Source organism: Streptomyces sp. NPDC104814 (assembly GCF_055583185.1).
Window position 1 is genome coordinate 1 of sequence record NZ_JBVJOL010000002.1, and the last position, 57,671, is coordinate 57,671.

Annotated in this window: 48 protein-coding genes and 2 tRNA genes (1 of these 50 running past the window's edge); 31 read left to right on the plus strand and 19 right to left on the minus strand. The window is 71.4% G+C overall.

Translation table 11 applies throughout. The features are described 5' to 3' along the window. Window positions 1-285 precede the first annotated feature (285 nt). Complete coding sequence (locus tag ACZ64A_RS08475; RefSeq protein WP_469809112.1) at window positions 286-1,302, minus strand: aspartate-semialdehyde dehydrogenase; 1,017 nt, start codon at window positions 1,300-1,302, stop codon at window positions 286-288. A 331-nt stretch (window positions 1,303-1,633) separates the two neighbouring features. On the opposite strand from ACZ64A_RS08475, the gene ACZ64A_RS08480 reads away from it, so the two are divergent. Continuing rightward, window positions 1,634-2,161, plus strand: a complete 528-nt coding sequence (locus ACZ64A_RS08480) for an RNA polymerase sigma factor (protein ID WP_469810137.1) — start codon at window positions 1,634-1,636, stop codon at window positions 2,159-2,161. Between the two features lies 1 nt (window position 2,162). Continuing rightward, the gene (locus tag ACZ64A_RS08485) at window positions 2,163-3,056 is read left to right on the plus strand and encodes a hypothetical protein (protein WP_469809113.1); all 894 of its coding nucleotides are present in this window, start codon (window positions 2,163-2,165) and stop codon (window positions 3,054-3,056) included. Window positions 3,057-3,139: 83 nt separating this feature from the next. Here ACZ64A_RS08485 and ACZ64A_RS08490 read toward each other — a convergent pair whose 3' ends face one another. After that, complete coding sequence (locus ACZ64A_RS08490) at window positions 3,140-6,433, minus strand: S8 family serine peptidase (protein WP_469809115.1); 3,294 nt, start codon at window positions 6,431-6,433, stop codon at window positions 3,140-3,142. A 199-nt stretch (window positions 6,434-6,632) separates the two neighbouring features. On the opposite strand from ACZ64A_RS08490, the gene ACZ64A_RS08495 reads away from it, so the two are divergent. After that, window positions 6,633-7,085: an NUDIX hydrolase gene (locus tag ACZ64A_RS08495; protein WP_469809116.1), complete on the plus strand. Its 453-nt coding sequence runs from the start codon at window positions 6,633-6,635 to the stop codon at window positions 7,083-7,085. A 106-nt stretch (window positions 7,086-7,191) separates the two neighbouring features. Then, on the plus strand, window positions 7,192-8,331 hold the full coding sequence (locus tag ACZ64A_RS08500; RefSeq protein ID WP_469809117.1) for a serine hydrolase domain-containing protein: 1,140 nt from the start codon (window positions 7,192-7,194) through the stop codon (window positions 8,329-8,331). Between the two features lie 81 nt (window positions 8,332-8,412). Here the strand turns inward: ACZ64A_RS08500 and ACZ64A_RS08505 are convergent, their stop codons facing one another. Next, window positions 8,413-9,480, minus strand: coding sequence for a hypothetical protein (locus tag ACZ64A_RS08505; protein WP_469809118.1), 1,068 nt, complete (start codon window positions 9,478-9,480; stop codon window positions 8,413-8,415). A 408-nt stretch (window positions 9,481-9,888) separates the two neighbouring features. After that, window positions 9,889-12,471, minus strand: a complete 2,583-nt coding sequence (gene pepN / locus ACZ64A_RS08510) for an aminopeptidase N (RefSeq protein WP_469809119.1) — start codon at window positions 12,469-12,471, stop codon at window positions 9,889-9,891. A gap of 175 nt (window positions 12,472-12,646) precedes the next feature. Here pepN and ACZ64A_RS08515 point away from each other — a divergent pair, with 175 nt between their 5' ends. After that, complete coding sequence (locus ACZ64A_RS08515) at window positions 12,647-13,291, plus strand: mycothiol-dependent nitroreductase Rv2466c family protein (protein ID WP_469809120.1); 645 nt, start codon at window positions 12,647-12,649, stop codon at window positions 13,289-13,291. On the opposite strand, the gene ACZ64A_RS08520 is transcribed toward ACZ64A_RS08515, so the two are convergent. From ACZ64A_RS08520 to ACZ64A_RS08560, 9 genes are all read right to left on the minus strand, one after another. Further along, window positions 13,278-13,544 carry a hypothetical protein gene (locus ACZ64A_RS08520; RefSeq protein ID WP_469809121.1) on the minus strand — a complete coding sequence of 89 codons (267 nt, stop codon included), beginning with the start codon at window positions 13,542-13,544 and terminating at the stop codon, window positions 13,278-13,280. The genes ACZ64A_RS08515 and ACZ64A_RS08520 overlap by 14 nt on opposite strands. Window positions 13,545-13,706: 162 nt before the next feature. Continuing rightward, on the minus strand, window positions 13,707-14,354 hold the full coding sequence (locus tag ACZ64A_RS08525; RefSeq protein ID WP_469809122.1) for a superoxide dismutase: 648 nt from the start codon (window positions 14,352-14,354) through the stop codon (window positions 13,707-13,709). Between the two features lie 115 nt (window positions 14,355-14,469). Further along, window positions 14,470-15,858 (minus strand): amino acid permease, encoded by a 1,389-nt coding sequence (locus ACZ64A_RS08530; protein WP_469809123.1) that lies wholly within the window; start codon window positions 15,856-15,858, stop codon window positions 14,470-14,472. Between the two features lie 123 nt (window positions 15,859-15,981). After that, window positions 15,982-16,872: a TauD/TfdA dioxygenase family protein gene (locus tag ACZ64A_RS08535; protein ID WP_469809124.1), complete on the minus strand. Its 891-nt coding sequence runs from the start codon at window positions 16,870-16,872 to the stop codon at window positions 15,982-15,984. A 13-nt stretch (window positions 16,873-16,885) separates the two neighbouring features. After that, window positions 16,886-18,217: an LLM class flavin-dependent oxidoreductase gene (locus ACZ64A_RS08540; RefSeq protein WP_469809125.1), complete on the minus strand. Its 1,332-nt coding sequence runs from the start codon at window positions 18,215-18,217 to the stop codon at window positions 16,886-16,888. Then, window positions 18,217-18,984 carry an ABC transporter ATP-binding protein gene (locus tag ACZ64A_RS08545; RefSeq protein ID WP_469809126.1) on the minus strand — a complete coding sequence of 256 codons (768 nt, stop codon included), beginning with the start codon at window positions 18,982-18,984 and terminating at the stop codon, window positions 18,217-18,219. The genes ACZ64A_RS08540 and ACZ64A_RS08545 overlap by 1 nt, the downstream gene beginning before the upstream one ends. After that, entirely contained in the window at window positions 18,960-19,802 is an 843-nt protein-coding gene (locus ACZ64A_RS08550; RefSeq protein WP_469809127.1) for an ABC transporter permease, read from the minus strand. The genes ACZ64A_RS08545 and ACZ64A_RS08550 overlap by 25 nt, the downstream gene beginning before the upstream one ends. Further along, window positions 19,799-20,842: an ABC transporter substrate-binding protein gene (locus ACZ64A_RS08555; RefSeq protein WP_469809128.1), complete on the minus strand. Its 1,044-nt coding sequence runs from the start codon at window positions 20,840-20,842 to the stop codon at window positions 19,799-19,801. The genes ACZ64A_RS08550 and ACZ64A_RS08555 overlap by 4 nt, the downstream gene beginning before the upstream one ends. A gap of 197 nt (window positions 20,843-21,039) precedes the next feature. Further along, window positions 21,040-22,251, minus strand: a complete 1,212-nt coding sequence (locus ACZ64A_RS08560) for an ROK family protein (RefSeq protein ID WP_469809129.1) — start codon at window positions 22,249-22,251, stop codon at window positions 21,040-21,042. Window positions 22,252-22,687: 436 nt separating this feature from the next. On the opposite strand from ACZ64A_RS08560, the gene ACZ64A_RS08565 reads away from it, so the two are divergent. Then, window positions 22,688-23,272 (plus strand): biotin transporter BioY, encoded by a 585-nt coding sequence (locus tag ACZ64A_RS08565; protein ID WP_469809130.1) that lies wholly within the window; start codon window positions 22,688-22,690, stop codon window positions 23,270-23,272. Between the two features lie 290 nt (window positions 23,273-23,562). On the opposite strand, the gene ACZ64A_RS08570 is transcribed toward ACZ64A_RS08565, so the two are convergent. Continuing rightward, entirely contained in the window at window positions 23,563-24,876 is a 1,314-nt protein-coding gene (locus ACZ64A_RS08570; RefSeq protein WP_469809132.1) for an FAD-binding oxidoreductase, read from the minus strand. Window positions 24,877-24,931: 55 nt separating this feature from the next. After that, entirely contained in the window at window positions 24,932-26,431 is a 1,500-nt protein-coding gene (locus ACZ64A_RS08575; protein WP_469809133.1) for an amino acid permease, read from the minus strand. A gap of 231 nt (window positions 26,432-26,662) precedes the next feature. Here ACZ64A_RS08575 and ACZ64A_RS08580 point away from each other — a divergent pair, with 231 nt between their 5' ends. Further along, window positions 26,663-27,148 carry a ribose-5-phosphate isomerase gene (locus ACZ64A_RS08580; protein WP_469809135.1) on the plus strand — a complete coding sequence of 162 codons (486 nt, stop codon included), beginning with the start codon at window positions 26,663-26,665 and terminating at the stop codon, window positions 27,146-27,148. An 80-nt stretch (window positions 27,149-27,228) separates the two neighbouring features. Next, entirely contained in the window at window positions 27,229-28,038 is an 810-nt protein-coding gene (locus ACZ64A_RS08585; RefSeq protein WP_469809136.1) for an Fpg/Nei family DNA glycosylase, read from the plus strand. A gap of 120 nt (window positions 28,039-28,158) precedes the next feature. Here ACZ64A_RS08585 and ACZ64A_RS08590 read toward each other — a convergent pair whose 3' ends face one another. Further along, window positions 28,159-29,421 (minus strand): GNAT family N-acetyltransferase, encoded by a 1,263-nt coding sequence (locus ACZ64A_RS08590; RefSeq protein WP_469809137.1) that lies wholly within the window; start codon window positions 29,419-29,421, stop codon window positions 28,159-28,161. Window positions 29,422-29,594: 173 nt separating this feature from the next. On the opposite strand from ACZ64A_RS08590, the gene ACZ64A_RS08595 reads away from it, so the two are divergent. Together ACZ64A_RS08595 and ACZ64A_RS08600 are read left to right on the plus strand one after the other, a co-directional pair. Next, window positions 29,595-30,773 carry a SpoIIE family protein phosphatase gene (locus ACZ64A_RS08595; protein ID WP_469809138.1) on the plus strand — a complete coding sequence of 393 codons (1,179 nt, stop codon included), beginning with the start codon at window positions 29,595-29,597 and terminating at the stop codon, window positions 30,771-30,773. Between the two features lie 16 nt (window positions 30,774-30,789). Beyond that, window positions 30,790-31,236 (plus strand): HD domain-containing protein, encoded by a 447-nt coding sequence (locus tag ACZ64A_RS08600; protein WP_469809139.1) that lies wholly within the window; start codon window positions 30,790-30,792, stop codon window positions 31,234-31,236. A 181-nt stretch (window positions 31,237-31,417) separates the two neighbouring features. Here the strand turns inward: ACZ64A_RS08600 and ACZ64A_RS08605 are convergent, their stop codons facing one another. Next, window positions 31,418-32,479: an acyltransferase family protein gene (locus tag ACZ64A_RS08605; protein WP_469809140.1), complete on the minus strand. Its 1,062-nt coding sequence runs from the start codon at window positions 32,477-32,479 to the stop codon at window positions 31,418-31,420. 242 nt (window positions 32,480-32,721) lie between these two features. Between ACZ64A_RS08605 and ACZ64A_RS08610 the strand changes: the two genes are divergently transcribed. Both ACZ64A_RS08610 and ACZ64A_RS08615 read left to right on the plus strand, forming a co-directional pair. Next, a complete protein-coding gene (locus ACZ64A_RS08610; protein WP_361623325.1) occupies window positions 32,722-32,916 on the plus strand; it encodes a hypothetical protein in 195 nt (64 codons plus the stop codon). 85 nt (window positions 32,917-33,001) lie between these two features. Next, window positions 33,002-33,628 carry an RraA family protein gene (locus tag ACZ64A_RS08615; protein WP_469809141.1) on the plus strand — a complete coding sequence of 209 codons (627 nt, stop codon included), beginning with the start codon at window positions 33,002-33,004 and terminating at the stop codon, window positions 33,626-33,628. A gap of 69 nt (window positions 33,629-33,697) precedes the next feature. Here ACZ64A_RS08615 and ACZ64A_RS08620 read toward each other — a convergent pair. After that, window positions 33,698-33,768, minus strand: a tRNA-Gly gene (locus ACZ64A_RS08620). Between the two features lie 190 nt (window positions 33,769-33,958). On the opposite strand from ACZ64A_RS08620, the gene ACZ64A_RS08625 reads away from it, so the two are divergent. From ACZ64A_RS08625 to clpX, 5 genes are all read left to right on the plus strand, one after another. Then, window positions 33,959-34,035: transfer RNA gene (locus ACZ64A_RS08625), tRNA-Pro, on the plus strand. A gap of 227 nt (window positions 34,036-34,262) precedes the next feature. Continuing rightward, window positions 34,263-35,639, plus strand: a complete 1,377-nt coding sequence (tig, locus tag ACZ64A_RS08630; protein ID WP_469809143.1) for a trigger factor — start codon at window positions 34,263-34,265, stop codon at window positions 35,637-35,639. Window positions 35,640-36,005: 366 nt separating this feature from the next. Continuing rightward, window positions 36,006-36,614, plus strand: a complete 609-nt coding sequence (locus ACZ64A_RS08635; RefSeq protein ID WP_361623415.1) for an ATP-dependent Clp protease proteolytic subunit — start codon at window positions 36,006-36,008, stop codon at window positions 36,612-36,614. Between the two features lie 109 nt (window positions 36,615-36,723). Beyond that, the gene (locus ACZ64A_RS08640; RefSeq protein ID WP_361623334.1) at window positions 36,724-37,404 is read left to right on the plus strand and encodes an ATP-dependent Clp protease proteolytic subunit; all 681 of its coding nucleotides are present in this window, start codon (window positions 36,724-36,726) and stop codon (window positions 37,402-37,404) included. Between the two features lie 191 nt (window positions 37,405-37,595). Further along, window positions 37,596-38,876 carry an ATP-dependent Clp protease ATP-binding subunit ClpX gene (clpX, locus tag ACZ64A_RS08645; protein ID WP_361623337.1) on the plus strand — a complete coding sequence of 427 codons (1,281 nt, stop codon included), beginning with the start codon at window positions 37,596-37,598 and terminating at the stop codon, window positions 38,874-38,876. Window positions 38,877-38,940: 64 nt separating this feature from the next. On the opposite strand, the gene ACZ64A_RS08650 is transcribed toward clpX, so the two are convergent. Further along, a complete protein-coding gene (locus ACZ64A_RS08650) occupies window positions 38,941-39,882 on the minus strand; it encodes a hypothetical protein (protein ID WP_469809144.1) in 942 nt (313 codons plus the stop codon). A 138-nt stretch (window positions 39,883-40,020) separates the two neighbouring features. On the opposite strand from ACZ64A_RS08650, the gene ACZ64A_RS08655 reads away from it, so the two are divergent. The 14 genes from ACZ64A_RS08655 to ACZ64A_RS08720 all read left to right on the plus strand — a co-directional run. Continuing rightward, entirely contained in the window at window positions 40,021-42,645 is a 2,625-nt protein-coding gene (locus tag ACZ64A_RS08655) for a valine--tRNA ligase (RefSeq protein WP_469809145.1), read from the plus strand. Between the two features lie 219 nt (window positions 42,646-42,864). Next, complete coding sequence (gene folC, locus ACZ64A_RS08660) at window positions 42,865-44,379, plus strand: bifunctional tetrahydrofolate synthase/dihydrofolate synthase (protein WP_469809146.1); 1,515 nt, start codon at window positions 42,865-42,867, stop codon at window positions 44,377-44,379. Window positions 44,380-44,382: 3 nt separating this feature from the next. Continuing rightward, window positions 44,383-44,748: a DUF4233 domain-containing protein gene (locus tag ACZ64A_RS08665; RefSeq protein WP_469809147.1), complete on the plus strand. Its 366-nt coding sequence runs from the start codon at window positions 44,383-44,385 to the stop codon at window positions 44,746-44,748. 65 nt (window positions 44,749-44,813) lie between these two features. Then, entirely contained in the window at window positions 44,814-45,227 is a 414-nt protein-coding gene (gene ndk / locus ACZ64A_RS08670; RefSeq protein ID WP_469809149.1) for a nucleoside-diphosphate kinase, read from the plus strand. A 313-nt stretch (window positions 45,228-45,540) separates the two neighbouring features. Then, complete coding sequence (locus ACZ64A_RS08675; RefSeq protein WP_103782377.1) at window positions 45,541-46,560, plus strand: rod shape-determining protein; 1,020 nt, start codon at window positions 45,541-45,543, stop codon at window positions 46,558-46,560. Between the two features lie 154 nt (window positions 46,561-46,714). Continuing rightward, window positions 46,715-47,758, plus strand: coding sequence for a rod shape-determining protein MreC (mreC, locus tag ACZ64A_RS08680; RefSeq protein ID WP_469809150.1), 1,044 nt, complete (start codon window positions 46,715-46,717; stop codon window positions 47,756-47,758). Window positions 47,759-47,771: 13 nt separating this feature from the next. Next, complete coding sequence (gene mreD / locus ACZ64A_RS08685; protein ID WP_469809151.1) at window positions 47,772-48,443, plus strand: rod shape-determining protein MreD; 672 nt, start codon at window positions 47,772-47,774, stop codon at window positions 48,441-48,443. A 143-nt stretch (window positions 48,444-48,586) separates the two neighbouring features. Further along, complete coding sequence (mrdA, locus tag ACZ64A_RS08690; RefSeq protein ID WP_469809152.1) at window positions 48,587-50,839, plus strand: penicillin-binding protein 2; 2,253 nt, start codon at window positions 48,587-48,589, stop codon at window positions 50,837-50,839. Then, complete coding sequence (gene rodA / locus ACZ64A_RS08695; protein WP_469809153.1) at window positions 50,836-52,032, plus strand: rod shape-determining protein RodA; 1,197 nt, start codon at window positions 50,836-50,838, stop codon at window positions 52,030-52,032. Before mrdA ends, rodA begins: the two co-directional genes overlap by 4 nt. Before the next feature lie 93 nt (window positions 52,033-52,125). Continuing rightward, window positions 52,126-53,625 (plus strand): CYTH and CHAD domain-containing protein, encoded by a 1,500-nt coding sequence (locus ACZ64A_RS08700; protein WP_469809154.1) that lies wholly within the window; start codon window positions 52,126-52,128, stop codon window positions 53,623-53,625. A 70-nt stretch (window positions 53,626-53,695) separates the two neighbouring features. After that, on the plus strand, window positions 53,696-55,657 hold the full coding sequence (locus tag ACZ64A_RS08705) for a TIGR03960 family B12-binding radical SAM protein (RefSeq protein WP_469809155.1): 1,962 nt from the start codon (window positions 53,696-53,698) through the stop codon (window positions 55,655-55,657). Between the two features lie 266 nt (window positions 55,658-55,923). Next, window positions 55,924-56,691, plus strand: coding sequence for an MFS transporter (locus ACZ64A_RS08710; RefSeq protein ID WP_469809157.1), 768 nt, complete (start codon window positions 55,924-55,926; stop codon window positions 56,689-56,691). Between the two features lie 3 nt (window positions 56,692-56,694). Continuing rightward, a complete protein-coding gene (locus tag ACZ64A_RS08715) occupies window positions 56,695-57,156 on the plus strand; it encodes an MFS transporter (RefSeq protein WP_469810139.1) in 462 nt (153 codons plus the stop codon). Window positions 57,157-57,212: 56 nt separating this feature from the next. After that, window positions 57,213-57,671 carry the beginning of a hypothetical protein gene (locus ACZ64A_RS08720; protein WP_469809158.1) on the plus strand. The gene runs 705 nt beyond the window's last position, so 459 of the gene's 1,164 nt are visible here — the first part of the coding sequence; its start codon is at window positions 57,213-57,215; the stop codon falls past the right edge of the window.

Below are 57,671 nucleotides of genomic sequence, written 5' to 3' on the forward strand. Positions count from 1 at the left end.
CCGCTACGACAAACGCGCCCGCCACTACCAAGCCATGGTCACCCTCGCCTGCCTCCTGCTCTGGCTGCCCTGACTTTGCGGACACGACCTAGGGGGTGTCTCGTCGATCACGCCGGGCTCGCGACGCCTGGTGCCGCACCTCGCCGCGTTGTCGTCAGTCGCCGATGCTCCGCATCGACTCCCTCCTCCGCCTTGCGATGCACGGCACCAGACGCCGCTCCCTGATCCGGCCTGATCGACGAGACACCCCCTAGCGCTCCGCTTCTCCTACGCGGTCCGCGAGGCTCAGCCCTTCAGCTCGGCCGCCACCAGCTCCGCGATCTGCACCGCGTTCAGCGCGGCGCCCTTGCGGAGGTTGTCGTTGGAGATGAACAGGGCGAGGCCGTTGTCGACGGTCTCGTCCTTGCGGACACGGCCCACGTAGGAGGGGTCCTTGCCGGCCGCCTGCAGCGGGGTGGGGATGTCGGAGAGCTCGACACCCGGGGCGTCCTTGAGCAGCTCGACCGCGCGCTCCGGGCTGATCGGACGGGCGAAGCGGGCGTTGACCTGCAGGGAGTGGCCCGAGAAGACGGGGACGCGCACGCAGGTGCCGGAGACCTTCAGCTCGGGGATCTCCAGGATCTTGCGGGACTCGTTGCGCAGCTTCTGCTCCTCGTCGGTCTCGTTCAGACCGTCGTCGACGAGGTTGCCGGCGAAGGGCAGCACGTTGAACGCGATGGGGCGCTTGTAGACACCGGGCTCGGGGAAGTCGACGGCCTCACCGTCGTGGGTGAGCCGGTCGGCGTCGGCGATCACCTTCTGCGCCTGGCCGTGCAGCTCGGCCACGCCCGCGACACCGGAACCGGACACCGCCTGGTAGGTGGCGACGATCAGCGCCTCGAGGCCGGCCTCGGCGTGCAGCGGACGCAGCACCGGCATGGCGGCCATGGTGGTGCAGTTCGGGTTGGCGATGATGCCCTTGGGGCGGTTCTTCAGCGCGTGCGGGTTGACCTCGGCGACGACCAGCGGGACCTCGGGGTCCTTGCGCCAGGCGGAGGAGTTGTCGATCACGACGGCACCCTGGGAGGCGACCTTCTCGGCCAGCGCCTTGGAGGTCGCGCCGCCCGCGGAGAAGAGCACGATGTCCAGGCCGCTGTAGTCGGCGGTGGAGGCGTCCTCGACCGTGATGCCGTCGACGACCGAGCCGGCCGAGCGGGCCGAGGCGAACAGGCGCAGCTCGGTCAGGGGGAAGTTCCGCTCCTTGAGGATCCTGCGCATGACCGTGCCGACCTGCCCGGTGGCTCCGACGATTCCGACCCTCACGGCGACTCCCTGTCTCTCACACTTGGCCGAGGCTCATGTGGCCGAGGCCTTTCCATGATGCGGCCGACCCCGGTCCGCCTGTCCAATTCTTTGGGCGGTGTGCCCGCGGAATGGGACGCCCCGGCCCCGTGAAAGGTTCCGGACATTCGGCGTCCACCCCGGCTGAGCTGGAGAAATTCATTCCGCGGGCTTCCCGCACCGCAAGCTCGCCTGCCCATCGCGCCCTCGCCCACACGGAGTGTGACGTACGCCTCGCCGGTGCCGTGGGGTGCGGGCCGAACGTTCCTGTGGGCCGCGGCGTCGTAGGAGCGACAGGGTGAGGGGGTGGCTCGTGCTGCGCAGAAGGGCCCGGCGCGGCCGGGGGACGAACGCCGGGGACGACCCGCTGGACGCGGCCCAGGAGCGCCGGGTGCGGGCGGTGCTCGCGCTCGGCGGAGTGCCGCAGGCGGACCTGCCGGACGGGGTGCAGCAGGTGCGCCTGCGGCTGCTGGAACGCGCCGCCAAGGGTGAGGAGAGCCCGCGGGACGTCTCCGCGTGGGCGGCGGTCGTCGCCTCGAACCTGGCCATGGACTGGCACCGTGCCCGCCGCCGCCAGGAACGCCTCGGCGAGCGCCTGGCCGCGCTGCGGGAGCCCTCCGGGGACGGCGAGGAGTCCCGTGTGCTCTCCCTCGCCGTCGCCCGCGGCCTGGACGAGCTGCCCGACGCCCACCGGCAGGTCCTCGTGCTGCGCTTCTACGGCGACCTGCCGGTGCGCACCATCGCCGAGCAGCTCGGCATCCCGGAGGGCACCGTCAAGAGCCGCCTGCACACGGCGGTACGCGCGCTGCGGGCGCGCCTGCACGAGGACGAGGTGGTGTGACATGCCCGCCGACAACGACGGCCTGGATCCCCTGATGGCGGTACTCACCGGCGAACCGCTCCCCGAGGAGGCCCGCCGCGATCCGTCCCTCCTGGCCGAGTACCGCGCCGCCGAGGCCGACGTCACCCTGCTGCGCACCCACCTGACCCACCTCGCCGACACCCTGGCCGACGCCGCACCACCCACCCTCTCGGCCGACGGCGTACAGCCCACCCTTTCGGCCGACGGCGCCGGCAGCTCACCCAGGGGCGCGGGGAACTGCGCGACCAGCCACGACGGACCCGCGGACGAAGACCGCGCCCGGCACGGCGGCACGCCGCCCACCGCCGCCGGGAACCGCGGCCCCGGCCGGGCGCCGAGGCGCCCCCGCAGGGGCGCGGCGGCGCCGAGCCGCCCCCGCAGGCGCGCTCTCGCGCTCGGCGCGCTGGCCACGGCCGCCGTCGTCTCCGGCGCGCTCGGCCTGAGCTGGCTGGTCGCGCACTCGCCGGGCGGAAGCGTCACCGCGGACGGCGCCTCGTCCAAGGCGGACGCCTCGTCCAAGGCGGACGCCGGCGCCGGCGCGGACCGGCAGAGCGCCGCCGCGTACCTGGCCTGCGCCCGGCTGGTCGTCGAGGGCACGGTCACCGCCGTACAGCCCGGGGGCGGGGCCGGGCAGCAGCGGGTCACGCTGCACGTCACCCGCTCCTACAAGCCCGCCGGGGCCCCCGCCGCCGTCACCTTCACCTGGGAGGAGTTCCTCGGCCCCCGGCCCGCCAAGGGCGAGCACGCGCTGGTCGGCATCGCGCGCAACGCCGACGTGCCGGACACCTGGGTCGTCGACCCGCAGGAGCTGGCCCAGGAGCGCACCTGGCTGGGCGGCGGGCTGTCCGGCGCCACCGCCACGGCCTGCCCGTGACCCCGCGGCGAGCGGTACGGCGGCGGGCACGGCAAAGGGCGGGCGCCCGTTGCCGGACGCCCGCCCCACCGTCGTACGAACGACTACGACGTGACCTTCTCGATCTTGACGCTGCCGGTGCCCGCGGCCGTGCCGCGCGCGTCGACCAGCTGGACCCGGCCGAAGAACTCACGGCCCTCCGGCGCGGCCGCAGCGGCGGTCACCGTGGCGGAGACCGACGCGCTGTCGCCCGTGCCGAGCTTCACCGGCGCCGACCCGTCCACCGAGACGGTGCCGAGGGAGGCGGCGAAGAACACGTCACGGTAGTCGTAGGCGGTGGTGCCGGACGGCACCGAGTAGCCCGCGACCTCGATCGTGTAGGTGCCGGCGGCCGGCGACGGGATGGAGACCGCCTCCTCCGAGTCGCCGTCGGCGGACTGGCCGACGACCTTGCCGGAGGCGTCCTTGACCGTCAGGTCCAGGTCGGCCGAGGCGTCGGAGACCGAGCCGATGGCGACGTCCAGGGACTTCGCGCCCTCGGGGACGACGACCGTGGTGGTCTGCGTCTCGCCCTGCTTGATCGACGGGCGGGCGTTCTTCGCGGAGCCGAGCGGCCCGCCGACGAGCTTGCCCTCCAGCGCGGCGAACTTGTTGGTCACCTTCCAGGAGGCGGCGACCGGCGTGCCGACCTTGGCCTCGGGCACGGTGACCGTCTCCGGGTCGAAGGCGGCACCGAGGACGGCGACGTCCAGGGTGTAGGGGTTGTCGAGCAGCGGCGAGGTGCGGCGCGCCTCGACCTCGATCTCCCACACGCCCGGCTGCGGGTCGGCGTACGAGCGCACGTCCGGCTTGCAGCCGTTGCCGTCCAGGTAGTTGTTGTAGCAGTACGGCGTGGAGGTGTTGTCCACCGGCGTGCCGTAGGGGTGGATGGCGATGAAGCGGGTCTGGCTCTTGTCCTTCAGCCCGCCGATCGCCACCTCAAGGGACTTGGCGCCCTCGGGCACGGTCACGAAGTACGACTGGGTGCTGTTGCGCTGCACCGAGGAGGACTTGGTGACGGTGTAGGCGACCGGCGTCGAGACGACGACCGTCGACAGGATCTGCTTGTCGACGCCCTCCGTCTTCGGGTCGTCGACCTCCAGGATCGCGCTCTTGATGCCCGCGGACCTCGGCGCGGCCTCGACCTTCACGGTCACCGGCTGGTTCAGCGGCAGCTTCACCTCGTCGTCGCCCACGATCCTGAAGGTGTGGTCGGCGTTGTTCTCGAAGTGCAGCTCGTGCCGGAGCGCCTTGTCGGGGCCGGACGTACGGGTGATGGTGATGTCGTACGTCTTCTTCTGGCCGGCCTTCAGACCGCCCTCGCGGTCGTACAGACCGGTGCCGAAGCCGGGGGTCTTCAGGGCGTAGTCGATCGCCGTGTCGACCGGGGCCTTCACCGTGTAGTCGTGGGAGGCGGCGCCGTCCTTGATGGCGTCCCAGGCGTCCACGATGTTGATCAGGCCCGCGCCTTCCTCGTACGCCTGCGTGCCCTTGATGTGGTCGGCGGTCGAGGTGAGCGCCGTGCGCAGGACCGCCGGGGTGAGGTCGATGCCCTTCTGCTTGGCGGCGCTCAGCAGCAGCGCGCTCGCGCCCGCGGCCTGCGGGGAGGCCATCGAGGTGCCCTGCAGCATGGAGTAGCCGGCCGGCAGGGAGTAGCCCGCCTCGGCGACCGGGGAGCCCGGCAGCCAGGTCTGGGTGGTGTTGATGGCCGCGCCGGGCGCGGTCAGGGTCGGCGTGAACCCGCCGTCCTCACGCGGGCCGCGCGAGGAGAACGGCATCATCGCGTACTTCTTCTCCACGACCGAGCCGTAGTTGGCGGCCCAGGTCTCCTTGGAGATGGCCGCGCCGACCGAGATGACCTTGTCGGCCAGACCCGGGTCACCGATGGTGTTCGCACCGGGGCCGGAGTTGCCCGCGGAGATCACCAGCTGCACGCCGTAGGTGTCGATGAGGCGGGTGTACAGCTCGGCGCGCGCGTTGTTGCCGTCGTTGAGCGCCGGCAGACCGCCGATCGACATGTTGACGATGTCGACGCCGCGGTTGGCGACGAGGTCGATCATGCCCTCGGTGAGCGCGACGTTGGTGCAGCCGCCGCTCCAGGTGCAGGCGCGCGAGGAGACGATCTTCGCGCCGGGGGCGGCGCCGTTCATCTTCCCGCCGAACAGGCCGTTGGCGGCGGTGATGCCGGCGACGTGGGTGCCGTGCTCGGACTCGATCACGCCGATGTTGACGTAGTCGGCCTTGGCGCCGGAGGAGTTGTAGGTGACGTCCTTGCGGATCTCCACCACGAACGGCTGGCGCTCGACGACGTCCGTCGTCGGGTCGTCGGTGCCGAAGTACCCGATCTGGAAGCCGTCCTTGTACGGCTTCATCGGGGTGTCGTCGGTGAAGTCGTGGTTGTTGTTCAGGTCGACGCGGACCGTGCCGGCCGCCGCGTCGTACAGCAGACCCCAGGTGTCGGTGGTGTCGCCGTCGCGGTTCGCGTCGCCCTTGGCGTCACCACCGGCCGTCGCCGCCTCGCTGAACAGGTTGAACGCGTAGTTCCCGGCGGGCGCGGTCCAGGTCTGGCCGGCCGCCGTGAAGGTGGGGCCGCCGACCTTGGTGCTCATCCGGCGCCAGGTGCCGTCGCCGTCCACGACCGGGTCGGTCGCGGTGACCCAGTCGACGATCTTGCGCTCGCCGGTGGTGGTCTTCTGGAGCGCCGGGTGGCCGAGGTCGACGCCGGAGTCGAGGATGCCGATGGTGATGCCGCGGCCGTCCGCCTTCGGGTGGTCCTTGACGAAGTCGACGGCGCCCGTCTCGAAGGACGGGTTGTACGGGTTCTCGGCGGGCGTGTCCTTGCCCGGTCCCGGGTACTTCACCGTGCCCGCCGCGCCCTTGACGGACTGCCCGTCGGGCGCCGGGTCGTCGAGCGGGATCTCCTGCTTGAGGTCGATCGCGTGCACCGACGACAGCTTCGCGGCGGCGGCGATGGCCGCGTCCGCCTTGCCGGTCGGGACGGTGGCGCGGACGTAGCCCAGCTTGTCGTAGGTGCGGCCGACGAGACCGCCCTGGTCGTTCAGCTGGTCGGCGACCTGCTCGGTCTGGCCCGGCGCGGTCGCGATCATCATCGTGACCGTCTTGTCGCCGTCGGCCTTGGCCTCGGCGAGCCGGTCGGCGTCGTCGGCGCCGAGCTTGTCGTGCGCGGGCTTCACGCCCGGGTCGGCGGCGGCCGGGGCGCCTGCGGGGGCGCCGTCCGCGGCGAGCGCCAGGGGTATCGGCCCGGCGGCGCAGAGAGCGGCCACCACACCCGCGGCCACGGCGATGCGGGCCACGCGTCTGGTGCCGGGTATGGGGTCGCGCTGGGGGATGAGGGTCATCGGCATCCCTTGTCGGTAAAGGAGCGTGCGAGGACCGACCGGGACGGATCGGTCCAGGTCGTGGGTCGTCCGGAGTGCGATCCCGGATGATCGGACAGCTTTACGCAAGGTCCGATTGTTTGGGGAGAGTTGACCGAATCGAAATGGATGTATGGGGAAAACCCGCTATGGAGGACACAGGGTGCGACGGAAATCGAGGGTGGCGGCCTACGCCGTGTGCGTGCGCGACGGACAGCTGCTGCTGGCCCGTTCACCGGGCCTGGACGGCAGCCCCGAATGGGTGCTGCCGGGCGGCGGGGTGGAGCACGGCGAGGACCCGGCGGACGCCGTGGTGCGCGAACTCGCCGAGGAGACCGGCTACGACGTCGAGCCGACCGCCCTGCTCGGCGTGCACTCCTCCCACCGCGTCCTCCGCCGCCGCGGTCTGCGCCGCCCCGTCGACCACCACGGGCTGCGCCTGGTCTACGAGGCCCGGGTGACCGGCGGCGAGCTGTCCTTCGAGGTGAACGGCTCCACGGACATGGCCGCCTGGCACGACCTCGACGCGGTGCCCGGCCTGCCCCGGGCCCGGATGGTCGAGGTCGGCCTGCGGCTGTGGCGCGAACGGCCCCCCACAGGCAGGGTGTTCGTGCCCGTCGCCGGCAACGGCTGAAAGACGGTCAACCGTCCCGGGTCGCTCAACCCGCCGGCACGGCGGCCGGTCCCTCTTTCCGACCGGGTCATCACGGGGTGACCCGGCCACCACGAAGGGGGAAGACATGAGAGCACGTTCCGCTCTGGCCGGTACGGCGGCGGCCCTGCTGTCCCTGGCGCTCGCCGCGCCCGCGATGGCGGCGCCCACCGGCGGCGACCACCGCCACGACGCCACCCGCAGGGCCGTCGAGGCCCAGGTGGCGGCCGGCGTCCCGGGTGTCACCGTCACGGCCCGGGACGGGCGGCACACCTGGCAGACCACGGCGGGCGTCGGCGACCTGCGCACCGGCGCGCCGCGCTCGACGGCCGACCGCTACCGGGTCGGGTCCCTCACCAAGACGTTCGTCTCCACCGTGCTCCTGCAACTGGAGGCGGAGCGCCGCCTGTCGCTGGACGACAGCGTCGAGCACTGGCTGCCGGGCGTGCTCGACTCGAACGGCTACGACGGCTCGAAGATCACGCTGCGGATGCTGCTCAACCACACCAGCGGCCTGTTCAACTACACCCAGGACGACACCTTCGTCCGCACGTACTTCTCCAAGGACGGCTTCCTCGCCCACCGTTTCGACCGCGTGACGCCGCAGCAGCTCCTCGCGTTCGCCCTGGCGCACCGACCGGACTTCGCGCCGGGCGCCTCCTGGAACTACTCCAACACCAACTACCTGCTCGCCGCCCAGGTCGTCGAGAAGGTCACCGGCCGCCCCTACGGCGAGGAGATCCGCCGCCGCGTCATCGCCCCGCTGCACCTGACCGGCACCTCGGTGCCCGGCACCCGCCCGACCCTGCCGCAGCCCAGCAGCCGGGCCTACGGCAAGCTCGCCCGGGAGACGACCGGCCCGACGTACGACGTCACCGAGCTGAACCCGGCGCTGGCCTACGGCTCGGGCGAGATGGTCTCCGACTCCGCCGACCTGAGCCGCTTCGACCGGGCCCTGCTCGGCGGCGCGCTGCTCCCGCCGCGGCAGCTGAAGGAGATGAAGACGACGGTGGCGGTCGACGGCGCCCCGAACGCCCGCTACGGCCTCGCCCTGATCGACCGCGAACTGAGCTGCGGTGTGCACGTCTGGGGCCACGACGGCGGCATCCACGGCTCCACGTCGGTCGCCGTCACCACGGCCGACGGGCGTCACTCCCTGGCGTTCAACTTCAACGGCGACTGGACCGGCGACACCGACGCGGTCGTCGAGGCCGAGTTCTGCGGCTGACGCCACCCAGCGGGAGGGGCCGCCGGCTCCCCGCCGGCGGCCCCTCCCGTCCCCTCCTGACGCCCTGCACAGGTTCCCCAACTACCGCGGGAGTACCACCACATAGGCGGCCGGATCGCGGTCCGCCGCCGCCATCAGCGCCGTGCGGACCACCGTGGCCTGCTGCTGCGGCGCCTCCCGCAGCTTCTTCGGCGTCACATGGACGACCGTGATGCCGAGCCGCTCCAGCGTCTCCCGTGTGCGGACGTACTCCGACCACAGCGCGTCGTCCTCCTGGCGGGGCGCCCGGGTGTCCAGCTCCACCGCCACCGCCTGCTCCGGCCAGTAGGCGTCGACACCGCCGATGTGCGGGCCCCCCGGCAGCCGCAGATCGACGTTCCACACCGGGTCGGGCAGGCCGTGGTCGCGGACCATCGCGTAGAGACGGTCCTCGGCGATCGCGCGGCCCTCGGCCAGCAGCAGGTCGACGGCGTCCACCACGTGCGGGCGGGTCAGCAGCCGTGCCTCGTGCAGCTCGCGCACCAGCGAGGCCGGGTCGCAGTGCCCGGCGCGGACCGCCTCCGTGAGCAGCCGGCGCACCGTGCCGGCGTCCGACAGCCCGGCCACGGCGTCGGCCACGGCGCGCGGCACGGGGGCGACCGGGACCCCGGTGACCTCCTCCGCCTCCGGCAGGGCGGCGGTGCGCACGATCCGCGCGCAGCCGGTGGAGCGCAGCCGGCGCAGCCGCGGGACCAGGACGTCGATCCGCTCCAGGGAGAGCAGCGGGGGAGTGGCGGCGAAGCCGTGCAGGGTGAGGGCGGCGAGTCCGGTGATCATCGCCTCCCGGTAGGCGGGCGGGCGGTGCGCGTCGCCGGCGCCGGGCTGCACGGGCACGCCGGGGGCGGCCGGGCCCGACTCCCGGGCGGCGTACAGCAGCACCGCGTGCAGCCGCTCGTCGGTGGTCGGCGGGCCGGGGTGCAGCAGGACCACGCCGGGCAGCAGCTGCTGCCAGGAACCGCCGGAGCGGCACTGCTCGTTGAGGTCGGCGGTGGTCACGCCGTGGGCACGCAGCTCGGCGACCGTCAGCACCCGGCGGTGGGCGTCGGGGAGGTGACGGAGGTGACGCGGGGGGTGGGGGGTGGCCGGGGGGAGCGGGGTGTTGTGGTTCATGTCCCGGAGATTCCCGCGTCCGATCCGTCCCTTAACCGCTGTTACACGTCCGTCGACAAATCCGGACAACCCTGCACTAAAGGACGGGTGTTCGGGTGCCGAGTAGGAGGCGAAAACGCCAGGTCCGATCGGGTGGGGGTGGAGGGTTACGGTTCAGATTGCCTGAATTCCGTAACGGCTACGGGACGCTAAGGCGCTGGCCAAAGCTGGGGTTGGGTTGTCGTTCGGCTGCGGGTGGGTGGTGGGTTGCTCGCGCCCACGCGGCGGAGCCGCATAGCGAGTACAGCCCCGTGCCCCTTGGGTCGGCTGCCCTGCCGTCGGCCGAACCGCGACGGCGCCGCGGCGGCTGTCGCGCCACCGCGGCGGCTACCGCGCCCGGTGCTGGGAAGCGCCGGGCGCGGTGCCTTCTCAGTTGCCGGCGGCAGCCGCGTCGCAGGTCTGGCCGCGCAGGGCTCGGGCCAGGTCGTCGCGGGACTCCAGGACCAGGCGGCGCAGCGCGGGCGCGGCGTTCTCGTGGCCGGCGAGCCACGCGTCGGCCGCGGCCAGGGTCTCCTCGGAGTCCTGGAGCGCCGGGAACAGGCCCGACACCACATGCATCCCGATCTGGATCGACCGCTCGGCCCACACCCGCTCGATCGCCGCGAAGTACTTCTCCGTGTACGGCGCGAGCAGCTCGCGCTGCGACGGCCGGCCGAAGCCCGCGATGGTCGCCTCGGTCAGCGCGTTGGACAGCGCGTCCGACTCCACCACCTGCGCCCACGCCTGCGCCTTGACCGCGGCCGACGGACGCGAGGCGAGGCAGCGCACCTGGTGCCGCTTGCCGGAAGCCGTGTCGTCCCGCGCCAGCTCCGCGGCCAGCACGTCCTCGCCGGCCACCCCGTGCGTGGCCAGCGGCTCCAGGAACGCCCAGCGCAGCTCCTGGTCCACCTCCAGCCCGTCGATCTCCTCGGTGCCGTCCAGCAGCGCCTTCAGCAGCCGCAGGTCCGCCTCCCGCGAGGCGACCGACGCGAAGAACCGCGCCCACGCCAGCTGGTGCTCGCTGCCCGGCCCCGCCGCCCGCAGCTCCCGCAGGGCGCCGTCGGCGAGCAGCGCGGCCCCGGTCTCCCGCCAGGCAGGCGCCGCGTAGTGCGTCAGCGCCGAGCCGGCCCACGCGTGCAGCATCTGCAGCACGCCGATCTCCGACTCGCGGCCCGCGAACCGCAGCACCAGGTCCGTGAACTCACGGGCCGGCAGAAGCGCGTCCCGGGTCATGTTCCACAGGGCCGACCAGCACAGGGCACGCGCCAGGGGGTCGGTGATCGCACCGAGCCCGTCCTTCAGCGTCTCCAGCGAGGTCGCGTCGAAGCGGACCTTGCAGTACGTCAGATCGTCGTCGTTGACCAGCACCAGATCCGGTGCCTCGGAGCCGGCCAGGTCGGTGACGACCGTGCGTGCGCCCTCCACGTCCGTCTCGGTACGGGCGTAGCGCACGAGGGTGTCGCCCTCGCGCCGGTAGAGGCCGATCGCGACCCGGTGCGGGCGCAGCTCGGGGTGCGACTCGGCGGCTTCCTGCACCACCGCGAGCTCGGCGATCCGGCCGCCCTCGGTGTCCAGCAGCACCTGCGGGGTCAGCGCGTTCACTCCGGCGGTCTGCAGCCAGGACCGCGACCACGCGCCCATGTCCCGGCCGGAGGTCTCCTCCAGCACCGCCAGCAGGTCGCCGAGGCGCGTGTTGCCGTACGCGTGCCGCTTGAAATAGCGCCGGGAACCCTCCAGGAACGCGTCCTGGCCGACGTACGCCACGAGCTGCTTGAGCACCGAGGCGCCCTTGGCGTAGGTGATGCCGTCGAAGTTGAGCTTGGCGTCCTGCAGGTCGCGGATGTCCGCGGTGATCGGGTGCGTGGAGGGCAGCTGGTCCGCGCGGTACGCCCACGCCTTGCGGCGGTTGGCGAAGGTGATCCAGGCGTCCTTGAAGCGGGTCGCGCCCACGTTGCCGAAGGTGCCCATGAAGTCCGCGAAGGACTCCTTCAGCCACAGGTCGTCCCACCACACCATGGTGACCAGGTCGCCGAACCACATGTGCGCCATCTCGTGCAGGATGACGTTGGCCCGCGCCTCGTAGGACGCCTGCGTCACCTTGCCGCGGAAGATGTACTCCTCGCGGAAGGTCACCAGCCCCGGGTTCTCCATCGCGCCGAGGTTGTACTCCGGCACGAACGCCTGGTCGTACTTGCCGAACGGGTACGGGTAGTCGAAGTGCTCGTGGAAGAAGTCCAGGCCCTGCTTGGTCACCAGAAAGACGTCGTCGGCGTCGAAGTGCTTCGCCAGCCCCTTGCGGCACAGCGCCCCCAGCGGGATGCGCAGCGTGCTGCCGTCGGCCAGGGTGCGCTCGTAGGAGTCCGTGACGTAGTGGTACGGGCCGGCGACGACACAGGTGATGTACGTCGAGATCGGCTTGGTCTCCGCGAACCGCCACACCCACTCGGTCCGCTCGCCGGCGCCGTTGCTCCACACCGTCCACTCCTCGGGCGCCCGCACCTCGAAGCGGAACGGCGCCTTGAGGTCGGGCTGCTCGAAGTTGGCGAAGACGCGGCGGGAGTCGGCCGGTTCGTACTGCGTGTAGAGGTAGACCTCGCCGTCCTCCGGGTCGACGAAGCGGTGCAGGCCCTCACCCGTGCGGGAGTAGGCGCACTGCGCGTCCACGACCAGCTCGTTCTCCTCCGCCAGGTTCTCCAGCAGGATGCGGGAGCCGTCGAAGACCTCGCTCGGGTCCAGGTCGCGGCCGTTGAGGGAGAGCGCCGTCACGCTCGGCGCGACCAGGTCGGCGAAGCTCGACGCCCCCGGCTCGTTGCAGCGGAAGCGGATCGTGGTGACCGAGCGGAAGGTGCGCGGACCGCCGCCCTCGTGGCCGCCGACCGCGGAGCGGACGTCGAGGGACACCTCGTACCCGTCGACGGACAGCAGCGCGGCCCGCTCCCGGGCCTCGTCGCGGGACAGATTCTCACCGGGCACGGGCGGCACTCCCTCGTGTGTCGTGACTACGGCAGGACAGGACCGATCCTGCCATGCGCACCTGACGCGGCGCCGCCGGGAAGGGCCTGGGCGCGCGGGAGCGGGGCAGGGCGCGCGGGAATGGCCGGGGCGCGTGACGGCGTTGTCGGGGAAAAGACGTCCGCTGAGGAGAGACATGTCGCAGAAGACCCCCGTCGACTTCTGGTTCGACCCCCTGTGCCCCTGGGCGTGGATGACCTCGCGCTGGGTGCTGGAGGTGGAGAAGGTCCGGGACATCGAGGTCCGCTGGCATGTGATGAGCCTCGCCGTCCTCAACGAGGACAAGCTGGACCAGCTGCCCGAGGACTACCGGGAGATGCTCGCGACCAAGGCGTGGAAGCCGGTGCGCGTGGTGACCGCCGCCTGGCAGATCCACGGCGAGCAGGTCCTCGGCCCGCTCTACACCGCGCTCGGCACCCGCTTCCACAACAAGGGCGAGGGCGCGACCCTGGAGGCCATCGCCGGCGCGCTGGCCGACGCCGGGCTGCCCGCCGATCTGATCGAGTACGCGGAGCAGGAGGACTTCGCGTTCGACGCCCAGCTGCGCGCCTCCCACAAGGAGGGCATCGAACTGGTCGGCCAGGAGGTCGGCACGCCGGTGATCGCGGTGCCGGGCGCCGACGGCGGGCAGATCGCCTTCTTCGGCCCGGTCGTCACCCCCGCCCCGAAGGGCGAGGATGCCGCCAAGCTGTGGGACGGCACCCTCGCCGTGGCGTCGGTGCCCGGGTTCTACGAGATCAAGCGCACCCGGACCAAGGGCCCGGACTTCAGCAACCTGTAGTGCCGGCAGTGCTGCTGCCGGAGGGGTGCGCGAACTCCTCCGGCAGATAGCCGCCCATCCAGTACTTCGTCTTGCGCTGCACCCGACGGCAGCCCTCGGCCGTGCAGCGGTGGAAGGCCCGGGCGACGAAGGTCTCTCCGTCCAGCTCCGCGGCGAGCGCCACGCCGGCTGCCGCGACCTCCTCCCGCCGCAGCTCGCGGAAGGTCTGGATCCGGTCCTTGCAGGTCGGGCTCGGGCACCGTACGTACGCCATCAGCGCCTCCTCGGGAGCGGCGGAGCCGTCCGCCGTGGGCTCCCAATGTGCCGTACGAAGGAGGCCCTCGCGAGTCCTGTCCTCGCGAGGGCCTCCCTCTTCCACCGCCTGCCACGTGAAGGGTGAGAAGACGATCACGAGGCAGGAGCACCCGGGCTCACGTCACGGCGCGAGCAGCAGCACATCGGTGCGGGCCTTGGCGGCGGCGTGGCGCCGGGCCACGTCCTGCCAGTTGACGACCTGCCACATCGCCTCGATGAAGTCGACCTTCTGGTTGCGGTACTGCAGGTAGAAGGCGTGCTCCCAGGCGTCGAAGACCAGGATCGGGGTCGCGCCCTGACCGACGTTGCCCTGGTGGTCGTAGACCTGCTCGACGATCAGCCGGCCGCTGAGCGGCTCGTACGCCAGGACGCCCCAGCCGGAGCCCTGGGTGGTCGCGGCGGCCTTGGACAGCTGTGCCTTGAATCCGGCGAAGGAGCCGAACGACTCCTTGATCGCCTCCGCCAGCTCGCCCACCCCGTCGGCGGCCAGCGGCTCGCCGCCGCCCTCCTTCGGGCCGGTCATGTTCTGCCAGTAGATCGAGTGCAGGATGTGGCCGGAGAGGTGGAACGCCAGGTTCTTCTCCAGACCGTTGACCGAGCCCCACGTCTCCTTGTCCCGCGCCTCCGCCAGCTGCTCCAGCGTGTCGTTGGCGCCCTTCACATAGGCCGCGTGGTGCTTGTCGTGGTGCAGCTCGATGATCTCCGGGCTGATCACGGGAGCGAGCGCGGAGTAGTCGTACGGCAGGTCGGGCAGCGTGTAGACGGGCATGCGCAGGGAACCTCCGAGCTCTTATTGCAAGTAAGTCGCAACAACAAGCTAGCAGCAAAAAGCCCCCGTGTGGATCACACGGGGGCTTTCTGCGTGAGGTCGCAGGGGTGCGGCGTCAGTCGCGGGAGGCCCGCGCCTTCTGCCAGGCGTACCCGACGGCCGCCAGGACCAGCGTCATCGCGCCGGTCGAGTACAACTGCACGCGGTTGGCCGGGTCACGGGCCATCAGCACGAAGATCGCGGCCATGCCGGCCAGCGCGACCCAGGTCAGCCACGGGAAGGCCCACATGCGCACGACCAGCTTCTCGGGGGCCTCGCGCTCCACGCGGCGGCGCAGCAGCAGCTGGGAGACCGCGATGAAGAACCAGACGACCAGGATGACCGCGCCGATCATGTTCAGCAGCCACTTGAAGATGTCGTCCGGGCGCCAGTAGTTCAGCAGCACGCAGACGAACCCGATGACGCACGAGGTGAGGACCGCGATCCGCGGCACCCCGCCGGACAGCTTGGCCAGCGCCTGCGGGCCCTGGCCGCGCTGCACCAGCGAGTAGGCGATGCGCGAGGAGCCGTAGATGTTGGCGTTCATCGCGGACAGCAGGGCCACGAAGACGACGACGTTCATCAGCTGGCCGGCGCCGGGGATGCCCAGATGGTCGAGCGTGGCGACGTACGGGCCCTTCTCGACGACCTCCTTGGAGTCCCACGGGACCAGGGTCACCGCGACCGCCATGGAGCCGATGTAGAAGACGGCGATGCGCCACATCGCCGTGCGGACGGCGGAGGCGACGCCGCGGACCGGGTCCTCGGACTCCGCCGCCGCGATGGTGACCGTCTCCAGACCGCCGTAGGCGAAGACCGAGGCGAGCAGGCCGACCAGCAGGCCCTCGCTGCCGTGCGGCATGAAGTCCGTGAGGTGGGAGGTGCCGGGCGCCTTCGTGTCCGGCAGCACACCCGCGATGGCCAGGACGCCGAGGATCAGGAACAGGCTGATCGCCACGACCTTCAGCAGGGCGAACCAGAACTCGAACTCGCCGAAGTTCTTCACCGCGGCCAGGTTGGTGCCGCAGAAGACCACCATGAACAGGGCGACCCACATCCACTGCGGGGTGCCGGGCAGCCAGCCCTGGACGATGCTCGCGGCGCCCATGCCCTCCAGGCCGACCGCCGTGCACAGCAGCACCCAGAACGACCAGCCGGCGGTGAAGCCGGCCCAGGGGCCGATCGCCCGCTCGGCGTGCGCCGAGAAGGAACCGGAGGACGGGTAGGCGGCGGACATCTCACCGAGCATCCGCATCACCAGCATCACCAGCAGACCGGAGATCGTGTAGGCGATCACGATCGACGGGCCGGCGGCGGCGATGCCCGCGCCGGAGCCGACGAACAGGCCGGCGCCGATGACGCCACCGAGGGCGATCATCGACAGATGGCGCTGCTTGAGGCCGTGGGAGAGGGTGGTGCCGTCCTGTTGCTGCGGCGGTGTGTCCGTGGTCGTGCGGCTGGGCATGGGCGCGGCTCTCCACGAAGGCAAGGGGCGGGCAAAAACCCCGTCAGTCTGGGCGGCCCGTCCGCTCACGCGAAGGGACCGCCCAGTATCCGGACACCGCCGGTGCGGAGGGTGAGACTCCGATTACGCCGCCACGGGGGTGTAGTGCGCGGCGTCGCCCTCGATCGACCAGCTCTCCTTGCCCTCGATGCCGACCGGCACGTCACCGGCGACGGTCACCCGGTGCAGCCGGCGCGGCTGCCCGTCGTAGTTGTCGATGGCGTAGTGCTGGGTGATCCGGTTGTCGAACAGGACCAGTTCCCGCTCCGCCCACCGGTGCCGCAGCACGTTCTCCGGCCGCGTGACGTACGCCTGGAGCAGCTCCAGCACCTTGCGGGACTCGCCGGCCGACAGGCCCACGATCCGCTGCGCGAACCCGCCGATGAACAGCCCTCGCTCGCCGGTCAGCGGGTGGACGCGGACCACCGGGTGCACGGTGCGGTACCGGATGGAGGTGAACTGCGCCCGCTGCGCGGCCTTCTCCTCGTCGATCTCCTCCTCCGGTACTGCGTAGTCGTAGTCGTTGGTGTGCTCGGCCCACAGGCCGTCGGCGAAGCGGCGCAGCGGCTCGGGCAGGTCCCGGTAGGCGGCGGCCGCGTTGGCGATCAGCGTCTCGCCGCCGTACGGCGGGACGGTGATCGAGCGCAGGCTGCTGGCCTGCGGCGGGTTGAGGACGAAGGTGACGTCCGTGTGCCAGTGGTTGGCCCGGCCCCGTTCGCTGTCCACGGGCAGCACGTTCGGGGCGTCCTCGACGGCGCCGACCGTCGGGTGGGCGGTGGTCAGGTCGCCGAAGTGGCGCAGGAAGGCCTGCTGGCCGGCGTCGTCCAGATCGCCCGCGTCGAACACGAGCGCCTTGTGGACGTTCAGGGCCTCACGCACCGCGGCGACCTGCTCGGGGGCGAGCGGGGCGGTGATGTCGACGCCGGTGACGCGGGCGCCGATGCGGGCGGTGACCTTGGTGATCTTCAGAGACATGGCGGGGGTCCTTTCAGGCGAGGGCGGGGGCGGGCGCGGGCACCGACGTGGGCACCGTGGCCAGGTACTGGTTGGCGGGGCGGGGCAGGCCGTAGCGCTCGCGCAGGGTGCGGCGCGGGCCGTACTCGGCGCGGAACAGGCCGCGGGCGCGCAGGCGCGGCACCACATGGTCGACGAAGGCGTCCAGACCCGAGGGCAGGACGGGCGGCATGATGTTGAAGCCGTCGGCGGCGCCCCGCGTGAACCACGTCTCGATCACGTCGGCGATCTGCTCGGGCGTACCGGCGACGGTGAAGTGCCCGCGCCCGCCGCCGAGCCGCCCGATGAGCCGGCGCACGGTGAGCTTCTCGCGCCGGGCCAGCTCCACCACGAGCGTGTAGCGGCTCTTGGCGCCCTCGATGGCGTCCTCCGGCGGCAGGTCCGCGGGAAGTTCGGCGTCCAGTTCGAGGGTGCCGGGCGCCACCTGCAGCAGGCTCTCCAGCCGGGCCACGCCGTGGGTGTGCACGATGTGGTCCTCCAGCAGCCGCTCCGCCGCCCGCGCCTCGGCCTCGGTCGAGCCGAGGACGGGGACGATGCCCGGCAGCACCTTCAGCAGCCCCGGGTCCCGTCCCGCCCGCGCGGTGCGGGACTTGAGGTCGGCGTAGAAGGACTGCGCGTCGGCGAGGGTCTGCTGCGCGGTGAACACCGCCTCCGCGTACCGGGCGGCGAACGCCTTGCCGTCCTCGCTGGAGCCCGCCTGCACCAGCAGCGGGTAGCCCTGCGGGGTGCGCGGCACGTTCAGGGCGCCCTCGACGCTGAAGTACTTCCCCTGGTGACGGGGCGGATGGATCTTGCCGTCGTCGCCCCACACCCCGGCCGCCTTGTCCGCGACGACCGCGTCGTCCTCCCAGCTGTCCCACAGCTTCAGGGCCACGTCCAGGAACTCGGCGGCACGCGCGTACCGCTCGGCGTGCGCGGGCTCCGCGTCCAGCCCGAAGTTGCGGGCGGCCTCGGCGCCGGCCGTGGTGACGACGTTCCAGCCGGCCCGGCCGCCGCTGATGACGTCCAGGGAGGCCAGCTTGCGGGCCAGGTTGTACGGCGAGTTGTACGACGTGGACGCGGTCGCGATCAGCCCGATGTGCTCGGTCGCCGTCGCCAGCGCCGTCAGCAGGGTGAGCGGCTCCAGGGCCCCGGCCGGGCGCTGGGCGAGGTTGCTCCACAACTGGGGGCCGTCGGCGAGGAAGAGCGAGTCGAAGGTGCCGCGCTCGGCGCTGCGGGCCAGCCGGACGTAGTGCTGGAGATCGACGTGCGCGTACGGGTCGCTCTCCGGGAGCCGCCACGAGGCCTCGTGGTGGCCGGTGCTCATCAAGAACGCGTTGAGGTGGAGCTCTCTGCGGGTCGCCGGTGGTCCTCCGTGACGCCCAGCGCGGCCAGCAGACGCTCGCGGTACTCGCCGAGTACCGGTTCGCGGTAGGAGCGCGGATGGGGGTGGTCGATGGTCAGGTCGAGGCCGATGCGGCCTTGGTCGAGGACGAGAATCCGGTCGGCGAGCACGATCGCCTCGTCCACGTCGTGGGTCACCAGCAGCACCGACGGCCGGTGTCGCTGCCACAGGTCGCGCAGGAGTGCGTGCATCCGGATCCGGGTCAGCGCGTCCAGCGCGCCGAACGGCTCGTCCGCCAGCAGCAGTTCGGGCTCGCGGACCAGGGAGCGGGCGAGTGCGGCGCGCTGCGCCTCACCTCCGGACAGCTCGCCCGGCCAGGCCCGCTCGCGGTGGGTGAGGCCCACCTCGGCCAGTGCCGCCCGACCGCGTTCCTCCGCGTCCCTGCCGTCCAGGCCGAGCAGGACGTTGTCCAGCACCCGCCGCCAGGGCAGCAGCCGGGAGTCCTGGAAGACGACCGACACCCGCTCCGGCGCCGTCAGCTGCCCGCTGCCGCTCACCCCGTGGTCCAGGCCGGCGATCGCCCGCAGCAGCGTGGACTTGCCCGAGCCGCTGTGCCCGAGCAGCGCCGTGAACTGCCCGGCCGGCAGATCGAGATCGACGCCGTCCAGGACCGTGCGGTCCGCGAAGGACCGGGTCAGGCCGCGCAACCGCACGGCCGGCCGGGTCAGTTGCTCAGTGTGCGGCGCCATGACAGCACCCTCCGTTCGACGAGCCGGACCGCACTGTCGGAGACCAGGCCGAAGACGCCGTAGATCAGCAGGCCGACCAGGATGACGTCGCTCTGGCCGTAGTTCTGCGCCTGGAACATCAGATAGCCGAGGCCGGACGTGGCGTTGATCTGCTCCAGCACCACCAGGCCCAGCCAGGAGCCGGTGACGCCGAGCCGCAGGCCCACGAAGAACCCGGGCAGCGCGCCGGGGATCACGACCTGGCGGACGAAGGCGAGCCGTGACAGGCCCTGCACCTCGGCGAGTTCGACGAACCGGCTGTCGATGCCGGACAGCGCGGCGTGCGTGTTCAGATAGATCGGGATGTAGACGACGATCGCGATGATGGCGATCTTGAACGTCTCGCCGATGCCCAGCCAGAGGATGAACAGCGGGATCAGCCCCAGGGTCGGGATCGCCCGGTTGAGCTGCACCGTCCCGTCGATCAGCGCCTCCCCGGCCCGGCTGAGCCCGGCGGCGAGCGCGAGCAGCACCCCGGCCGTCAGCCCGATCGCGAAGCCGGAGCCGGCCCGCTTCAGGGAGGTCACGATGTCCGTGGCCAGGGTGCCGTCGGTCCACAGATGCCCGGCGGTCCTCAGCACCGTCCACGGCGCGGGGATCGCGCCGGGGTCCAGGGCTCCGGCGGCCGAGGCGGCCGTCCACAGCGCGAGCACGGCCAGCGGGCCGGCCAGCCGGGCGGCGGGCAGCCGGCGGCCGGGGGAGAGGCGGCGGCGCCTGCGGACCTGGGGGAGCTCCCCGGCCGCCGGCGCCACGACGGCCGTCGTGGTCAGGGTGGTCATTTCCGGTACTCCTCGGGTACGGCACGGGCGGCGATCGCCTCGAAGCGGTGGTCGAAGAGGGAGGAGACGTCGAACTTCTTCACGAAGCCGCCCTCGGCGAGCAGGTCGGCGGTCTCCTGCTCCCAGCGGATCGCCTCGTCCCAGCTCGGCGGGAACAGCGGCTTGTTCGCGAGCGCGGTGATGGACCTCGCCTGCTGAAGGCTCAGGTTCTGCGTCTTGACGTAGAACTCCTCGTTCCACACGTCCGGGTGCTCGTACGCCCAGACCTGGCCCTTGGCCCAGTGCGGGATGTAGGCGGCGATCGCGGCGGCCTTCGCCGGGTCGTTCAGCACCGGCTGCGGCGCCCACAGCAGGTTGAGCAGGTCGACGACGTCGGTGGCGATGGTGCGGGCGCCCTTGGCGGCGTACTTCTTCAGATAGGCGGGCGCCTGGCTGATGCCGAGCGGCGCGATGTCGACCTGCCCGGACTGCAGCGCGGTCAGGAACTGGTTGCTGGTCAGCGGCACCAGCTTCACGTCGTCGTAGGCGAGGCCCGCCTTCTTCAGCGCCCGCAGCAGGACGACGCCCTGGGCCTGCCCTTGCGAGAAGGCGAGCTGCCTGCCCTTGAAGTCCGCGACCGTGCGGATGTCGCTGCCCGGCTTGGTGGCGAAGAGGTAGTTGGGCTTGCGGGTGACGTCGATCGCCACGATCTTCGCGGCGAACCCCTGGTAGTGGGCCTGGATCGGCGGGATGCCGGCGTTGTTGGCGAGGTCGAGGGACTTGGCGCGGAAGGCGTTGATCACGTCGGGGCCCGCCCCGATGTTCAGCCAGTTCGAGACGGTGAACGGCAGCGCCGGCAGCTTCGCCAGTCTGAACTGCAGCTGCTGCTGGCCCAGATAGGAGGCGATCTTCAGGCTGGTCCCGGCGGGGACCCGGTCGGCGAGCGGCCGGGTGGCGGCCTTCGCGGTGTCGGCGGCGGTCTGCCCGTCCGCGCAGCCGCTCAGGCCCGCCACGGCGGCGGACGCGCCCAGCACGGAAGAGAGAAAGGTACGACGGTGCATGGGAGGACTCCCAGGAAGAAATGACAGCAGAATCTCCGGGAAAAAGGGCCCGGGAAAGAAGAACTCACACAGCGGGAAACACGCGCTTCATGCGCGGCAATATGTCAGCAACAGAGGGTGCGACAGCTGGTGAAGGAGCTCATGACCAGGATGTTCCCGGTCAAGAGCGATCCCTGTCAACATTCGGAGTTTCTGAATTAAATAGCCTCAGGCCAGGCGCCCAAAGGGTCCCGGAACAAGGCGTCCAGGACCACCGATCCACCCGCCACCGCCAGCACGGATTCGACGGGGAAACTCGTCGGCAGAACATCCGCCGCCCGGGCCGGACCGACCGCATCACGCAGCGCGCCCAGGCAGTCCTCGAAGTGCAGGACACCCACCTCGGTCACCACGACCGCCTCCGGGTTCAGCACGTCCAGCAGCAGCGCGGCCGCCCGCCCCGTGGCCCGGGCCCGCTCCACCAGCAGCCGCCGGGCCAGCGCGTCCCCGCCCGCCGCCGCGGCGACCACGTGCATCGGGTTCGCCGAGTCCGTCACCCCGGCCGCCCGGGCCCGCCGGCACAGCGTCCGCTCGCTCAGCTCGGCCTGCAGGCAGCCGGTACGGCCGCACGGGCACGGCTCGCTGCCGCCCGGCACCGGCAGATGGGCGATCGCCCCGGCCGCGGAGCGCGGACCGTGCAGCACCTCGTCGTGGACGGCGAACGCCGCGTCGACCACGTTGCCGACGAACAGGTGCAGCACACTGCCGGCCCCCCGGGCCCGCCCGAACAGCCGCTCGCCGTTCACCAACGCCCGCGCGTGGGAGTCCACCCGGACCGGCAGCCCCGTGTGCGCGCCGAGCAGGTCACGCACCGGAACCTCCCGCCAGCCCAGCAGCTCGTGCTCGACGACGGTGCCCGTCTCCCGGTCCACCCAGCCACCCATCGCCACCCCGGCCCCCAGCGGCCGCCGCCCCGGCACCGCCGCGCACAGCGCCGCGAGCCCGTCGGCGGCCCGCTTCAGCACCCGGCGCGGATCGGTCCCCTCGTGCTTCAGCTCCCGCCGCAGCACGACCCGCCCACGCAGATCCAGCAGCGCGACCGTCGTGTACGGCACGGCGATGTGCACCCCGGCCACCAGCAGGTGCTCGGTGTCCAGATCGACCGGCAGGTGCGGGCGCCCGACCCCGCCGGAACGCCGGGGCACGGCCGCCTCCCGGACCAGGCCCGCCCCGGCCAGCCGGGCGCAGTGGTCCGTCACCGACGCCGGGGACAGCCCGGTCAGCCGGGCGATGGTGCTGCGCGCGACCGGCCCGTGCTCCAGCACGGACCGCAGGACGACACTGGCGCTCGTACGGCGCCGGTCGCGGTCGGCGACCCGGGGGACCGGGGAGGCGGACAGGGCGGAGGGAGGTGCCGCGGTACGGGGCATGGCGTTGCGCTTCCTCGCGGGAGGGGGCCGTCGGATGTCCTCGTCAGGAGACGCGCCGGAGCCACCGCTCCCGCCGCCTCACACCGCGCGGTGACACATGGCCGCGCCCACGCGCCGCAGGTCGACATGGCGACGCGACGAGAAGTACCGGGCCTGGGCAACCATGGCTGGAAGGGTAGGCCCTGACGGCGCGTTCCGGCCAGGGCACCCGGCGGCGTTTGGTGGAATCCCACAGCGGGGTACGTCCGGCCGGGGTGAGGAAGACGTCACGGCCTGCGTGACCGGTGTCACGTCAGCAGGGGTGTCTCCGCCGCGAGTTGTCCGAAGCCCACCAAGCCGCCGTCCCGGCCTTTGTCGAGCGCTGATGGTGATCGGCGCGAGCGCGCTGGGATAGCGTCGCGGTGTCCCGAGCCGTCCCGACCCCCGCGGAGTCCCCATGAGCACCGCTGCCGCCACTCCCGCCCGTACCGGGCAGGTCCTCGCCGACCTGCTGCCGGCCTCCCGCGTCCGCGACGCGGCCCTCGTGCTCGGCGGCGCCGCGCTCACCGGCCTCGCGGCCCAGCTCTCCGTCCCGGTGCCCGGCTCCCCGGTCCCGGTGACCGGCCAGACCTTCGCCGCCCTGCTCGTCGGCACCTCGCTCGGCGCCGGCCGCGGCTTCCTCGCGCTCGCGCTGTACGCGCTGGCCGGCATGGCGGGCGTGCCGTGGTTCGCCCAGGGCGCCTCGGGCGCGAGCATGCCGTCCTTCGGGTACGTCCTCGGCATGCTGCTCGCCTCGACCGTGGTCGGCGCGCTGGCCCGCCGCGGCGCCGACCGGAACGTCTGGCGCACGGCCGGCACGATGATCCTGGGCGAGGCGATCATCTACGCCGTCGGCGTGCCCTACCTGGCCCTGGCCGCCCACATGTCCCTGACCCAGGCGATCGCGGCGGGCCTCACCCCCTTCCTGCTCGGCGACGCCCTGAAGGCGGCCCTGGCGATGGGCGTCCTGCCCACCGCCTGGAAGTTCGCCCACCGCGACTGACGGCCCACGGCCGGCCCGCCTCCACAACGGCGGCCGGCCCGGCTCCGCAGGGGCGGCCAGACCGTCTTCGGAGCGGCGGGCAGACCTGCTCCGCCCCAGCGGGGCACCGGTTCGCCGGGCCCGCTGGGGCGGACGTCGGTTCGCAAGCTCCGCGGGAGCGGGCACCGGTTGGCCGGGCCCGCAGAGGCGGAGCCGGTCCCCTGATTCCGCGGGAGCGGGCACCGGTTGGCCTCGGCCCCGCCGGAGCGGGCACCGCTTCCCCAACTCCACTGCGCCGGGCGCCCGTTCCCTCAGCTCCGCAAGAGGCTCGCCGGGTCGTATGTCGACCGCAGTACGGCGAGCCTCTTCGTCGTCTCGGCGTCGTGCAGGCCCCGCGTGCGGTCCCCGGCGCCGAAGGCGAAGCTCGCCGAGCGGCCGAGGGTGTGCGGCGCCAGCAGCGCGAAGGCCGGGTCGAGCACCGCGCGGGCGGTCTCACGCCCGCCGACCGACAACAGCCGTACCAGGAAGCGCCCCTCGCGCCACGGGACGGCGTTCGGCGCGGGCGCGGCGAGCGCGCCACCGAGGTGGTTGATCTGCACGACGCACATCGGCCCGCCGGCGTCCGGACCCGTGCGCGCGAGCACCTCCGCGGCCGCCGCCCCGTCCAGCTCGCGCAGCACCGCGCTGTCCCCGTAGTAGGCGTGCGGAACATCCGGGTCGCTGTGGATGGTGTGGCTGTCGGCGTACGGCAGCACGCGCAGCGAGTCGGACAGCACCGGCCCGATCGCGCGCAGCGGCGCGACGAGCCGTTCGCCGTCCTCGCCGGTGTACGCCACCCGCACCGACACGACGTACCGTCCGCGCAGGTGCGGCGGCAGCGCCGGCAGGTCCGGATACGGCACGGCCGCGAAGGACGAGGTGAGCGTGGACGGCACGGTCCGCGTCCACGCCTCGTACGCGCGCAGCACCGCCGCCGGGCCCACCTCCCGCCCGTCGAACGCGAGCGCGCCGCCGTACAGGGTGCGCACCGGGACCAGGCCGATCTCCATGCCGGTGACGACGCCCAGGCCGTGCCCGCCGCCGAGCAGACCCCAGGACAGCTCGTCCCCGGGCGTGACACGGCGCGGTACACCGTCGCCGGTGACGACGTCGAGGGAGCGCACATGGTCGGCGGCGTACCCGAACTGCCGGGCCATGATGCCCAGTCCGCCGCCCAGCGTGTAGCCGACGACGCCGACGGACGGGGCGGAGCCGTTCAGGGGGGCCAGCCCGTGGGGCGCGGCGGCCGCCACGACCTGCCCCCAGCGCACGCCCGCCTGCACGCGCGCGGTGCGGGCCGCCGCGTCGACCTCGACCCGGTCCATGCGCGAGGTCGTGACGAGCACCCCGCCCGCAACGTCACCCGGCAGACCGTGCCCGGTCGCCTGCACCCGCAGCGGAAGATCCCGGGCGGCGGCATGCCGAACGGCCGCGACCACGTCGTCCGCGCTCGAGGCGGCGACGACGAGGTCCGGCCGTTGGCTGAATCCGGTCTGGAACCCGGCGACCTCCGCGTCGTAGGCGGGGCCGCCGGGCCTGAGGACGGGCAGCTGCGTGGTTTCGGCGTCGAGGTCCGTGAAGTCCATGCGGCCATGCTGGCCGCATAACCTGACAGCTGCCGTCAGGTTATCCGCGCGCGTCTCAACCGCGCGCGTCGGAGGAGACCGGCTCGGCCGCCTCGGACGGGGCCTGCGCGGTCACCGCGGCCCGCCGGCCGCCCGTCACCTTCTGCTTGACGAAGGCGATGACGAGGACGACCGCCGCGACGCCCAGCGACAGCAGCACGGTCTCGCGGCCGTCGTGCTCGGTGTCGGTGAGCATGTAGCCCAGCACGAACACGATCAGCGCCGCCGACGCCCAGGTGAGGTACGGGTACAGCCACATCTTCACGACGAGCTTCTCGGGCGCCTCCGCCTGGATGATCTTCCGCATGCGCAGCTGCGAGAAGCAGATGGCGAGCCACACGAACAGCGCGACCGCACCGGAGGAGTTGAGAAGGAAGAGGAAGACGGTGTCCGGGTACTTGTAGTTGAAGAACACCGCGACGAACCCGAACGCCACCGACACGAGGATCGCGGTCTGCGGCACGCCCCGCGCGGTGGTGCGGGCGAACCCCTTGGGCGCGTCGCCGCGCTGGCCGAGCGAGAAGGCCATGCGGGAGGCGGTGTACAGACCGGAGTTGAGACAGGACAGCACCGAGGTCAGCACGATGAAGTTCATGATCTGACCGGCGTGCGCGATGCCGAGCGAGTCCAGGGCCGCGACGTACGAGCCCTTCTCGGCGATCGCCTTGCTGTCCCAGGGCAGCAGGGAGACGACGACGAGGATCGACCCGAGGTAGAAGACGGCGATGCGCCAGATGATGCTGTTGGTCGACTTGGTGACGGCCCGCTGCGGGTCCTCCGACTCACCGGCCGCGAGGGTGGCGATCTCGCTGCCCATGAAGGAGAAGACGACGAGCAGCACACCGGTGAGGATCGCGCCGGGCCCGTGGGGCAGGAAGCCGCCGTGCGAGGTCAGGTTGGACAGGCCCGCCTGGTCGCTGTGCACGCCGGGCAGCACACCGAACACGGCGAGCGCGCCGATGACGATGAACGCGCCGATCGCGACGACCTTGATGCCGGCGAACCAGAACTCGAACTCGCCGTAGGAGCCGACGGAGACGAGGTTGGTGGCGGTGAGCACCGTCATCACGATCAGGGCCCAGCCCCACTGGGGCACGGCCGGGATCCAGCCTTCGAGGATCTTGGCACCGGCGGTCGCCTCGACCGCGAGCACCACGACCCAGAAGAACCAGTAGAGCCAGCCGATGGAGAACCCGGCCCAGGGGCCGAGCGCACGGTCGGCGTGCGCGGAGAACGACCCGGAGGTCGGGTTGGCGGCCGACATCTCACCGAGCATGCGCATCACCAGCACCACGAGCGTGCCGACGAGCGCATAGGAGAGGAGGATGCCGGGCCCGGCGGTGGCGATACCGGTGCTGGAGCCCACGAAGAGGCCGGCGCCGATGACACCGCCGATAGCGATCATCGAAAGATGACGGTTCTTGAGTCCTGCCTGGAGCCCGGATCCGGGGTCGCCGGGGGCGCCGGGGCTTTTCTGGCCGTGTCCGGCCTGCGTCTGTGACGGCTGCGAGGTCATTGGGACGGAATTCCTTTGCGCCGCGTGATCTTGTTGTGATCCATCTCCCGTACGGAGCGGTGTACGAGCCGGACCAGTGAATCCGAGGTAACGGAATTCGGGAACCTTTGAATCCGGATTGTTACTTGAGGTTTTCCTGAGGTTCTGTAGCCTCGCCCTTACGCTCGGTGCACCCTTCCCCGGCCTCCACCCCGCCCTGCTGCCCGCGCCCGCGCATGTCACACTCGTCCCATGCGCGTGTATCTCGGCTCGGACCATGCCGGCTTCGAACTCAAGAACCACCTCGTCGAATGGCTGAAGGCGGCGGGTCACGACCCCGTCGACTGCGGGCCGCACATCTACGACGCCCAGGACGACTACCCGCCCTTCTGCCTGCGCGCCGCCGAGCGCGCCGCGGCGGACCCGGACTCCCTCGGCATCGTGATCGGCGGCTCCGGCAACGGCGAGCAGATCGCCGCGAACAAGGTCAAGGGCGTGCGTGCGGCCCTCGCCTGGAGCGAGGAGACGGCGGCGCTCGGCCGCCAGCACAACAACGCCAACGTGGTCGCGGTGGGCGCCCGCATGCACAGCCAGGAGGAGGCGACGAAGTTCGTCGAGACCTTCCTGAACACCCCGTTCTCCGGCGACGAGCGCCACATCCGCCGCATCGACATGCTGGCGTCCTACGAGACCACGGGTGACCTGCCGCCGATCCCGGCGCACCACCCGCAGCAGTAGTCGCACGCAGGGGCGTGCGCCCGGGCCCGGCCCGGTCCGGGCGCACGCCCCGCGGACGGTCACGAGAGGAGACGGCCACCGTGCCAGAGGGGCACACGATCCACCGGCTGGCGCAGGACTACGCCGCCCGCTTCCTGGGCACGGCGCCCCGCGTCACCAGCCCCCAGGGCAAGTTCTCCGACGCCGCCGACCTCCTCACCGGGTCCGTCCTCACCGCCACCGAGGCCCATGGCAAGCACCTCTTCCTGCGCTTCCGCGACAGCGAGCACGTGCACATCCACCTCGGGCTCTTCGGCAAGGTGACCTTCGGGGACGCCCCCGCGCCCCCGCCCACCGACACCGTCCGCCTGCGCCTGGCGAACGACACCGCCTACGTCGACCTGCGAGGCCCCACCACCTGCGCGCTGATCACGGACGCCGAGAAGCGGGCCGTGCACGCCCGCCTCGGCCCCGACCCGCTGCGCGACGACGCCGACCCCGACGCGGCGTACCGCAGGATCTCCCGCAGCCGCACCACCGTCGCCGCACTGCTCATGGACCAGAAGGTCATCGCCGGCGTCGGCAACGTCTACCGCGCCGAGGTCCTCTTCCGGCACGGCATCGACCCCTACCGCCAGGGCCGGGACATCACCCCCGCCGAATGGCAGGCGATCTGGAGCGACCTCGTCGCGTTGATGCGCGAGGGCGTCCGCCACAACCGCATCGACACCGTCCGCCCCGAGCACACGCCCGAGGCCATGGGCCGCGCGCCCCGCGTGGACGACCACGGCGGCGAGGTCTACGTCTACCGCCGCGCGCCGCAGCCCTGCCATCTGTGCGGCACCGAGATCCGCACCGCCGGCCTCGCCGCCCGCAACCTCTTCTGGTGCCCCACCTGCCAGCAACACTGACAGCGGCCCGCGCGGCAGGCCGATGCCGGTCCGGAGCCCGCGCGGCAGGCCGATGCCGGTCCGGAACCCGTGCGGCAGGCCGCTACCGGTCAGAACCCCGCGCGGCGGGCCGCTTCCGGTCTAGAACCCGTGCGGCAGCCACGGCGCCACCGCCGAGCCGAACGCCGCCGACGCCTCCGTCAGCGCGCCGCCCCGCAGTTCCCGCACCCGCCCGGCCGCCGCCAGCGCCGTGAGCGGCACGCCGCCGAGATACGCCGCCCCCAGATCCCGCGCCGACAGGGCGAGATCGGCCGCGTCGCCGGTCCGCTCGCAGGACGCACCCTTCGTGTCGCCGTGCAGCCGCCAACGCCCCTCGTTCCACGGGCAGAAGGCGTCCGACACCTCCAGCACGACGTCCACCGGCGCCTGGTAGCTCCGCGCGGCCAGCGCCGCCCCGACGTCCACGAGCCGCACATACCCCTGGTCCCGGACGCCCACCAGACAGCGCCGGATGTCCGACACCTGGTACTGCCACGCCTCGTCCACCGGACGCCCCCGGGCCACCAGCGTCGACGTCAGGTCGATGTCATGGAGGAACCGCCACAGCGCGGCCTGTGCCGCCGGGTCCAGGGCGTGCAGTTCCGCGAGCCGCACCTCGCCGTCGGCCCCGCCCGGCCCCCAGGCCGGCTTCACCCGGAACCGCGCGAAGCCCACGACCTCACCGCCGCGTTCGGCGAGCACGCACTGCAGCGGCGACGCCCCGTCCTTGTGACGCTCCAGTTCCAGCAGCCCGACCCGCTCCCAGCCCGGCCGGTGCCGCGCCAGCATCCCGGGCCGGCCCGGTACCAGCCGCGCGTACACCGCCTCGCAGGCGTCCACCACCTCACCGGGCTCGGCGTACCGCAGCCGTACGCCGTCGGTGCCGTCCGGGACGGACAGCTTCACCCGGGCGGTGTCGATCCGCGCGTCCAGCGCGTAGCTCGCGGTGCCGTACCCGAACCGGCCGTAGATCGCCGGTTCGGACGCGAACAGCACCGCCAGCGGCTCGCCCCGGCGCCGCGCGTCGTCCAGCAGCCGCCGCATCATCGCCGTCAGCAGGCCGCGCCGCCGATGCGTGGCGGCGACGCTCACCATGGTGACGCCCGCCGCGGGCACCGGCGTCCCGCCCGGCACGGTCATCCGGAAGGAGAATGCCCCCGCCGTCCCCACCACCGTGTCCCCGTCCCAGGCGGCGAGGGAGCGGTCGTGATCCGTGAGCTCGCGCCACAGCGCCCGTTCCTCGTCCGACTCCGCCACCCCGCCGAAGGCGCGCAGCAGGCTGCCGTACCACTGCTCCCAGTCGTCCGGCCGCAGCACGCGCAGCTCGCTCGCGGGGCCCGTCGTCTCGCTCGCCACAGTCGCCATGAACCATGCCTATCAAGGCCGCATCGGACCGGCGAGGGAATTTCGCCCTCTGCGCCACACGCGCCGCCCGCGTGCCGTTCACTGAGAACCCCCTGAGAAATGGGGCCTCGGACGGGGGACAAGTGGGACCTCCCGTGCCAAGCGCCCGGCCCGATGGATAGGGTCACCGACCAATGGCAGTACGACGAGGACGGCGCACGGCGGCCGAGACGTTCACGGCCCGGTGGAAGATGCAGTGGCACCGGGCCCGCGTCGGCGTGCGCCGGGCCGCCGTCGACTACTTCCGCGGGGACGGATCGGACTGGATCGCGCTGGCCGGCCTCTTCCTCACCATCCCGCTCATCGCCGCCCTCACCCTCGCCAACTCGGTGTGGTTCTCCCCGGCCGCCCTGGTCCTGCCGATCGTCGTGGGCGGCCTGCTGCTGCGCCCGGCGAGCCTGCTCGGCCTGTACGCGGCGGCGGCCACCGCCCTGATCGTGGAGTCGGTGTGGCTCGGCCCGTACACCGAGGGGCCGAGCCGGGTCACCCCGGGTGTGGTGCTGGTGGTCGCCGCCTGCGGTTTCGTCGGACTGCTGATAGCCCAGTTCCGCTCCCGGGTCGGCGTGCCCTGGCGGCGCGGCGGCACCATGCTGTTCGACCTGCGCGAACGCATCCGGGTGCAGAGCAAGCTGCCCCAGCTGCCGCGCGGCTGGCACCAGGAGATGGCGCTGCGCCCGGCCGGCGGGCAGTCCTTCTCCGGCGACTTCGTGGTCGCGGCCCGCACCAACGGGGGCCGCACCCTGGAGGTCGTCCTCACCGACGTCTCCGGCAAGGGCATGGACGCCGGCTCGCGCGCCCTGCTGCTGTCGGGCGCGTTCGGCGGACTGCTCGGCTCCCTGCCCCCGCACGCCTTCCTGCCGGCCGCCAACGGCTATCTGCTGCGCCAGGACTGGGACGAGGGCTTCGCCACCTCCATCCACCTGGTCCTCGACCTGGACTCCGGCGACTACGAGCTGTACTCCGCGGGCCACCCGCCGGGCCTCCAGCTCAGCGCGGGCAGCGGCCGCTGGGAGGAGAAGGCCGCCGAGGGCCCGCTGCTGGGCGTGTACGACGGCGCCCAGTTCGACCCGGTGAAGGGCTCCCTGCGCCCCGGCGACGTGCTGATGCTGTTCACCGACGGCCTGGTGGAGACCTCCGACCGGGACATCGTCGAGGGCATCGACCGGCTCACCGGCGAGGCCGACCGCTATGTCGGCGCCGGCTTCCAGGGCGCCGCCTGGCATCTGATCGAGGCGGTCGCCAAGGACGTCAACGACGACCGGGCCCTGCTGCTGATCTGCCGCGAGGGCCCGACCGCGTCCTTCGTCCACTGACCGCACGGGAGGTCCCATGCTCACCCTGGCGGAAGTCGAGGCCCTGGCCCGCGCCGCGCACGCCGGTCGGACCGACAAGGCAGGCTGGCCCTACGCCGAGCACCTTCAGGCGGTCGCCGAGGGCGTACGCGTGCGGGGCGGCGACGCCGACCAGATCGCGGCGGCCTGGCTGCACGACGCCGTCGAGGACGACGCGCTGAGCGAGCAGTGGCTGAACGAGGCCGCGCTGAGCGCTCGTACGAAGGACGTCGTGCGCGCCGTGACCAAGCGGGCGGGGGAGTCGCCGCAGGACTACGCCGGGCGCATCCTCGCCACCGAGGGCGCGCTGCTGGTCAAGGAGGCCGACCTGGCGCACAACGCCGACCCGGCCCGCCTCGCCGCCCTGGACCCGGCGACCCGCGCCCGCCTGACCGAGAAGTACGCCCGCATGCGCGCCCTGCTGGGCCTGCCGGCCCCGGCGTAGACGGCCGCCGGGTACACCCCTAGGGGGTGTCTCGCCGATCACGCCGGGCTCGCGGCGTCTGGCACCGCACCTCGCCGCGTTGTCGTCACTCCCCGATGCTCCGCATCGGCTCCCTCCTCCGCCTTGCGATGCACGGCACCAGACGCCGCTCCCTGATCCGGCCTGATCGACGAGACACCCCCTAGGCGTTCACCGGCTCGGGCGCCGGGGGCGCGGTGTGTTCGCGGGCGCGGGCCTCGGCGGCGGGGTCCGGCCGGAACGCCCACGCCATCCTCGGCTCGGTCACGCACCGCAGGGCCCGCCGCACCGGCGGGGTGCACAGCAGGGTGACGGCGGCGGCCGCGAGCACGGTCACCGCGACCGCGCCGAGCGGGCGGTGCACCCATGGCGCGTCGAACCAGCCGCGGTACTCGGCGAACTTCACCAGGAAGCCGTGCAGCAGATACCCCGTGATGGTGCCCGCGCCGAGCGCCGTGCACCACAGGCGGCGGCCCGGCACCCAGGCGAGGAAGCAGGCCGTCAGCACCAGCGCGCAGCCGATCGACGCCAGCGTCATCACCGGCCCGCACCACCAGGGCGCCCCGAGGTCCTGCGCGGCCGACTGCCGGTAGAACCAGCCGCCGTTCATGCGCGGCACCGACCACCAGGCGACCGCGAACGCCGCCGCGCCGACCGGCAGCGCGGCGATCCGCACCGAGCGGCGCCGCACCAGTTGGAAGTGCTCCGGTTTCAGACACAGCCCGAGCACGAAGTACGGCAGGAACTGCAGGACGCGCTGGAGGTCGAAGTCCGTGCCGATGCTGGGGCTGACGCTCGCCAGCATGGCGACGGCGACGGCCGGCAGCAGCGGCCGGCGCAGCACCTTCCACAGGGGCGTGGTGAGCCGCCATATGAACAGCGCCGCGAGGAACCACATCAGATAGCTGGGGTCGAGCAGGCTGATCTCGCCGTCCGGCCGGTCGGCGACGTCCTTGAACAGCTCGTAGGCGGTCTCGAACACGACGTACGGCACGAGGACACCGGTGACCAGGCGCCGGAGCCGGTCCGGACGCGCGTCGAAACTCCGCGAGAAGTAGCCGGAGATGACGACGAACGCCGGCATGTGGAACGTGTACACGACCCGGTACGCGCTCTCCACCGCACGGCTGCCGTCCATCATCTGCGCCCAGGTGTGCCCGATCGCGACGAGCACGATGGCCAGGTATTTGGCGTTGTCGAAGAAGGCGTCGCGCTGCTTGACCATTCGAGGCACCCTAACGCGGTTGCCGCGCCACACCAACGGCCCGATATGTCCTGGATAATGACCGCCAAAACCACTCATATGGGCAGGCAGCGTACGGCTGTTCACGCGCGCTCCGGTCCGGCCGACGGTGTGTCACGCACCGCACGGGGTAGCGCGGTTGGTGGCACGATGGTTCCCGACGGGGGTGTGTGGGGTAACACCCCCGGGCCGGGAGAGCGGACCGACCGAGGGTGTGATCTGTTGTGGCCATTTCACTGTCTGTGGTGCTGTTGTTGGCGGTGATCCTGGTGGTGCTGGTCCGCGGAGGCTCGATCAAGGCCGGACCCGCCATCGTCGCCATCCTCTTCGGCTTCTTCCTCGCCTCCACGGGGATGGCCCCCTCGATCAACCGCTTCCTGAACTCGATAGCGGAAACGATCAACTCGATCAGTTTCTGACTCGATCAGTTTCTGAGGGGGGCGTCCCGCCCGGCCGTGAGGGAAGTGTCTTGACGTCGAGATACTTCCTGGGCAGGCTGACGGGATGACCGACACCGCCACCGGCTTCCCGGACATCCCCCCGACCACCCTCGCCGACCTCGTCGGCCGGGAACAGGTCATGGACATCGGCATCAGGCCCCTGTGGTCGCCGATGCCGCGCCTCGCCGGTCCGGCGTTCACCGTGCGGTGCCGCCCCGGCGACAACCTCATGCTGCACGCCGCGATCCACCGCGCCGCGCCCGGCTCGGTCGTCGTCGTGGAGTCCGGCGACGTCGACCACGCCCTGGCCGGCGGCAACGTCTGCGCGGTCGCCCGGCGCCGGGGCATCGCCGGTTTCGTCCTCGACGGCGTCATCCGCGACGTCGCCGAGGCACGGGAACTCGGCTTCCCGGTCCTCGCCCGCGGCGTCATCCCGATCCCCGGCACCAAGAAGGCCGTCGAGCCGCTGAACGTGCCGGTGCGCTGCGGCGGCGTCCAGGTGCATCCCGGTGACCTCGTCGTCGCCGACGAGGAGGGTGTCGTGGTCGTCCCCGGCAGCCGCCGGGAGGAGGTGCTGCGGGCCGCCCGCGCCCGGCTGGCCGAGGAGGCCGCGGTGTCCCTGGACGCCTGGCAGGAGGCGCACCGCGCACGCATCGACAAGATCCTCGCCGAGCACGGCTACGAGGACTGACCGGCCCCGGGGACGACTCAGGCCCAGGTGAGCGGGAAACCCCGCCTCACCTGGGCCTGAGTCATGCAGAGCGGGCGACGGGAATCGAACCCGCGTAGCCAGTTTGGAAGACTGGGGCTCTACCATTGAGCTACGCCCGCACACAGCGCGCCACAGGCCGGTGGGGCCGTGGCACTGCAAGGCATCGTAGCGGGTCGGCACCCCTCGCCGCACACCCCCTGTGACGTGTGCGGCCTGCGGGCGCGGCGCGCCCGGCCGGTGCCCCCGTACGCCCCCGCCGATGCGGCGGCCGCAGGGCCTGCGGGCATGTACCCTACGTCTCGCACCAGACGGGGTGTGGCGCAGCTTGGTAGCGCGTCCGCTTTGGGAGCGGAAGGCCGTGGGTTCAAATCCCGCCACCCCGACCACCAGCAGGACCCCGGGACGATCACCTGTTCCGATCGGCCGCCCGGGAATGTGCCGATCACCCGGGGGACGAGCCGGTGATCGCCTTTTGGGCCGTTCAGCGGCTGCGGTTACTATGCAAGCTGCGCGCCCGTGTGCCTCACACCGAAGTCCTCCCGGGCGGCGAAATCCGCCGGAGCCGTTCTGGCCCCGGTAGAAACCGAGAAGTCAGCCACAAGGAGACCGAACCGTGAAGAGCGCCGTGGAGACCCTGAACCCGACCCGGGTTCGGCTCACTGTCGAGGTGCCCTTCGAGGAGCTCAAGGACAGCCTCGACGCGGCGTACAAGAAGATCAACCAGCAGGTCACGGTGAAGGGCTTCCGCAAGGGCAAGATCCCGGCCCGGGTCATCGACCAGCGGTTCGGTCGCGGCGCCGTGCTCGAGGAGGCCGTCAACGACGCGCTTCCGAAGTTCTACACGGAAGCGGTCAACGAGGCCGAGCTCTCCGTGCTGGGCCAGCCCGAGGTCGACATCACCGAGCTGAAGGACGGCGAGACGCTGAACTTCACCGCCGAGGTCGACATCCGTCCCGCCCTGGAGCTCCCCGAGGACTTCTCGTCCATCGAGGTCGAGGTCGACGCCGTCGAGGTGACCGACGAGGACGTCGAGAAGTCCGTGGAGCAGCTGCGTGAGCGCTTCGCCTCCACCAGCCCGGTGGAGCGCGCCGCCGAGGACGGCGACGTCGTGACCGTCGACCTCGAGGCCAAGGTCGACGGCGAGGTCCTCGAGGACGGCGTCGCCAACGGCGTGTCCTACACCATCGGCTCCGGCGAGCTGCTCGACGGCATCGACGACGCCGTCAAGGGCCTGTCCGCGGGCGAGGAGGCCACCTTCACCTCCGAGCTGAAGGGCGGCTCCGCGGCCGGCAAGGAGGCCGAGGTCACCGTCAAGGTCACCCAGGTCGCCAAGCGCGAACTGCCCGAGCTCGACGACGACTTCGCGCAGCTCGCCTCCGAGTTCGACACGCTGGAGGAGCTGAAGGCGGACAGCCGCAAGCGCCTCGCCGACATGAAGCAGTTCGACCAGGCCACGCAGGCCCAGGAGCGCGTCCTGGACAAGCTGCTGGAGCTCGTCGAGGTGCCGGTCCCCGAGAAGCTCCTCGAGGACGAGGTCAACACCCGCAAGCACAACCTCGAGCACCACCAGCTCGGCCAGATGGGCCTGACCCTCGACAAGTACCTGGAGATCCAGGGCAAGACCGCCGAGGAGTTCGACGCCGAGACCCGCGAGGCCGCGGTCAAGGGCATCAAGACCCAGTTCGTGCTCGACGAGCTCACCAAGCGCGAGAAGCTCAACGTCAACCAGGAGGAGCTCACCGAGCACCTCATGCGCCGTGCCGCCTCCTCCGGCATGTCCCCCGACCAGTTCGCCCAGGCCGTCGTCGAGGGCGGCCAGGTTCCGCTGCTCGTCGGCGAGGTCGCCCGCGGCAAGGCCCTGGCCCTGGTCGTCGAGGCCGCCACGGTGAAGGACACCAACGGCGAGGTCATCGACCTGGACGACGAGGAGGACGAGGCCGCCGAGGCCGAGACCACCGAAGCCGCCACCGAGGAGAAGACCGAGGGCTGAGCAGCCCCACGGCGCCTCTGACGCGCGTACGACGGGCCCCCGGGATCTTTCCCGGGGGCCCGTCCGCATACCGGCCGGGGCGGCCGACCAGAGGGGCACGGGGAACTACGCGATCAGCCACACACGACCCGCGGCCCGGCGACGGCCTTCGCCACCCCCACGAACCGAAACGGCCCATCCGCCGGAGGCCCCCGCGCTACGCCCCCGGCGAACACCACCATTCCCGGGATTCCCCGAAGGGACCCGCGCGTTAGGGTCCATGAATACGAGGGCAGTGGAGTCCCCGAACGGCTCCAAGCCCCGCAGGGAAACGTGAGACGGCCCGGCGCCGTCGTAAGACGAGCAGGTGGATACGTGACGAATCTGATGCCCTCCGCCGCCGGCGAGCCTTCCATCGGTGGTGGCCTCGGCGACCAGGTCTACAACCGGCTGCTCAACGAGCGGATCATCTTCCTCGGCCAGCCGGTCGACGACGACATCGCGAACAAGATCACCGCACAGCTGCTGCTCCTTGCCGCCGACCCGGACAAGGACATCTACCTGTACATCAACAGCCCCGGCGGTTCGATCACGGCCGGCATGGCGATCTACGACACCATGCAGTTCATCAAGAACGACGTGGTGACCATCGCCATGGGCCTCGCGGCCTCGATGGGCCAGTTCCTGCTCAGCGCCGGCACCCCCGGCAAGCGCTTCGCGCTGCCGAACGCCGAGATCCTGATCCACCAGCCCTCGGCCGGCCTGGCCGGGTCCGCGTCGGACATCAAGATCCACGCCGAGCGGCTGCTGCACACCAAGAAGCGCATGGCCGAGCTCACCTCGCTGCACACCGGCCAGTCGGTCGAGCAGATCACCCGTGACTCGGACCGTGACCGCTGGTTCGACGCCTACGAGGCCAAGGAGTACGGCCTCATCGACGACGTGATCCCGACGGCCGCCGGCATGCCGGGCGGCGGCGGTACCGGGGCGGCGTAACGGGCCCCACAGGCCCGTACAACGCCCGTACGGCGCCCGGTGGCCCCCCAGGTCCCCCGGGCCCCCACGTCCGCCTCAGCCACCGCCCCAGCCCTTTTCAGGAGACACCGTGAACGACTTCCCCGGCAGCGGCCTCTACGACCGTGCGCGAGCCGAGTACACCGGCCCCACGGCCGAGTCCCGTTATGTCATCCCGCGCTTCGTGGAGCGCACCTCCCAGGGCATCCGCGAGTACGACCCGTACGCGAAGCTCTTCGAGGAGCGCGTGATCTTCCTGGGCGTCCAGATCGACGACGCCTCCGCCAACGACGTCATGGCGCAGCTGCTGTGCCTGGAGTCGATGGACCCCGACCGGGACATCTCGGTCTACATCAACAGCCCCGGCGGCTCCTTCACGGCGCTCACCGCGATCTACGACACGATGCAGTTCGTGAAGCCCGACATCCAGACGGTCTGCATGGGCCAGGCGGCCTCCGCCGCCGCCGTCCTGCTCGCCGCCGGTACGCCGGGCAAGCGCATGGCGCTGCCGAACGCGCGCGTGCTGATCCACCAGCCCTACAGCGAGACCGGCCGCGGCCAGGTCTCCGACCTGGAGATCGCCGCGAACGAAATCCTGCGGATGCGCTCGCAGCTGGAGGAGATGCTGGCCAAGCACTCCACCACGCCGATCGAGAAGATCCGCGAGGACATCGAGCGCGACAAGATCCTCACGGCCGAGGACGCGCTGTCCTACGGCCTGATCGACCAGATCATCTCCACCCGGAAGATGAACAACGCGGCGGTCCGCTGACCCCCAGGGGTCACCGGACCTGTATCGTCTGCCGCCCCTTGGCACGGCACGCGCACGGTTCCCGTGGAAGTGAACCGTGCCAAGGGGGGCCCGAACGGGGGGCCCGGCAAGGTACCGTCGGACATAAGGCAGCACCAGGAGCCGCTGGACGTTGACGTCCAGTCGTCTCCCAGGCGAAGGGGAAGCACACCGTGGCACGCATCGGTGACGGCGGCGATCTGCTCAAGTGCTCGTTCTGCGGCAAGAGCCAGAAGCAGGTCAAGAAGCTCATCGCAGGCCCCGGTGTGTACATCTGCGACGAGTGCATCGATCTCTGCAACGAGATCATCGAGGAGGAGCTCGCCGAGACCAGCGAGGTGCGCTGGGAGGAGCTCCCCAAGCCCCGCGAGATCTACGAGTTCCTCGAGGGGTACGTGGTCGGCCAGGAGGCGGCGAAGAAGGCCCTCTCCGTCGCGGTGTACAACCACTACAAGCGGGTCCAGGCCGGCGAGAACGGCGGCAGCCGTGAGGACGCCATCGAGCTGGCCAAGTCCAACATCCTGCTGCTGGGTCCCACGGGCTCCGGCAAGACGCTGCTCGCGCAGACGCTGGCCCGCATGCTGAACGTCCCGTTCGCGATCGCCGACGCGACCGCGCTGACGGAGGCGGGCTATGTCGGCGAGGACGTCGAGAACATCCTGCTGAAGCTGATCCAGGCGGCCGACTACGACGTCAAGAAGGCCGAGACCGGGATCATCTACATCGACGAGATCGACAAGGTCGCCCGGAAGAGCGAAAACCCGTCGATCACGCGTGACGTCTCCGGCGAGGGTGTGCAGCAGGCCCTGCTGAAGATCCTCGAGGGCACGACGGCCTCGGTCCCTCCGCAGGGCGGGCGCAAGCACCCGCACCAGGAGTTCATCCAGATCGACACGACGAACGTCCTGTTCATCGTGGGCGGCGCCTTCGCGGGCCTGGAGAAGATCATCGAGTCCCGGGCCGGCGCCAAGGGCATCGGCTTCGGCGCGACGATCCGCTCCAAGCGCGAGCTGGAGTCCAAGGACCAGTTCGAGGACGTCATGCCGGAGGACCTGGTCAAGTTCGGCATGATCCCGGAGTTCATCGGCCGTCTGCCGGTGATCACCTCGGTACACAACCTCGACCGCGAGGCGCTCCTCAAGATCCTCGTCGAGCCGCGCAACGCGCTGGTCAAGCAGTACCAGCGCCTCTTCGAACTCGACGGCGTGGAGCTGGACTTCGAGCGCGAGGCCCTGGAGGCCATCGCCGACCAGGCCATCCTCCGCCAGACCGGCGCCCGCGGCCTGCGCGCCATCATGGAGGAGGTCCTGATGTCGGTGATGTACGAGGTCCCGTCCCGCAAGGACGTGGCCCGCGTCGTCATCACCGCCGACGTCGTCCACTCCAACGTCAACCCGACCCTCATCCCCCGAGACGCCCGAGGCCGAGGCCCGGGCGAACAGAAGTCGGCGTAAGCACACGCGAAGGGGCCCCGGTCAACCGACCGGGGCCCCTTCGTCGTTGGATGCGCGGGAGCCGTCAGGCCTTCACCCGCACTTCCTTGCGCAGGTCGGCGGATACCTGGGCCGAGGTGGTGAGGTCGACGCCCTTGCCGCCTGCGGCCGGCACGGCCATGCCGATCGTGCTGTAGTCGGCCCACATGCAGATGTACTGGGTGTCGATGGAACCGGTGGCCTCGTTCTTGCCCTGGGCCTGCTGGCACTTCATCACGGCGCCGTCGAGCCCGTCGGGTGTCACGGACTCCGCCGCGCCGACGAACGTCAGCTTGCTCTTGGGGTTGTTCTTCATGCCGGCGAAGGCCGAGTCGATCGACTGCTCCGGGTCCTTCACCTTGCCGTAGAGGCCGACGAACGTCACGGCCTTGGAGGTGGCGATGGCGGTCGGGTCCTTGAGGACGTCGGGGTTGTTGATGTCGACCGTCGAGAACATCGCGCTGACGCCCTTGCCGTCGGTGACACCGTTCTGGGCCAGCATCTTGGCGTCGCTCGACGAGGCGTCCTGGGGCGCCCGGTTCTCCCCCACGCGCTTGTAGTTGCCGAGCACCGTGTCCGGGGTGACCAGCTTGTGCGGGCCGTCGTCCTTCAGGCCTGCTCCGCCGCCCCCGGCGAGGGCGAAGTAGCCGCCCACCGCGAGGGCCGCGACGACCGCGACCGCGCCGATGATCAGGCCCGTCTTCTTCTTGCCGCCGCCGGCCGCCGGGGGCTGCGGCACGGTGCCGTACGGCGCCTGCTGGCCGTAGGGGCTCGGCTGGCCGTACGGGGCGGGCTGCGGCGGCACCCCCTGCTGCGGGTAGCCGTAACCGGGCTGCGGAGCCGGCGGCTGCTGAGGCTGCCCGTAGCCGGGCTGCGGAGCCTGCGGCTGCTGGCCGTACGGGCCGGGCTGGCCGTAGGGACCCGGCTGACCGTACGGCCCGGGCTGCTGAGGCTGCCCGCCGTACGGGCCCGGCTGGTTGTAGCTCATGTCAGGGGTTCCCCTCCGGATGCTTATGCGTATCCGACATCCTGGCCGAGCCCCCCGCACGGCACCCCACCGGGGTACGGACCGTTACAGAAGAATCGCGTTTCGGGACAGGGCCGTGACGCCTCTAAACTGAGCGCCGTGACCGACAACGCTCAGCAGCAGCCACCAGCGCCCACCACCGAACTGCCGACCCAGTACGCGCCGGCCGATGTAGAGGGGCCGCTGTACGAGCGCTGGGTAGAGCGCGGTTACTTCGAGGCGGACGCGGCGAGCGACAAGCCGCCGTACACGATCGTCATCCCGCCGCCGAACGTCACCGGCAGCCTGCACCTCGGCCACGCCTTCGAGCACACGCTCATCGACGCCCTCACCCGCCGCAAGCGGATGCAGGGCTACGAGACCCTGTGGCAGCCCGGCATGGACCACGCCGGCATCGCCACGCAGAACGTCGTCGAGCGCGAGCTCGCGAAGGAGGGCAAGTCGCGCCACGACCTCGGCCGCGAGGCCTTCGTCGAGCGCGTCTGGCAGTGGAAGGGCGAGTCCGGCGGCCAGATCAGCGGCCAGATGCGCCGCCTCGGCGACGGCGTCGCCTGGTCCCGCGAGCGCTTCACCATGGACGAGGGCCTTTCCCAGGCCGTCCAGACGATCTTCAAGAAGCTCTACGACGACGAGCTGATCTACCGCGCCGAGCGCATCATCAACTGGTGCCCGCGCTGCCTGACCGCGATCTCCGACATCGAGGTCGAGTACCAGGACGACGACGGCGAGCTCGTCTCCATCCGCTACGGCGAGGGCGAGAACTCCCTGGTCGTCGCCACCACCCGCGCCGAGACGATGCTCGGTGACACCGCCGTCGCCGTCCACCCCGACGACGAGCGCTACAAGCACATGGTCGGCACGCAGGTCAAGCTGCCCCTCACCGACCGCTCCATCCCGGTCGTCGCCGACGAGCACGTCGACCCCGAGTTCGGCACCGGCGCCGTCAAGGTCACCCCCGCGCACGACCCGAACGACTTCGAGATCGGCCAGCGCCACGACCTCCCGGCGATCGCGATCATGGACGAGCACGCCGTGATCACCGCCCACGGCCCCTTCCAGGGCCTGGACCGCCTGGAGGCCCGCTCCGCCATCGTCGCCGCGCTGCGCGCCGAGGGCCGGATCGTCGCCGAGAAGCGCCCCTACGTCCACTCCGTCGGCCACTGCTCGCGCTGCAAGACCACCATCGAGCCGCGCCTGTCCATGCAGTGGTGGGTCAAGGTCGGCCCGCTCGCCAAGGCCGCCGGTGACGCGGTCCGCGAGGGCAAGGTCACGATCCACCCGCAGGAGATGGAGAAGCGGTACTTCGACTGGGTCGACAACCTCCACGACTGGTGCATCTCGCGCCAGCTGTGGTGGGGCCACCGGATCCCGGTCTGGTACGGCCCCGAGGGCGAGGTCGTCTGCGTCGGCCCGGACGAGGAGCCCCCGACCGGTGAGGGCTGGCACCAGGAGACCGATGTCCTCGACACCTGGTTCTCCTCCGGCCTGTGGCCGTTCTCCACGCTCGGCTGGCCCGAGCAGACCGAGTCGCTCGCGAAGTTCTACCCGAACTCCGTGCTGGTCACCGGCTACGACATCCTCTTCTTCTGGGTCGCCCGGATGATGATGTTCGGCCTCTACGCGATGGACGGCACCCCGCCGTTCCACACCATCGCCCTGCACGGCATGGTCCGCGACCAGTTCGGCAAGAAGATGTCGAAGTCCTTCGGCAACGCGGTCAACCCGCTGGACTGGATGGACAAGTACGGCTCCGACGCGCTGCGCTTCACCCTCGCGCGCGGCGCCAACCCGGGCGTCGACGTCCCGATCGGCGAGGACTGGGTCCAGGGCTCGCGCAACTTCGCCAACAAGATCTGGAACGCCACCCGCTTCGCGCTGATGAACGGCGCGACCGTGGACGGCCCGCTGCCGGCCGCGTCGGAGATGTCCCCGACCGACCGGTGGATCCTCTCCCGCCTGAACTCGGTCGTCGCCGAGGTGGACGCCTACTACGACGACTACCAGTTCGCGAAGCTGTCCGACGCCCTGTTCCACTTCGCGTGGGACGAGGTCTTCGACTGGTACGTCGAGCTGTCCAAGACGACGTTCATGGCCGGCGGCGAGGCGGCCGAGGTCAGCAAGCGCGTCCTGGGCGAGGTCCTCGACGTCACCCTGAAGCTGCTGCACCCGGTGGTCCCCTTCGTCACGGAGACCCTGTGGACCACGCTGACCGGTGGCGAGTCCGTCGTCATCGCCGAGTGGCCGACCGACAGCGGCTTCCGCGACGCCGACGCCGAGCGGGAGATCGAGACCCTTCAGCAGGTCATCACCGAGGTCCGCCGCTTCCGCGCCGACCAGGGCCTCCAGCCCGGCCAGCGCGTCCCGGCCCGTCTGGCCCTCGACGGCTCGCCGCTCGGGGCGCACGAGGCGGCCATCCGCCAGCTGCTGCGCCTGCAGCCGGAGGGCGAGGACTTCACGGCCACGGCGACCCTGCCGGTCGCCGGTGTGGAGGTCGCGCTCGACCTGTCCGGCGCGATCGACGTGGCGGCGGAGCGCAAGCGCCTGGCGAAGGACCTGGCGGCGGCCGAGAAGGAGAAGGCCCAGGCCACGGCCAAGCTCGGCAACGAGGCGTTCCTGGCCAAGGCCCCGGACAACGTGGTGGACAAGATCCGCGGCCGCCTGTCCAAGGCGGAGGAGGACATCACCCGCATCCAGGCCCAGCTGGACCGCCTGCCGCAGGTGTAGCTGCTTTTACGACGACGAAGGCCCCCGGTGCTGTCGAGCACCGGGGGCCTTCGCCGACGTCACAAGGGGCGCGGGGCTGTATGTATATGCGGCTCCGCCGCGTGGGCGCGACCGGCCACCGACGACCCGCAGTCGCCCCACGACACAAGCCGCCCCCCTCCGTAGGCGGACCGCTCAGCCCCCGCACCCTTTGTCAGCACCCGTCCGTAGACTGACCCCGTGAGCGAAAACCCCGGCACCGACCAGCCCGACCCCCTCGACGGTTTCGACGAGATCATCGAAGCCGAGACCACCCGCGACCCGGACCTCGCGGTCATCGAGGCCGGCAGCCGTACCCTGCGCACCCAGGGAGGCCCGCCGGAGGCCGACGTCCCGGCCCGCCCCGAGGACCCCGAGGTCGACAAGGCTCTGCGCGAGGTCGAGGCCGACCTGGCCACCCGCTGGGGCGAGACCAAGCTCGAGCCGTCGGTCTCCCGCATCTCCGCCCTGATGGACGTCCTGGGCGAGCCCCAGCGCTCGTACCCCTCGATCCACATCACGGGGACCAACGGCAAGACCTCCACGGCCCGGATGATCGAGGCGCTGCTCGGCGCCTTCGAGCTGCGTACCGGCCGCTACACCAGCCCGCATGTGCAGTCGATCACCGAGCGGATCAGCCTGGACGGCGCGCCGATCTCCGCGGAGCGGTTCGTCGAGACGTACGAGGACATCAAGCCGTACGTCGAGATGGTCGACGCTCAGCAGGAGTACCGGCTGTCCTTCTTCGAGGTGCTCACCGGCATGGCGTACGCCGCCTTCGCCGACGCGCCCGTGGACGTGGCGGTCGTCGAGGTCGGCATGGGCGGCTCCTGGGACGCGACGAACGTGATCGACGGTGACGTCGCCGTCGTCACCCCGATCGACCTGGACCACACCGACCGGCTCGGCGAGACGCCGGGCGAGATCGCCGGCGAGAAGTCCGGGATCATCAAGCAGGGCGCGACCGTGATCCTGGCGCAGCAGCCGGTGGACGCGGCGCAGGTGCTGCTGAAGAAGGCCGTGGAGGTGGACGCCACCGTGGCCCGCGAGGGTCTGGAGTTCGGCGTGGTCGCCCGGCAGGTGGCCGTCGGCGGGCAGCTGCTCACGCTGCGCGGCCTGGGCGGCGAGTACACCGAGATCTACCTCCCGCTGCACGGTGCGCACCAGGCGCACAACGCGGCGGTGGCGCTGGCCGCCGTGGAGGCGTTCTTCGGCGTGGGCGCGCAGCGCCAGGAGCAGCTGGACGCGGACACGGTGCGCAAGGCGTTCGCGGCGGTGGCCTCCCCGGGCCGCCTGGAGGTCGTGCGCCGCTCGCCGACCGTGGTGCTGGACGCCGCGCACAACCCGGCGGGAGCGCGGGTGACGGCGGAGGCGATCGGCGAGGCGTTCCAGTTCAGCCGGCTGATCGGGGTCGTCGGCGCGAGCGGCGACAAGAACGTGCGTGGGCTGCTGGAGGCGTTCGAGCCGGTCTTCGCGGAGATCGTGGTCACGCAGAACTCCAGCCACCGGGCGATGGACGCCGACGAGCTGGCGGGCATCGCGGTGGAGGTGTTCGGCGAGGACCGGGTGCAGGTCGAGCCGCGGCTGCCGGACGCGCTGGAGGCCGCGATCACGCTCGCCGAGGAGGAGGGCGAGTTCGCGGGCGGCGGGGTGCTCGTGACCGGTTCCGTCATCACGGTCGGCGAGGCCCGGCTGCTTCTCGGGAAGAGTGCGTGAGTCATGCGGACGCTGTGTTCCTCGACGCTGATCGGTGAGTTCTTCATCATCGGCTTCGCCGGTCTGGTCGCGATGAAGGACCCGGACCTGTCCACGGGCACCGTGTGGACGGTGTGCGGCATCGCGATGCTGCTCTGTGTGCTGCTGTGCGGCATGGTGACCCGGCCCGGGGGCGTCGCCCTCGGGTGGGCGCTGCAGATCGCGCTGGTCGCCGCCGGTTTCGCGGTGCCGCTGATGTTCTTCATGGGCGCGGTGTTCGCCGCCCTGTGGTGGGCGTCGGTGCACTTCGGGCGCAAGGTGGACGAGGCGAAGGCGAGATTCGCGGCGCAGAGCGCGCAGGGCGGCTCCGGGACACCTGACGCTGCGTGACGGGGGCCACGACACGCCCTGTAATCTCGTCCCACCGCACACCTGGCAGGAAGAAGGAGTCCCCCGTGACCCAGCGCACCCTCGTCCTCCTCAAGCCCGACGCCGTCCGTCGTGGCCTGACCGGCGAGATCATCAGCCGTATCGAGCGCAAGGCCGGCTGGCAGATCACCGCGCTGGAGCTGCGCACGCTGGACAGCGAGACGCTTGAGCAGCACTACGGCGAGCACAAGGGCAAGCCGTTCTACGAGCCGCTGGTCGAGTTCATGGCGTCCGGTCCGGTCGTGGCGATGATCGTCGAGGGTGAGCGGGTGATCGAGGGGCTGCGCGCTCTGGCGGGTCCGACCGACCCGATCGCCGCGGCGCCGGGCTCCATCCGCGGTGACTTCGGTGTGATCGTGCGGGAGAACCTGATCCACGCGTCCGACTCCGAGGAGTCCGCCGAGCGCGAGGTGAAGATCTTCTTCCCCGGTCGTGCCTGAGACGCCCGCGAGGATGTTCCGGGGATTTTTCTGACGCGCCGTCAGTTCACTCCTCGTAGCCGACCTGGGACGGCCGGACGATTTCGGCCGTCCTTTGGCATATGCCGGGCCGATCGGGGGAACGGATGCCCCCGATGGCACGTCTCACCAAGCGGGGCGCCGTCGCTTCTGATGACAATGGCGAAGACCCTCACGCCGTGTTCGTGCAGGCGCGTTTACGATGGAAGCCTTCACGTCACAGCACCCACCTCGCCTACCTGAAAAGCCCTCACAAGCTCGTGGGAAGGCCAGACGAATCCTCATGGGGAACTCAATGTCGTTCATCGGCCGTGACATGGCTGTCGACCTCGGGACCGCCAACACGCTGGTGTACGTCAGGGGTCGTGGGATCGTACTCAACGAGCCGTCCGTCGTCGCGATCAACACCAACACCGGTGGCATCCTCGCGGTCGGCGCCGAAGCGAAGAAGATGATCGGGCGCACGCCGGGCAACATCGTTGCCGTCCGTCCCCTCAAGGACGGCGTGATCGCCGACTTCGAGATCACCGAGCGGATGCTCCGCTACTTCATCCTGAAGATCCACAAGCGGCGTTATCTGGCTCGGCCGCGGGTCGTCGTCTGTGTGCCCTCGGGCATCACCGGCGTCGAGCGCCGCGCGGTCATCGAGGCGTCGACCCAGGCCGGCGCCCGCCAGGTGCACATCATCGAGGAGCCCATGGCCGCGGCCATCGGCTCCGGCCTGCCGGTCCACGAGGCCACGGGCAACATGGTGGTGGACATCGGCGGCGGCACCACGGAGGTCGCGGTCATCTCGCTCGGCGGCATCGTCACCGCGCAGTCCATCCGCGTCGCGGGCGACGAGCTGGACAACGCGATCATCCAGCACGTGAAGAAGGAGTACAGCCTTCTGCTGGGTGAGCGGACGGCCGAGCAGATCAAGATCACGATCGGCTCGGCGTACGACCTCGACACCGACGAGCACACCGAAATCCGCGGCCGGGACCTCGTCTCCGGGCTGCCCAAGACCGTCGTCATCTCCGCCGCCGAAGTGCGCAAGGCGATCGAGGAGCCCGTCAACGCGATCGTCGACGCGGTCAAGACGACCCTCGACAAGTGCCCGCCGGAGCTGAGCGGCGACATCATGGACCGCGGCATCGTCCTGACCGGCGGCGGCGCGCTGCTGCGCGGCCTGGACGAGCGGCTGCGCCGTGAGACCGGCATGCCGATCCACATCGCCGAGGACCCGCTGGACAGCGTGGCGCTGGGCTCCGGCAAGTGTGTCGAGGAGTTCGAGGCGCTCCAGCAGGTCCTGGACGCCGCGCCGCGCCGATGACGTAACACTTCGATTCCGCCGTACGAGATGATCTCCTCTCGTACGGCGGATCGTTGATATGGAGGCATAAGCTCCGCCATACGCCTCCGCACAGGTGAACACTCGCATCCGACCCCTGCACACATTCCAATGAGGAAGGGCACGGCCGCCGCACGTGAGGGACACACGAGAGAGCCGGCTTCTCCTGGTGCTGCTGATCGCCATCGCGTTCGCACTGATCACGGTGGACATCCGCGGCGGTGAGGACTCCCCGGTCGACGGTGCCCGGCAGGCCGCGGCCGCGGCCTTCGGTCCGATCGAGAACGGCGTGGCGTCGGCGGTGAACCCGGTCGGCAACGCGGTCGAGGCGGTCCGCGACTCCGGAGAGCGGCACGACCGGCTCGCCGCGCTGGAGAAGGAGAACGCGGCGCTCAAGGCCAAGCTGGGCAGCGACGACCGCAACCGCAGCAGGCTCAAGCAGCTCGACAAGATGCTGAAGGTGGCCGGTGCCGGGCAGTACGGCATCAAGGGCGCCGAGGTCATCGCCATAGGGGCGGCCCAGGGCTTCTCCTGGACCATCACCATCGACGTCGGGGCCAACGACGGCATCCGGCGCGACATGACCGTGCTGAACGGCGAGGGCCTGGTCGGCCGGGTCACCACGGTCGGCCCGAACACCTCCACCGTGCTGCTCGCCAACGACCCCGACTTCACCGTCGGTACCCGGATGGAGAGCAGCGACGAACTGGGCTTCGCCTCCGGCCAGGGCGACCGGCCGCTGCGCGTGGAACTGCTCAACGGCAAGGCCGAGGTGAAGAAGGGCGACCGGCTGGTCACCTTCGGCTCGCAGGCCGACAAGCCGTTCGTGCCCGGCGTGCCCGTCGGCGTCGTCTCCCGCGTCGACCCCTCCGGCGGCGGGCTGACCCGGACGCTGTACGTGACGCCGTTCGTCGGCTTCACCAAACTCGACATCGTCGGCGTGGTCGTCGAGGCGCCGAAGAAGGACCCTCGCGACACCGTGCTGCCGGCCAAGCCGAAGCCGGTCCCCACCCCGACGGTCACCGTCACGGTCACCCCGGGCGCGACCGCGCCGGGCGACGGGCAGCAGAACGGGCAGCAGGCGCAGCCCCAGCTGAGCGAGCAGCCGGCCACCGACCTCCAGACCGGACCACCGTCAGGCGGCGGGCAGACCCAAAACGGCCGGCAAGAGCTGCAGTAGGAGCTGACATTCCATGCGCGTCAACCGGATCCTGCTCTCCACGGCGCTGATCGTCGTCGCCCTGGTGGTGCAGGTGAGCGTCCTCGCCCGTCTGCACCTGCCGGGCGCCGTCCCCGACCTGCTGCTGCTGACCGTCCTCGGCCTCGCCCTGGTCTACGGCCATGTCGGCGGCGCCCTCATCGGCTTCGGCGCCGGCCTGCTCGCCGACCTCGCCCCACCCGCCGACCACGCTGCCGGCCGCTACGCCCTGGTGCTGTGTGTGACCGGCTACGCCGCCGGCCTGATGAGACCGGACAACGGCCGGCTGAAGTCGGCGACCGGCCCGATGGTCACGGTGGTCGCGGCCGCGATCGGCTCGACCCTGTTGTACGCCGGGGTGGGCGCCCTCGTCGGCGACACCGCCGCCCGGCACGTGGGCCTGCCGAGCCTGCTGTTCACGGCGGCCCTCTACGACCTGCTGCTGGCGCCGTTCGTGGTGCCCGGGGTGATGGCGCTGGCCCGCCGCACGGACAACGACCCGCTCGCCGAGACCGGCTCCGCCGCGAAGGCCGCCGACATCTCCTCCGGCTGGGTCGCGGGCGGCACCGGACTGAAGATCGGCGGACAGCGGGGCGGGCTGCGGGTGAAGGCGGCGCGGGCACGGGTGGCCCGTGCGGGACGCATCAAGGGGGTCAAGCGGCTGTGAGCGACGGGGAGTTCAAGTTCACCGGTACGGGTGAACGTTCGCGGAACCGGCGTTCGAGGGCCGTTCGTTCACCAGGCGTACCCACCCGGACACCGTTCGTACAGGCCCCGCCGCAGACGTCCTGAAAGGGGGAGACGGCCGCAGTGACCAACATCCCGGAGACCGGCCGGACGCCCCGCGTCCAGATCCGGCTCGTCGTCATCCAGATCCTCGTCCTCTCCCTCCTCGGCACGCTCGGCGGCCGCTTGTGGTACCTCCAGATCCGCGAGGGCGCGCAGTACCAGAAGGAGGCCTCCGGCAACCACGTGCAGCAGGTCGTCGAGCCCGCCGTGCGCGGCTCGATCCTGGACGCGCGCGGCGTGCCCCTCGCCGACAACGAGACCCGGCTGGTCGTCTCCGCGTCCCGTACGGACCTGCTGAAGCAGAAGGACGACGGCAAGGCGGTGCTCACCAAGCTCGCCGCTGTCCTCGGCATGGACCCCCAGGAGGTCCTGCTGAAGGTCCGGCTGTGCGACGCCAAGACGCCCCAGCCCTGCTGGAACGGCTCGCCGTACCAGCCGATCCCGATCACCGACGAGGCCACCCCCAAGCAGGCGCTGCAGATCCGCGAGCGCGCCGAGGACTTCCCCGGCATCAGCGCCGAGCCCGAGGCCATGCGCCGCTACCCGGCCCCCGGCAAGGCCAACACCTCGCAGGTCCTCGGCTACCTCTCCCCGGTCACCGACGAGGAGATCCAGAAGGCCAAGGACACCGACTCGCCCTTCCTGCGCTCCGACCAGGTCGGCCGCTCCGGCCTGGAGCGGCAGTACGACAAGGCGCTGCGCGGCAAGGCCGGCGTCACCCGCTACGAGGTGGACAACCTCGGCCGGGTCATCGGCAAGGCCCAGTCCGACGCCGCCGAGCCCGGCGCCAACCTCGTCACCAGCATCGACTCCCGGGTCCAGCGCGTCGCCGAGTACGAACTGGACAAGGCGATGAAGACCGCCCGCCAGCAGTTCGACAAGATCACCGGCGAGAACTACAAGGCCGACTCCGGTGCCGTGGTGGTGATGGAGGCCAAGACCGGCCGGATCGTCGCGATGGCCTCCGCGCCGACCTACGACCCCAACGTCTGGGTGGGCGGCATCTCCGGCAAGGACTACAAGGCCCTCACCGGCAAGGACTCCGACTACCCGCTGCTCAACAGGGCCATACAGGGTCAGGCGGCGCCCGGCTCGACGTTCAAGGTGGTCTCCACCGCGGCCGCCGTGCAGGCCGGTTACGAGTGGGACGGCGGCTACCCCTGCACCAGCGCGTACTCGGTGGGCGGCCAGGTCTTCAAGAACTTCGAGGGGGAGAGCTTCGGCCCCATCTCCCTCGGCCGCGCCCTCGAGGTCTCCTGCGACACCGTCTTCTACGGCCTCGCGGACCGGGAGTGGAAGAAGGACGGCGGCATCAACCCCAAGAAGGGGCAGCCGAGGGACTGGTTCTTCAAGACCGCCCACCAGTTCGGCCTCGGCAAGGAGACCGGCATCGACCTTCCCAACGAGGTCACCGGCCGCGTCCCCGACCGCGAGTGGAAGCTCGCCTACTGGCAGGCCAACAAGGACGCCTGGTGCAAGAGCGGCAAGAAGGACGGCACCTACGTCGAGAAGATCGCCTACGAGAACTGCCTCGAAGGCAACAAGATGCGCGAGGGCGACGAGATCAACTACTCCATCGGCCAGGGCGACACGCTCGTCACGCCGATCCAGGAGGCCGTGATCTACGGCGCCGTCGCCAACGGCGGCACCATGTACCAGCCGACCATCGGCAAGGCGATCATCAGCCCGGACGGCAAGAGCGTGCAGGAGATCAAGCCGACCGTGCGCGGCCGGCTGCCGGTCAGCCAGGCCACCCTCAAGGGCATGGACGACGCCTTCGCGGGCGTCATCACCCGCGGTACGGCCGCCTGGAAGTTCGGCGGCTGGCCCCAGGACAAGATCGCGCTGCACGGCAAGACCGGTACCGCGGAGGTCTACGGCAAGCAGACCACGTCGTGGCTCGCCACCTACTCCAAGGACTACACGGTGATCATGACGATCGCCCAGGCCGGTACGGGTTCGGGAGCCTCCGGTGAGGCGGTGCGCAACATCTACAGCGCGCTCTACGGCGTCCAGGGCGACGGCTCCATCGACAACAGGAAGGCGCTGCTGCCCCAGCCGCAGAAGGGCCTGCCCAAGGTCCGCACGGACGGCACCATCGCCGCCCCGAAGATCAGCGGCGACCCCGCCAAGGACGCCGAGAACGCCCAGAAGGACAACCCGACCAACGGCGGCGACCAGCAGCCCGCCGCCACGGCCTCACCGACCACCGGCGGCAACCGCAACACCCGCAGACGGCCGCGCAGGCGGGGAAGCCGGAGGACGACCCGATGACCGGCGTGAACAGCTTCTCCGTCTCCGGGTACGGCCCGGAGCGGGCCGGCTGGACCAGGATCTTCGCCCGCGACTCGCTCACCCGGCGGCTCGACTGGCCGATCCTGCTCGCCGGCCTGGCACTGTCCCTGCTGGGCTCGCTGCTGGTGTACTCGGCGACCCGCAACCGCACCGAGCTGAACCAGGGCGACCCGTACTTCTTCCTGCTGCGGCACCTGATGAACCTCGGCATCGGGCTCGCCCTGATGATCGCCACGCTCTGGCTCGGCCACCGCGCCCTGCGCAACATCGTGCCGGTCCTCTACGGCCTGTCCGTGCTGCTGGCCCTCGTGGTCCTCACCCCGCTCGGCGCGACGATCAACGGTCAGCGCAACTGGCTCGTCATCGGTGGTTTCTCGGTGCAGCCCGCCGAATTCCTCAAGGTCGCGATCATCCTGGGCATGGCCATGCTGCTGTCCGCGCGGGTCGACGCGGGCGACAAGCTCTACCCCGACCACCGGACCGTGGCCCAGTCCCTGGGGCTGGCGGCGGTGCCCTGCCTGATCCTGCTGCTGATGCCCGACCTCGGCTCGGTGCTGGCCATGGTGGCCATCATCCTGGGCGTCCTGCTCGCCTCCGGCGCCTCCAACCGCTGGGTCTTCGGCCTGCTCATCGCCGGAGCGATCGGCTGCGTCGCCATCTGGCAGCTGCACATCCTGGACGAGTACCAGATCAACCGCTTCGCCGCGTTCGCCAACCCCGACCTGGACCCCGCGGGTGTCGGCTACAACACCAACCAGGCGCGCATCGCGATCGGCTCCGGCGGCCTGACCGGCGCCGGGCTGTTCCACGGTTCGCAGACCACCGGGCAGTTCGTGCCCGAGCAGCAGACGGACTTCGTCTTCACCGTCGCCGGTGAGGAACTGGGCTTCGTCGGCGCCGGGCTCATCATCGTCCTGCTCGGAGTGGTGCTGTGGCGGGCCTGCCGTATCGCCCGCGAGACCACGGAGCTGTACAGCACGATCGTCGCCGCCGGGATCGTCGCCTGGTTCGCCTTCCAGGCGTTCGAGAACATCGGCATGACGCTCGGCATCATGCCGGTCACCGGCCTGCCCCTGCCGTTCGTCTCCTACGGCGGATCGTCGATGTTCGCGGTGTGGGTGGCGATCGGCCTGCTGCAGTCGATAAAGGTACAAAGACCGCTGTCGGCGTGAGGCAGGACGCCGGGTGCGCGCGAGGGGCCGCCACCCCCGCGCCCGGCGCCTGCTGCTCTGCCGTCGTGGGGTGACTGCCGTTAGATTCGGGTCATGGCGGAGACGAAACGCGAGATCGAGCGCAAGTACGAATCCGACGACAGCGGGCTGCCCGACCTGACCGGCGTCGCCGGAGTCGCGGCCGTCCTCGACCAGGGCGTGGCCGACCTGGACGCCACGTACTACGACACCGCCGACGAACGCCTCGCCGCGGCCGCGATCACCCTGCGCCGCCGCACCGGCGGCTCGGACGCCGGCTGGCACCTCAAGCTCCCCGTCGAACCCGGGGTACGCGACGAGATCCGCGCACCGCTGTCCGACACCGTGCCCGACGCGATCGCCGCGCTGGTCCGCTCCCGGATCCGGCACGCCGAACTGATCCCCGTGATGCGGCTGCGCAGTTCCCGGGACGTGTGCCACCTGCTCGCCGCCGACGGCGCGCTGCTGGCCGAGGCGAGCGTGGACGACGTACGCGCCGAACGGCTCAACCGGGCGGGCGGAACCGCCCGGTGGACCGAGATCGAAGTGGAGCTGGCCGACGGCGGCGACCCCGCATTCCTCCGCAAGATCGACAAACACCTGCGCAAGGCGGGCGTCCGGCCGTCGCAGTCCCCCTCCAAGCTGGCCCGTGCCCTCGAGGAGACCGGCGGTACCCGGACCCGGACCGCCGCACCGGCCGGGCCCGTCACCGCCGGCGACCACCTCCTCGCCTATCTGCGGGCCCAGCGCGACGCCATCGTCGACGGCGACCCGGCGATCCGACGGGACCTCCCCGACTCCGTGCACAGGACACGCGTGGCGACCCGCCGCATGCGCAGCACCTTCCGCACCTTCGGCAGCGTCCTCGACCGCGCCGTCACCGATCCGGTCGCCGCCGAACTGAAGTGGCTGGCCGGCGAGCTGGGCGCCGACCGCGACCAGGAGGTCCTGGCCGCACGCCTGACCGACGCCCTCGCCGACGTCCCGCCCGCCCTGGTCCACGGCCCCGTCCACGAGCGGCTCACCGCGTGGGCGAGCGCCCGGCACGGCCGCACCCGCGGCCACCTCCTCGCCGTACTGGACTCGGCCCGTACGCTCGCCCTGTTCGACACCCTCGACGCCGTGCTCGCCGACCCGCCGCTGCGCAAGAAAGCCGCGAAGAAACCGGACGCGGTGCTCGCCGCCGCCGTACGCAAGGACCTCGCCAAGGTCTCCCGGCTGCTCGCACGCGCCCTCGACCTGCCGCCCGGGCACGAGCGCGACCTCGCCCTGCACGAGGCCCGCAAGAAGGCCAAGCGCACCCGGTACGCCGCCGAGGCCGCCACCCCCGCCCTCGGCGGCCCCGCCCGCTCGCTGGCCAAGTCGATGAAGTCCCTCACCGGCCTGCTCGGCGACCACCAGGACAGCGTGATGGCCCGGCAGACCCTGCGCGAACTGTCCGCGGTCGCCCACGCGGCGGGGGAGAGCGCCTTCACCTACGGGCTGCTGCACGGCAGGGAGGAGGCCCGCGCCGCGGCCGCCGAGCGGGAGCTGCCCGGCCTGTGGAAGGAGATCCAGCGAGGGGCGAGTCTGTGAGCGTACGGGAGAGGCCGCCGACCGGGTTACGCTGAAGGGTCCCCCCTGTCAGCTCACGAAGGTTCCCCCGATGTCTGTCGAGTCGGTGTTCCCGCAGCTCGAAGCCCTGCTCCCGCATGTGCAGAAGCCGATCCAGTACGTGGGCGGCGAACTGAACTCCACCGTCAAGCCCTGGGACAGCTGCGATGTCCGCTGGGCGTTGATGTACCCGGACGCGTACGAGGTCGGCCTGCCCAACCAGGGCGTCATGATCCTCTACGAGGTCCTCAACGAGCAGGAGGGCGTCCTCGCCGAGCGCACCTACAGCGTGTGGCCGGACCTGGAGGCGCTGATGCGTGAGCGCGGCGTCCCGCAGTTCACGGTCGACAGCCACCGCCCGGTGAAGGCGTTCGACGTGTTCGGCCTCAGCTTCTCCACGGAGCTGGGCTACACCAACATGCTCACCGCCCTCGACCTCGCCGGCATCCCGCTGGAGGCGAAGGACCGCGGTCTGGACGACCCGGTCGTCGTGGCCGGCGGACACGCCGCGTTCAACCCGGAGCCGATCGCCGACTTCATCGACGCGGCCGTCATCGGCGACGGCGAGCAGGCCGTCCTCGACATCACGAGGATCGTCAAGGAGTGGAAGGCCGAGGGCCGCCCCGGCGGCCGCGAGGAACTGCTGCTGCGCCTGGCGAAGACCGGCGGGGTGTACATCCCGCAGTTCTACGACGTCGAATACCTGCCGGATGGCCGGATCGCGCGCGTCGTGCCGAACCGCTCCGGCGTGCCGTGGCGGGTCTCCAAGCACACCGTCATGGACCTGGACGAGTGGCCCTACCCCAAGCAGCCGCTGGTCCCGCTGGCCGAGACGGTGCACGAGCGGATGTCCGTGGAGATCTTCCGCGGCTGCACCCGCGGCTGCCGCTTCTGCCAGGCCGGCATGATCACCCGCCCGGTGCGCGAGCGTTCCATCACCGGCATCGGCGACATGGTCGAGAAGGGTCTGAAGGCGACCGGCTTCGAGGAGGTCGGCCTGCTGTCGCTGTCCTCCGCCGACCACAGCGAGATCGGCGACATCGCCAAGGGCCTCGCGGACCGCTACGAGGACGACAAGATCGGCCTCTCGCTGCCCTCCACCCGCGTCGACGCCTTCAACGTCGACCTGGCCAACGAGCTGACCCGCAACGGCCGCCGCTCCGGTCTGACCTTCGCCCCCGAGGGCGGCTCCGAGCGCATGCGCAAGGTCATCAACAAGATGGTCTCGGAGGAGGACCTGATCCGCACGGTCGCCACCGCCTACGGCAACGGCTGGCGCCAGGTGAAGCTGTACTTCATGTGCGGCCTGCCCACGGAGACCGACGAGGACGTCCTGCAGATCGCCGACATGGCCACGCGCGTCATCGCCAAGGGCCGTGAGGTGTCGCGGTCCAACGACATCCGCTGCACCGTGTCCATCGGCGGCTTCGTCCCCAAGCCTCACACCCCCTTCCAGTGGGCGCCGCAGCTGTCCGCCGAGGAGACCGACGCGCGCCTGGAGAAGCTGCGCGACAAGATCCGCGGCGACAAGAAGTACGGCCGCTCCATCGGCTTCCGCTACCACGACGGCAAGCCCGGCATCGTCGAGGGCCTGCTCTCGCGCGGCGACCGCCGTATCGGCGCCGTCATCCGCGCGGTCTACGAGGACGGCGGCCGCTTCGACGGCTGGCGCGAGCACTTCTCCTACGACCGCTGGATGAGCTGCGCCGACAAGGCGCTGGCCCCCTTCGGCGTCGACGTCGACTGGTACACCACCCGCGAGCGCACCTACGAGGAGGTCCTGCCCTGGGACCACCTCGACTCGGGCCTCGACAAGGACTGGCTGTGGGAGGACTGGCAGGACGCCCTCGACGAGACCGAGGTCGACGACTGCCGCTGGACCCCGTGCTTCGACTGCGGCGTCTGCCCGGCCATGGACACCCACATCCAGGTCGGCCCGACGGGCAAGAAGCTGCTGCCGCTGACGGTCAAGAACGCCGCCCCGGCGCCCGCGGCAAGCGGTCACACGCACTGACGGGAACGACCCCGCAGAGCCCCCTGTCCCGCCCGGGACCGGGGGCTTTGCGCCGTCTGCGCCCCGGGCTGGCCGGTGGCCGGCGCAGGCCCTAGGGGGTGTCTCGCCGATCACGCCGGGCTCGCGACGCCTGGCACCGCACCTCGCCGCGTTGTCGTCACTCCCCGATGCTCCGCATCGGCTCCCTCCTCCGCCTTGCGATGCACGGCACCAGACGCCGCTCCCTGATCCGGCCTGATCGACGAGACACCCCCTAGCGTCGGATCATGCACCCGCCCCGCGGCGAGCCGGTGGCGGACACGGCGCCCGGCCTGTCCGCCGGGCCGGTCGTCCTCGCCTGGCTGACGCAGTTCCTGGTCGGAACCGATCTCTTCGTGGTGGCGCCGCTGCTGCCGCGTATTGCCTCCTCGTTCGCCGTCTCCGCGGCGAGCACCGGTCTGCTGGTCACGGCCTTCTCGGTCGCCTACGTGGTGGCGTCGCCCTTCGCCGGCTGGGTCTCCGACCGCTGGGACCGCGCCACCGTCCTGGTGGTCGCGCTGGTGCTGTTCTCCGCGGCCAACGTCGGCACCGCGCTGGCACCCGGCTTCGGCGTGCTGCTGCTCGCCCGGGTCGTCGCCGGTGTCGCGGCCGCCGCGACCGGGCCCACCGTGTACGCGCTGGTCAGCACCCGGGCGCGTCCCCAGGCCAGGGCGCAGGTCCTGGCCGTGGTCGGATCGGGCCTGCTGACCGCGCTGTGGGTGGGCGCGCCGGCCGGTTCGCTGCTGGGGCGGTACGTGGGCTGGCAGGCCGCCTTCGTCATCCTGGCGGCGGGCACGTTCCTGCTGGCGTTCCCGCACGCGTTCGTCTGGCGGGCCCGGCCGGCCCCCGCGCCCGCCGGCCCGGCCGGGGCACCCCGGAGGGCCGGGCCGTCCGGAGCGGGCACCGTGCTGTCCGCCGTCGCGGTGACGACCCTGTGGGCGTTCGCCGTGTACACCCTGTACACGTTCCTGGCCATCGCGCTGCACGCCGACGGCCGGGCCACCGCGGTGACCTGACTGCTGGTCGTCTACGGCATCGGCGCCGTCGCCGGCGGCCAGGTGGGCGGCCGGCTGGCGGACCGGGGCGACGCGGTACGGATCACCCGGTCGGCGCTGGCGCTGACGGCGGTGCTGGAAGCCGCCGTGGCCCTGCTGTTCGCGGTCACCTGGACACTGGCCTGCGCGCTGGGCCTGTTCGCGCTGGCGGCCTATGCCTTCTTCCCCGCCCAGCAGCGCCATCTCGTCGACCTGTTCCCCGGGCGGGCGACCGCCGTGCTGTCGTGGAACAACAGCGCCCTGTTCGTGGGCCTGTCCCTGGCCGGCGCCGTCGGCGGGCCCGTCGTCCACGCCCTGGACTACCGGGCGCTGCTGTACATCGGCGCCGGTGCGGCGGTGGCGGCCTGCCTCGTCGCCCGGGGCCGCACGCCCCGCTTCCGTACCGAGGCGCGGCGGCCGGCCGGAGCGGGCCGCCGGCGGCCGTGACGGCATCGCAATCCGTACGGTGAATCCGCGGCGGCGGCCGCTGCGTCCTGTCAGACATGGAACCGCACAAGCCCGCGCCCGCGGAACAGCAGAAGCCTTCGCCCCGGCAGCCGGAAGGGTGTCTCGTCGTCGCTCTTCGCCTGCCCGTGCGGATCGTCGTGCTGGTCCTCGTCGTGCCGGTGCGGATGCTGTGGGACGCGGGCGTCGTCGCCGGGCGGCTGCTGCGGGACACGGTGCTGCGGCCCGTCGGCCGGGCACTGCTGTGGCTGGGGAAGGCCCTGTTCGTGTGGCCGCTGGTTTCGCTGTGGCGGTATGCCCTTGTCCCGCTCGCCGCCGCCCTAGGCTGGCTCGGGCGGTTCCTGCTCGTCGTGCCGGCGGTGTGGCTGTACCGCCGGGTGCTCACCCCCGTCGGGCACGCGCTGGCGTGGGCGGTGCGGGGGACCGGAGCCGGGATCGCCTGGCTGGCGCTGGGCATCGGCGCGGGCCTGGCGTGGCTGTACGCGCGGGTGCTGACG

Coding starts and splice junctions, on each gene's coding strand:
- ACZ64A_RS08485 (WP_469809113.1), top strand. CDS start 2,163: ATGCCCGCCGACAACGACGGCCTGGATCCCCTGATGGCGGTACTCACC.
- ACZ64A_RS08490 (WP_469809115.1), bottom strand. CDS start 6,433: ATGACCCTCATCCCCCAGCGCGACCCCATACCCGGCACCAGACGCGTG.
- ACZ64A_RS08500 (WP_469809117.1), top strand. CDS start 7,192: ATGAGAGCACGTTCCGCTCTGGCCGGTACGGCGGCGGCCCTGCTGTCC.
- ACZ64A_RS08505 (WP_469809118.1), bottom strand. CDS start 9,480: ATGAACCACAACACCCCGCTCCCCCCGGCCACCCCCCACCCCCCGCGT.
- ACZ64A_RS08515 (WP_469809120.1), top strand. CDS start 12,647: ATGTCGCAGAAGACCCCCGTCGACTTCTGGTTCGACCCCCTGTGCCCC.
- ACZ64A_RS08520 (WP_469809121.1), bottom strand. CDS start 13,544: ATGGCGTACGTACGGTGCCCGAGCCCGACCTGCAAGGACCGGATCCAG.
- ACZ64A_RS08525 (WP_469809122.1), bottom strand. CDS start 14,354: ATGCCCGTCTACACGCTGCCCGACCTGCCGTACGACTACTCCGCGCTC.
- ACZ64A_RS08530 (WP_469809123.1), bottom strand. CDS start 15,858: ATGCCCAGCCGCACGACCACGGACACACCGCCGCAGCAACAGGACGGC.
- ACZ64A_RS08535 (WP_469809124.1), bottom strand. CDS start 16,872: ATGTCTCTGAAGATCACCAAGGTCACCGCCCGCATCGGCGCCCGCGTC.
- ACZ64A_RS08540 (WP_469809125.1), bottom strand. CDS start 18,217: ATGAGCACCGGCCACCACGAGGCCTCGTGGCGGCTCCCGGAGAGCGAC.
- ACZ64A_RS08545 (WP_469809126.1), bottom strand. CDS start 18,984: ATGGCGCCGCACACTGAGCAACTGACCCGGCCGGCCGTGCGGTTGCGC.
- ACZ64A_RS08550 (WP_469809127.1), bottom strand. CDS start 19,802: ATGACCACCCTGACCACGACGGCCGTCGTGGCGCCGGCGGCCGGGGAG.
- ACZ64A_RS08555 (WP_469809128.1), bottom strand. CDS start 20,842: ATGCACCGTCGTACCTTTCTCTCTTCCGTGCTGGGCGCGTCCGCCGCC.
- ACZ64A_RS08560 (WP_469809129.1), bottom strand. CDS start 22,251: ATGCCCCGTACCGCGGCACCTCCCTCCGCCCTGTCCGCCTCCCCGGTC.
- ACZ64A_RS08565 (WP_469809130.1), top strand. CDS start 22,688: ATGAGCACCGCTGCCGCCACTCCCGCCCGTACCGGGCAGGTCCTCGCC.
- ACZ64A_RS08570 (WP_469809132.1), bottom strand. CDS start 24,876: ATGGACTTCACGGACCTCGACGCCGAAACCACGCAGCTGCCCGTCCTC.
- ACZ64A_RS08575 (WP_469809133.1), bottom strand. CDS start 26,431: ATGACCTCGCAGCCGTCACAGACGCAGGCCGGACACGGCCAGAAAAGC.
- ACZ64A_RS08580 (WP_469809135.1), top strand. CDS start 26,663: ATGCGCGTGTATCTCGGCTCGGACCATGCCGGCTTCGAACTCAAGAAC.
- ACZ64A_RS08590 (WP_469809137.1), bottom strand. CDS start 29,421: ATGGCGACTGTGGCGAGCGAGACGACGGGCCCCGCGAGCGAGCTGCGC.
- ACZ64A_RS08595 (WP_469809138.1), top strand. CDS start 29,595: ATGGCAGTACGACGAGGACGGCGCACGGCGGCCGAGACGTTCACGGCC.
- ACZ64A_RS08600 (WP_469809139.1), top strand. CDS start 30,790: ATGCTCACCCTGGCGGAAGTCGAGGCCCTGGCCCGCGCCGCGCACGCC.
- ACZ64A_RS08605 (WP_469809140.1), bottom strand. CDS start 32,479: ATGGTCAAGCAGCGCGACGCCTTCTTCGACAACGCCAAATACCTGGCC.
- ACZ64A_RS08615 (WP_469809141.1), top strand. CDS start 33,002: ATGACCGACACCGCCACCGGCTTCCCGGACATCCCCCCGACCACCCTC.
- ACZ64A_RS08635 (WP_361623415.1), top strand. CDS start 36,006: ATGCCCTCCGCCGCCGGCGAGCCTTCCATCGGTGGTGGCCTCGGCGAC.
- ACZ64A_RS08650 (WP_469809144.1), bottom strand. CDS start 39,882: ATGAGCTACAACCAGCCGGGCCCGTACGGCGGGCAGCCTCAGCAGCCC.
- ACZ64A_RS08665 (WP_469809147.1), top strand. CDS start 44,383: ATGCGGACGCTGTGTTCCTCGACGCTGATCGGTGAGTTCTTCATCATC.
- ACZ64A_RS08675 (WP_103782377.1), top strand. CDS start 45,541: ATGTCGTTCATCGGCCGTGACATGGCTGTCGACCTCGGGACCGCCAAC.
- mreD (WP_469809151.1), top strand. CDS start 47,772: ATGCGCGTCAACCGGATCCTGCTCTCCACGGCGCTGATCGTCGTCGCC.
- rodA (WP_469809153.1), top strand. CDS start 50,836: ATGACCGGCGTGAACAGCTTCTCCGTCTCCGGGTACGGCCCGGAGCGG.
- ACZ64A_RS08700 (WP_469809154.1), top strand. CDS start 52,126: ATGGCGGAGACGAAACGCGAGATCGAGCGCAAGTACGAATCCGACGAC.
- ACZ64A_RS08705 (WP_469809155.1), top strand. CDS start 53,696: ATGTCTGTCGAGTCGGTGTTCCCGCAGCTCGAAGCCCTGCTCCCGCAT.
- ACZ64A_RS08710 (WP_469809157.1), top strand. CDS start 55,924: ATGCACCCGCCCCGCGGCGAGCCGGTGGCGGACACGGCGCCCGGCCTG.